Below are 55,281 nucleotides of genomic sequence, written 5' to 3'. Positions count from 1 at the left end.
TGGTCGGTCCGTACCTGCGCCTGCACCAGTGCGGCCTGCCGAAGAAGATGGCGCTGGAGCTGTTCAAGCCGTTCGTCTTCGCCAAGCTGCAGCGTCGTGGCCTGGCCACCACCATCAAGGCCGCCAAGAAGCTGGTCGAGCGCGAAGAAGCCGAAGTCTGGGACATCCTGGAAGAGGTCATCCGCGAGCATCCGGTGATGCTAAACCGTGCGCCGACCCTGCACCGTCTGGGCATCCAGGCGTTCGAGCCGGTGCTGATCAAAGGCAAGGCCATCCAGCTGCACCCGCTGGTCTGCACCGCGTTCAACGCCGACTTCGACGGTGACCAGATGGCCGTCCACGTGCCGCTCTCGCTGGAAGCCCAGCTGCTGGAAGCGCGTGCGCTGATGAGTCGACCAACAACATCCTGTCGCCGGCCAACGGCGAGCCGATCATCGTGCCGTCGCAGGACGTCGTGCTGGGTCTGTACTACATGACCCGCTCGCTGGAAAACAAGAAGGGCGAGGGCATGGCCTTCGCCAACATCGCCGAAGTGAAGCGTGCCTACGACAACCGCGTGGTGGAACTGCACGCGCGCGTCAAGGTCCGCATCACCGAAGTGGTGACCGACGAAGATGGCAACAAGCAGAACAAGACCTCGATCGTGGACACCACGATCGGTCGCGCCCTGCTGGCTGAAATCCTGCCGGAAGGCCTGCCGTTCGCGCTGGCCAACACCGAGCTGACCAAGAAGAACATCAGCCGCCTGATCAACTCCAGCTACCGCCAGCTGGGCCTGAAGGACACGGTCGTGTTCGCCGACAAGCTGATGTACACCGGCTTCGCCTACGCGACCCGCGCCGGCGTTTCGATCGGCATCGATGACATGCTGATCCCGGACGAGAAGAAGGGCAATCCTCGCCGAGGCCGAAGCCGAAGTGCTGGAGATCCAGGAGCAGTACCAGTCGGGCCTGGTCACCGCCGGCGAGCGCTACAACAAGGTGGTCGACATCTGGTCGCGCACCAACGAGCGCATCGCCAAGGCGATGATGGACACCATCGGTACCGAGAAGGTGGTCAATGCCAAGGGTGAGACCATCGACCAGAAGTCGATGAACTCGCTGTACATCATGGCCGACTCCGGTGCGCGTGGTTCGCAGGCGCAGATCCGTCAGCTGGCCGGCATGCGCGGCCTGATGGCCCGCCCGGATGGCTCGATCATCGAGACGCCCATCAAGGCGAACTTCCGCGAAGGCCTGAACGTGCAGGAGTACTTCAACTCCACCCACGGTGCCCGTAAGGGTCTGGCCGATACCGCGCTGAAGACCGCGAACTCGGGTTACCTGACCCGTCGTCTGGTCGACGTCGCGCAGGACGTGGTGATCACCGAGGTGGATTGCGGTACCACCGAAGGCCTGATCATGACCCCGATCGTGGAAGGCGGCGACGTGGTCGAGCCGCTGAAGGATCGCGTGCTGGGTCGCGTGGTTGCCGAGGACGTGTTCCTGCCGGGCAACGACGAAGATCCGATCGTCACCCGCAACACCCTGCTCGACGAAGCCTGGGTCGCCAAGCTGGAAGATGCCGGCGTGCAGACCATCAAGGTCCGCTCGACCATCTCCTGCGAATCGGCCTTCGGTGTCTGCTCGCGCTGCTACGGCCGCGATCTGGCCCGTGGCCACCTGGTCAACATCGGTGAAGCGGTCGGCGTCATCGCCGCGCAGTCCATCGGTGAGCCGGGTACCCAGCTGACCATGCGTACGTTCCACATCGGTGGTGCGGCGTCGCGAGCTGCTGCGGTCGACAACATCACCGTCAAGACCACCGGCTCGGTCAAGTTCAGCAACCTCAAGTCGGTCGAGCACGCCAATGGCTCGCTGGTGGCAGTGTCGCGCTCGGGCGAAATCTCGGTGCTCGATGCCCACGGCCGTGAGCGTGAGCGTTACAAGCTGCCGTACGGTGCGACCATCACGTCCAAGGACGGTGATGCGATCAAGGCTGGCCAGACCGTGGCCAACTGGGATCCGCATAACCACCCGATCGTGTCGGAAGTGGCCGGCTTCATCCGCTTCATCGACTTCGTCGACGGCATCACCGTCATCGAGAAGACCGACGAGCTGACCGGCCTCGCTTCGCGCGAAATCACCGATCCGAAGCGTCGTGGTACCCAGGCCAAGGACCTGCGCCCGATCGTGCGCATCGTTGATGCCAAGGGCAACGACCTGTCGATCCCGGGCACCGACCTGCCGGCGCAGTACCTGCTGCCGCCGCGTTCGATCGTCAACCTGCAGGATGGCGCCCCGGTGGGCGTGGGTGACGTCGTTGCCAAGATCCCGCAGGAAGCGTCGAAGACCCGCGACATCACCGGTGGTCTGCCGCGCGTGGCCGACCTGTTCGAAGCGCGCAAGCCGAAGGATCCGGCGGTGCTGGCCGAGCGTTCGGGCATCATCAGCTTCGGCAAGGACACCAAGGGCAAGCAGCGCCTGATCATCAAGGACACCGATGGTTCGGAGCACGAAGAGCTGATCCCGAAGTACCGCCAGGTCATCGTGTTCGAAGGCGAGCATGTCACCAAGGGTGAAACCATCGTGGACGGCGAGCCGAGCCCGCAGGACATCCTGCGCCTGCTGGGTGTCGAGCCGCTGGCGGCCTACCTGGTGAAGGAAATCCAGGACGTGTACCGCCTGCAGGGCGTGAAGATCAACGACAAGCACATCGAGGTGATCACCCGCCAGATGCTGCGCAAGGTCGAGATCACCGATCAGGGCAGCAGCAAGTTCCTGAACGGCGAACAGGTGGAGCGTCAGCGCGTTATCGAGGAAAATGCGCGTCTGTCGACCCGCAACGAGCTGCCGGCGCACTTCGATCCGGTCCTGCTGGGTATCACCAAGGCATCGCTGGCGACCGAATCGTTCATCTCGGCCGCTTCGTTCCAGGAAACCACCCGCGTGCTGACCGAAGCGGCCGTCCGCGGCACCTCGGACAACCTGCGTGGCCTGAAGGAAAACGTCATCGTGGGTCGCCTGATTCCGGCCGGTACCGGCCTGGCGTACCACAGCAACCGCCGCCGCGGCGCTTCCGGTCTCACCGAGTCGGAAATGCAGACCCTGGCCGGCACCCCGGCTGCGGTCGAGGCGCCGGTGGTTGAAGCCGAAGCTGAACAGGCATCGGGCGAAGAATGAGGTATCCGGTCCGGCCGCAAGGCCGGACCACCCCATCGGTCCATCGATGGGATTGGGAAAGGGCAGGGGAGATCGTCCGCGGTCGACCCTGTCAACCTGAACGGGGTACATGGAGGCCCCCCAGTAACGTCCCGGGATCAGGGACGGGCTTGACAGGAGGCGTTTGACTGCTTTCCTGGCAGGTTGCTACAATCGTCTGTCTCAGCAGGCCAGAATTTTGGCCTGCTTTAACATTTCCGCATCTCTGGTCGGATTTTCCGGCCACCAATCAGAAGAACCTACTGATGGCGACGATCAACCAGCTGGTCCGCAAGCCGCGGCAAGCGACCACCTACAAGAGTGCCTCGCCGGCGCTCGACAAGTGCCCGCAGCGCCGTGGCGTCTGCACCCGTGTCTACACCACCACTCCGAAGAAGCCGAACTCGGCTCTGCGCAAGGTTGCCAAGGTCCGCCTGACCAACCAGGAAGAAGTGATTTCCTACATCGGTGGTGAAGGCCACAACCTGCAGGAGCACTCCGTGGTCCTGATCCGCGGCGGTCGCGTCAAGGACCTGCCGGGTGTGCGTTACCACACCGTTCGTGGCTCGCTCGACGCCGCCGGCGTTGCCAAGCGTCGCCAGGCCCGTTCCAAGTACGGCGCCAAGCGTCCGAAGGCATAAGGAGAGAGCACTATGTCGCGTAAGGGTAATACTCCGCAGCGTTCCGTCCTGCCCGATCCGAAGCACGGAAGCGAAACCATCGCCCGCTTCATCAACATGGTCATGCAGAGCGGCAAGAAGTCCGTCGCCGAAAAGATCGTGTACGGCGCCATGGACGTGATCACCGAGAAGAACAGCAGCGCCAACGCCATTGACCTGGTGCAGAAGGCTCTGGACAACGTCGCTCCGGCGGTCGAAGTCAAGTCGCGCCGCGTTGGTGGTGCCACCTACCAGGTGCCGGTCGAAGTGCGTTCGTCGCGCAAGATGGCCCTGGCCATGCGCTGGCTGATCGACTCCGCGCGCAAGCGTGGCGAGAACACCATGCCGAAGAAGCTGGCTGCTGAGCTGATCGACGCCTCGGAAAACCGTGGCGGCGCCATCAAGAAGCGCGAAGAAACCCACCGCATGGCCGAAGCCAACAAGGCCTTCGCCCACTACCGCTGGTGAGTTTGACGGCCTTGTAAAACAGGCAGGGCAGCTCCACTTAGGTGCGTGCTGCCTCGCGGTCCCAGAAGGACTGCGCCAATCCGAAGGCCGCCGAAAGGCGGCGTTCGGCCATCCGAAATCCAAGAAATCTGAGAGGCTCCCGTGGCCCGTTCCACTCCCATCGAGCGTTACCGCAACTTCGGCATCATGGCTCACATCGATGCCGGCAAGACCACCACGTCCGAGCGCATCCTGTTCTACACCGGCAAGAGCCACAAGATCGGTGAAGTGCACGACGGCGCCGCCACCATGGACTGGATGGAGCAGGAGCAGGAGCGTGGCATCACGATCCAGTCCGCTGCCACCACCGCGTTCTGGAAGGGCATGGACAAGTCCCTGCCGGAGCACCGCTTCAACATCATCGACACCCCCGGGCACGTCGACTTCACCATCGAAGTGGAGCGCTCGCTGCGCGTGCTCGACGGTGCCGTCTTCGTCCTGTGCGCCGTCGGTGGCGTGCAGCCGCAGTCGGAAACCGTGTGGCGCCAGGCCAACAAGTACCACGTGCCGCGCATCGCGTTCGTCAACAAGATGGACCGCACCGGTGCCAACTTCCAGAAGGTCGTCGGCCAGCTGAAGGCCAAGCTGGGCGCCGTTGCCGTGCCGATGCAGCTGCCGATCGGCGCTGAAGACAACTTCAAGGGCGTTGTCGACCTGCTGAAGATGAAGGCCATCCATTGGGATGAGGCTTCGCAGGGCATGAAGTTCGAGTACAGCGACATCCCGGCCGAACTGCAGGCGGCTGCCGAAGAGGCTCGTCAGTTCATGGTCGAGACCGCTGCTGAAGCCAGCGAAGAACTGATGGAAAAGTACCTGGGCGGCGAAGAGCTGGCCGAGGCCGAAATCATCAGCGCGCTGCGTACCCGCACCCTGGCCACCGAGATCGTGCCGATGTACTGCGGCTCGGCCTTCAAGAACAAGGGCGTGCAGGCCATGCTGGATGGCGTGATCCAGCTGCTGCCGTCGCCGGTCGACGTGCCGGACGTGAAGGGCGTGGACGTTGACGACGACACCGTCGAAATGACCCGCAAGTCGGACGACAAGGCTCCGTTCTCGTCGCTGGCCTTCAAGATCATCACCGACCCGTTCGTCGGCGCGCTGACCTTCTTCCGTGTCTACTCGGATACCTGAACGGTGGCGACACCGTGCTGAACTCGGTGAAGGGCAAGAAGGAGCGCATCGGCCGCATCCTGCAGATGCACTCGAACAACCGCGAGGAAATCAAGGAAGTTCTGGCCGGTGACATCGCCGCGGCGGTGGGCCTGAAGGACACCACCACCGGTGACACCCTGTGCGCCGTGGACGCCCCGATCATCCTGGAGCGCATGACGTTCCCGGAGCCGGTGATCTCGATGGCCGTCGAGCCGAAGACCAAGTCGGACCAGGAAAAGATGGGTCTGGCCCTGGGTCGCCTGGCGCAGGAAGATCCGTCGTTCCGCGTCAAGACCGACGAAGAATCCGGCCAGACCATCATCTCGGGCATGGGCGAGCTGCACCTGGACATCATCGTCGACCGCCTGAAGCGCGAGTTCAACGTTGAAGCCAACGTCGGCGCGCCGCAGGTGGCCTACCGCGAAACCATCACCCTGGCTGACGTCAAGTCGGACTACAAGCACGCCAAGCAGTCCGGTGGTAAGGGTCAGTACGGTCACGTCGTGATCGAGCTGTCGCCGATCACCGCTGCCGACCGTGCCGATCCGAAGCTGGCTCCGGCCATCAAGGACGACTTCCTGTTCATCAACGACATCACCGGCGGCGTGATCCCGAAGGAATTCATTCCGTCGGTTGAAAAGGGCCTGCGCGAAACCATCACCAGCGGTCCGCTGGCTGGCTTCCCGGTCGTGGACGTCAAGGTGAAGCTGGTGTTCGGTTCGTACCACGACGTCGACTCCTCGGAAATGGCGTTCAAGCTGGCTTCGTCGATGGCCTTCAAGCAGGGCTTCGCCAAGGCCAAGCCGGTGCTGCTGGAGCCGATCATGAAGGTCGAGATCGTGACCCCGGAGGATTACCAGGGTGACGTGATGGGCGACGTCAGCCGTCGTCGCGGCGTGCTGCAGGGTTCCGACACCACCGGTGACGGTTCGGCCAGCATCATCAACGCGATGATCCCGCTGGGTGAAATGTTCGGCTACGCCACTGCGCTGCGTTCGCAGACCCAGGGCCGCGCCACCTTCACCATGGAATTCGATCACTACGAGCCGGCTCCGACCAACATCGCCGAAGCCGTCATGAAGAAGGGCTGAGCCTCGCTCAGCCTCTCTTGAAACCACTTACGAACAATCAAGGTATAGAACAATGGCAAAGGGTAAGTTCGAGCGCACCAAGCCGCACGTCAACGTCGGCACCATCGGTCACGTCGACCACGGCAAGACCACGCTGACCGCCGCACTGACCAAGATCGGTGCCGAGCGCTTCGGTGGCGAGTTCAAGGATTACTCCTCGATCGACGCCGCGCCGGAAGAAAAGGCGCGTGGTATCACGATCTCGACCGCGCACGTCGAATACGAATCCCCGATCCGTCACTACGCCCACGTCGATTGCCCGGGCCACGCTGACTACGTCAAGAACATGATCACCGGTGCCGCCCAGATGGACGGCGCGATCCTGGTGTGCTCGGCCGCTGACGGCCCGATGCCGCAGACCCGTGAACACATCCTGCTGTCGCGCCAGGTCGGCGTGCCGTACATCGTCGTGTTCCTGAACAAGGCTGACATGGTCGACGACGCCGAGCTGCTCGAGCTGGTCGAGATGGAAGTGCGCGAACTGCTGAGCAAGTACGAGTTCCCGGGCGACGACACCCCGATCATCGCCGGTTCGGCCCGCCTGGCGCTGGAAGGCGACCAGAGCGACATCGGCGTGCCGGCCATCCTGAAGCTGGTCGACGCGCTGGACAGCTGGATTCCGGAGCCGGAGCGTGCGATCGACAAGCCGTTCCTGATGCCGGTGGAAGACGTGTTCTCGATCTCGGGCCGCGGCACCGTGGTGACCGGTCGTATCGAGCGCGGCGTGATCAAGGTTGGCGACGAAATCGAAATCGTCGGCATCCGTCCGGTGCAGAAGACCACCGTCACCGGCGTTGAAATGTTCCGCAAGCTGCTGGACCAGGGTCAGGCAGGCGACAACGCTGGCCTGCTGCTGCGCGGCACCAAGCGTGACGACGTCGAGCGTGGCCAGGTGCTGGCCAAGCCGGGCACGATCAAGCCGCACACCAAGTTCGAAGGCGAAGTCTACGTCCTGTCGAAGGACGAGGGCGGCCGTCACACCCCGTTCTTCAACGGCTACCGTCCGCAGTTCTACTTCCGCACCACCGACATCACCGGCGCCGCTGCACTGCCGGAAGGCGTCGAAATGGTGATGCCGGGTGACAACGTCAAGATGGTCGTCACCCTGATCAACCCGGTGGCCATGGACGAAGGCCTGCGCTTCGCCATCCGCGAAGGCGGCCGTACCGTCGGCGCCGGCGTGGTCTCGAAGATCATCGAGTAATCTGGTAGTATCTGCGCCCCGATGTTGCCTGGGTAGGGCATCGGGGCGTATCAAATGGGAAAGCAGGCACAGGACGTGCCTTGTGTTCCCCGGACCAGGAAGGGTCAATGCCATTCAGGCGGCGTCAACAGGCGACTGTTGACAGCTGCCTTGCGTGCCATTATGCTTCTACGTCTGGGCAGGCCGGGAAACTGGTCTGCCTACGTTTTTGAGGTCTATGGAGTGACCTTGTCGGCCTGCAGGAGTGCGGGCCGTCCGTATTCAGGAATTTCATGGGGCAAAGCAACCCAGAGGCTTTGTCTGTCGCTCTTTTAACGAAGGAACCTACCGCCATGGCGGACCAAAAGATCCGGATCCGGCTGAAAGCGTTCGATCATCGTCTGATCGACCGTTCGGCCAGCGAGATCGTTGAAACGGCAAAGCGGACCGGCGCGCAAGTGCGTGGCCCGATCCCGCTGCCGACCAAGATCGAGCGTTACACCGTTCTCGTCTCCCCGCACGTCGACAAGGACGCGCGTGACCAGTACGAGACCCGCACGCACAAGCGCGTGCTCGATATCGTTGACCCGAATGACAAGACCGTGGACGCGCTGATGAAGCTCGAACTGGCTGCCGGCGTCGACGTTCAGATCAAGCTGACCTGAGGACTACGACCATGACGAAGAAGTATTCGTTGGGCTTCGTGGGCCGCAAGGCTGGCATGAGCCGCGTGTTCACTGAAGATGGCCGCTCCATCCCGGTGACCCTGATCGAAGCAACCCCGAACCGCATCGCGCAGATCAAGACCGTCGAAACCGACGGCTACAGCGCCGTGCAGGTGACCGTCGGCGCGCGTCGCGCTGCCCTGGTCAACAAGCCGGAAGCCGGCCACTTCGCCAAGGCGAAGGTGGAAGCGGGTCGTGGCCTGTGGGAATTCCGCGTTGAAGACGCGCAGCTCGGCGATTTCGCCGTTGGCGGCGAAGTCAAGGCGGACATCTTCGAAGTCGGCCAGATCGTCGACGTCCAGGGTGTCACCAAGGGTAAGGGCTTCCAGGGCACCATCAAGCGCCACAACTTCCGTATGGGCGATGCAACCCACGGTAACTCGCTGTCGCATCGCGCGCCGGGTTCGCTGGGTCAGCGCCAGACCCCGGGTCGCGTTTTCCCGGGCAAGAAGATGTCGGGCCACATGGGCGCGGTGCAGCAGAGCACCCAGAACCTGGAAGTGGTCAAGGTCGACGTCGAGCGCGGTCGATCGCCGTTCGCGGCGCCGTTCCGGGCGCGGCGGGTGGCGACGTGATCGTCCGTCCGGCGAGCAAGGCATAAGGAGAGATGACGATGGAACTCGTTATCACGGGTAGCAACAACAAGGTCTCGGTCTCCGACGCCGTGTTCGGTCGCGATTTCAGCGAAGATCTGGTCCACCAGGTCGTCGTTGCCTACCGCAACGCCGGTCGCGCCGGCACCAAGGCACAGAAGACTCGCTCCGAAGTGGCTGGTACCACCAAGAAGTCGAAGAAGCAGAAGGGCGGCGGCGCGCGTCATGGCGCACTGACGGCTCCGATCTTCGTCGGCGGCGGTGTCACCTTCGCGGCCAAGCCGCGCAGCTTCGAGCAGAAGGTCAATCGTAAGCAGTACCGTGCCGCTATGTGCGCGATCCTGTCCGAGCTGAACCGTCAGGGCCGTCTGACCATCGTGGAGTCCTTCGATGTCGAAGTGACCAACACGAAGGGTCTGATCGCCAAGCTGGCCGGCCTGGAAGTGGGCAAGCGCCCGCTGATCGTCACCGAAGAAGCGTCCGAGCACCTGTACCTGTCCGCCCGCAATCTGCCGTACGTGCAGGTGCGTGACGTCCAGGGTCTGGATCCGGTTTCGCTGGTTGGTGCCGACACGGTCGTCATCACCGCTGACGCGGTCAAGAAGGTCGAGGAGTGGCTGGCATGAACAGCAACGAAAAAATCTTCAGCGTGCTGCGTGCCCCGCGTGTCTCCGAAAAGACCGCGCGCCTGCAGGAACTCTCCAATCAGTATGTCTTCGAAGTTTCGAACGAAGCCACCAAGGCCGATGTAAAGGCCGCGGTTGAGCAGCTGTTCGACGTCAAGGTCGAAGCCGTCAACGTGGTCAACGTCAAGGGCAAGAACAAGTCCTTCCGTAACCGTGCTGGCCGCCGCGGCGATTGGCGCAAGGCGTACGTTCGCCTGGCCGACGGCCAGTCGATCGATGTAACGGCCAAGGCCTGAGGTACATCCCATGCCATTGATGAAATTCAAGCCCACCTCCCCCGGCCGCCGTTCGGCCGTGCGCGTGGTCACCCCCGACCTGCACAAGGGTGCTCCGCACGCCGCACTGGTCGAGTCGCAGAGCCGCTCGGGTGGTCGTAACCACCATGGCCGCATCACCGTGCGTCACGTCGGTGGTGGTGCCAAGCAGCACTACCGCATCATCGACTTCAAGCGCAACAAGCTGGGCATTCCGGCGCGCGTGGAACGCATCGAATACGATCCGAACCGCACCGCCCACATCGCCCTGCTGTGCTACGTCGACGGTGAGCGTCGCTACATCATCGCCCCGAAGGGTCTGAAGGCCGGTGATCAGGTGATCGCTGGTTCGGACGCCCCGATCAAGGCCGGCAACACCCTGCCGCTGCGCAACATCCCGGTCGGCACCACCATCCACTGCATCGAACTGAAGCCGGGCAAGGGCGCTCAGATCGCTCGCGCCGCCGGTGCGGCCGTGCAGCTGGTGGCTCGCGAAGGCATCTACGCCACCCTGCGCCTGCGCTCGGGTGAAATGCGTAAGGTTCCGGTCGAGTGCTGCGCCACCATCGGCGAAGTCGGCAACGACGAGCACAGCCTGGAAAAGCTGGGCAAGGCCGGTGCCAAGCGTTGGCGCGGCGTCCGCCCGACCGTTCGTGGTGCTGCCATGAACCCGGTTGACCACCCGCACGGTGGTGGTGAGGCCAAGGCCGGCCAGGGTAACCCGCATCCGGTCACCCCGTGGGGTGTTCCGACCAAGGGTTACAAGACGCGCCATAACAAGCGCACTCAGCAGTTCATCGTCCGCGATCGTAGGGGCTAATCGACCATGGCACGTTCACTCAAGAAGGGCCCGTTCGTCGATCACCACCTCGTCAAGAAGGTGGAGGCCGCTGCGGGCAGCAAGAAGCCGATCAAGACCTGGTCGCGCCGTTCGATGATCCTGCCTGACATGGTAGGCATCACCATTGCCGTGCATAACGGCAAGAACCACATCCCGGTTCTCGTCAACGAGAACATGGTCGGCCACAAGCTCGGCGAATTTGCCATCACCCGGACCTTCAAGGGTCACGGTGGTGACAAGAAGTCGGGCAAGTAAGGAGAGATGACAATGGAAGCGAAAGCCATCCTGCGCACTGCGCGCATCTCCCCGCAGAAGGCTCGTCTGGTCGCTGACCAGGTGCGCGGTCTGCCGGCCGAACGTGCGGTCAACCTGCTGAAGTTCTCGGACAAGAAGGCTGCCCACCTGATCAAGAAGGTGGTGGAGTCGGCAATTGCCAACGCCGAGAACAACCAGGGCGCCGACGTCGACGAGCTGAAGGTTCAGACCATCATGGTTGATGAAGGTCCGACCCTGAAGCGTTTCATGGCGCGGGCGAAAGGCCGCGGTACCCGCATCCTCAAGCGCACCAGCCACATCACTGTGGTTGTGGGCGCCGCCAAGTAAGCGGATAAGGAAAAGACCATGGGTCATAAAGTTCATCCGATTGGTATCCGCCTCGGCATTTCCAAGGACTGGAACTCCAAGTGGTACGCCAACAAGGCCGAGTTCGCCGGTTACCTGGCAGCCGACCTGAAAGTGCGCGAAATGCTGCGCAAGAAGCTGGCCCAGGCCGGCATCAGCAAGATCCTGATCGAGCGTCCGGCCAAGACCGCTCGCGTGACGATCCACCGCCCGTCCGGGCGTGGTGATCGGCAAGCGCGGTGAGGACATCGAGAAGCTGCGCAAGGAAGTGAGCGAGATGATGGGCGTCCCGGCGCACATCAACGTCACCGAAGTGCGCAAGCCGGAACTGGACGCGCAGCTCGTTGCCGAGTCGATCGCCCAGCAGCTGGAGCGTCGCATCATGTTCCGCCGTGCAATGAAGCGCTCGGTCGGCAACGCGATGCGCCTGGGTGCCCTGGGTATCAAGGTCAACGTCGGTGGCCGCCTCAACGGTGCAGAAATCGCCCGTTCGGAGTGGTACCGCGAAGGCCGCGTGCCGCTGCACACCCTGCGTGCCGACATCGACTATGGCTTCGCTGAAGCCAAGACGACCTACGGCATCATCGGCATCAAGGTCTGGATCTACAAGGGCGAGGTCTTCGATTTCTCCCAGGTTGGCCAGGAAAAGCAGGACGACACCCCGTCGCGCAACGATCGTCACGATCGCGGCGACCGTGGTGACCGTCAGCGCCCGGCCCGTGAAGCGAGGTAACGACAATGTTGCAACCCAAGCGAACCAAGTACCGCAAGGTACACAAGGGCCGTAACGATGGCCTGAGCTGGAGCGCCAACGCTGTCAGCTTCGGCGAATACGGCCTGAAGGCAACCGCACACGGTCAGCTGACCGCGCGTCAGATCGAAGCGGCCCGCCGCTCGATCAGCCGCTACGTCAAGCGCGGCGGCAAGATGTGGATCCGCGTGTTCCCCGACAAGCCCATCACCAAGAAGCCCATCGAAGTCCGAATGGGTTCTGGTAAGGGTAACGTGGAATACTGGGTGGCCCAGATCCAGCCCGGCCGCATGATCTATGAAATCGAGGGTGTTTCCGAGGAAGTGGCTCGCGAGGCGTTCCGCCTGGCCGCCGCCAAGCTCTCGGTCACCACCACTTTCGTGACCCGTACGGTGCGCTGATGGATATCAAAACTCTCCGTGAAAAGTCGGCTGACGAACTCAAGGCCCACCTGATCGACCTGCGTAAGGAACAGTTCTCTGTCCGTATGCAGCAGGTCACCGGCCAGCTGCCGAAGACCCACGACATTCGCCGGGTCCGTCGCGAGATTGCTCGCGTCAAGACCCTGCTCGGCAGCACGAAGTAAGGATGGCCGCTATGAGCGACAATACTGAAAAGAAGACGCTGCGCACGGTCGAAGGCCGTGTCGTCAGCAACAAGATGGACAAGACGGTTACCGTCCTGGTTGAGCGTCAGGTCAAGCACGCGCTGTACGGCAAGTACATCAAGCGCTCGACGAAGCTGCACGCCCACGATGCCGACAACGCCTGCAAGGAAGGCGATGTCGTCCGCGTGACCGAGATTGCTCCGATGTCCAAGACCAAGAACTGGCGCGTGGTGGAAGTCATCACGCGTGCGGCTGAATAAGGAGTCTGAATCATGATCCAGATGCAGAGCTACCTTGACGTCGCGGACAATTCGGGTGCCAAGCAGGTGATGTGCTTCAAGGTGCTGGGTGGTTCCAAGCGCCGTTACGCCGGCATCGGCGACATCATCAAGGTCACCGTGAAGGATGCGATTCCGCGCGGCAAGGTCAAGAAGGGTGAAGTGTATGACGCCGTCGTGGTGCGTACCCGCAAGGGTGTGCGTCGCGCCGACGGTTCGCTGATCCGCTTCGACGGCAACGCTGCCGTCCTGCTGAACAACAAGCAGGAGCCGATCGGTACCCGTATCTTCGGGCCGGTGACCCGTGAACTTCGTTCGGAGAAGTTCATGAAGATCGTCTCGCTCGCTCCCGAAGTGCTGTGAGCGACAGGAGATAATCATGGCTAACCGTATCAAGAAGGGCGACCAGGTTGTCGTCAACGCTGGCAAGGACAAGGGCAAGCAGGGCGAAGTCGTCCGCGTCGACGGCGACCGTGTGGTCGTCGCCAACGTGAACATCGTCAAGCGCCACACCAAGCCGAACCCGCAGGCAGGTGTTGCCGGCGGCGTGGTCGAGCGCGAAGCTTCGATCCATATCTCCAACGTGAACGTGCTGAACCCGGCTTCGGGCAAGGGCGAACGCGTTGGCTTCAAGGTGCTGGAGGATGGACGCAAACTGCGTGTGTTCCGCTCCAGCGGTGAGGCGCTCGACGCCTGAGGAATGTGAAGATGACTTCCCGTCTCGAAAAGATCTACAAGGAAGAAGTGGTGCCGGCGCTGATGAAGCAGTTCGGCTACACCAATCCGATGGAAGTACCGAAGCTCGTCAAGGTCACCCTGAACATGGGTGTCGGCGAGGCTGCCACCAACAAGAAGATCCTGGAAAATGCCGTCGCGGACATGACCAAGATTTCCGGCCAGAAGCCGGTTGTCACCAAGTCGCGTATCTCGGTTGCGTCGTTCAAGATCCGTGATGGTTGGCCGATCGGCTGCAAGACCACGCTGCGTCGCCACAAGATGTACGAGTTCCTGGATCGTCTGATCAACATCTCGCTGCCGCGCGTGCGCGACTTCCGTGGTGTTTCCGGTCGTTCCTTCGACGGCCGCGGCAACTTCAACATGGGTGTGAAGGAACAGATCATCTTCCCGGAAATCGACTTCGACGCCGTCGACGCGATCCGCGGTATGGATATCGCCATCACCACCACTGCGAAGACCGACGCGGAAGCGAAGGCGCTGCTGGCAGCGTTCAAGTTCCCGTTCCGTAACTGATCTGTCGAGGAAACCGAAATGGCAAAGACCTCCATGGTCAACCGCGACATCAAGCGGGAAAAGCTGGCCAAGAAGTACGCTGAGAAGCGTGCGGCTCTGAAGAAGATCGTGTCCTCCGTGGATGCGACCTACGAAGAGAAGATCGACGCCGCAACCAAGCTGGCCAAGCTGCCGCGCGATTCGTCGCCGAGCCGCCAGCGCAACCGTTGCGAGCTGTCGGGTCGTCCGCGTGGCGTCTACAGCAAGTTCGGCCTGGGCCGTAACAAGCTGCGCGAAGCCACCATGCGTGGCGACGTCCCGGGTCTGCGCAAGGCCAGCTGGTAATCCCAGTCGGCCCTGCGATCAGCAGCCCCTGCGGGGGCCGCTGAACCGGGGAGGGGAGGCGTTCAGCTTCCTTTCTGTGAAAAAACCCGAAGAGCCCGACGCAAGTCGGGCTCTTTTGGCGTATACTCCCGCGTCTTGCCCTGTGCAGACGGGGTTGTGGGAGTGGGCTTCTGGCCCGCTGCATCAAGGGACCTGGCCCGTTTCCAGGAGACAACAGATTTTCGCGAAAGCGGATATCGGTGCACTCAAAGGTACTCATATGAGCATGACTGATCCCATCGCCGACCTGCTGGTCCGCATCAAGAATGCGGCCGCGGTTGGCAAGCAGACGGTGAAAGCCCCGTCGTCCAAGATCAAGGTTGCGATCGCCCAGGTCCTGAAGGACGAGGGTTACATCACCGACCTGCGCGTGACCCAGCTGGAAAACAACAAGTCCGAGCTGGAAATCGTGCTGAAGTATTTCGAAGGCAAGCCGGTCATCGCGACCCTGAAGCGCTTCTCGCGTTCGGGCCTGCGCCAGTACCGCGGCAAGAGCGAGCTGCCGAAGGTCATGAATGGCCTGGGTATCTCCATCATTTCCACCTCCAAGGGCATCATGACTGATGCGCAGGCGCGCCAGCTGGGCGTCGGCGGCGAAGTCCTGTGCTTCGTGGCCTAAGGCGAAAGGAGTAGAACTATGTCCCGCGTAGCCAAGAAGCCCATCACCCTGGGTAAGGTCGAACTGAACGTCCAGTCGGAAAGCATCACCGTCAAGGGCCCGAAGGGCACCCTGTCGCTGGTCAAGCCGGCCGGTATTGCCATCAACGTCGACAGCGGCGTTGCCACCCTGAGCACCGAGAGCGCCGACCTGGTCGCGCTGACCGGTACCGTGCGTGCGATCCTGGCCAACATGGTCAAGGGCGTGTCCGAAGGCTTCGAGCGCAAGCTGGAACTGGTCGGCGTGGGTTACCGTGCTGCCATGCAGGGCAAGGACCTGAGCCTGTCGCTCGGTTTCTCGCACCCGGTCGTGTTCGTGGCGCCGGAAGGCATCACCATCACCACCCCGACCCAGACCGAGATCCTGGTCCAGGGCGCTGACAAGCAGGTCGTCGGTGAAGTTGCCGCCAAGATCCGTGCGTTCCGCAAGCCGGAGCCGTACAAGGGCAAGGGCGTGAAGTACTCCGACGAAGTCATCATCCGTAAGGAAGCCAAGAAGGCCTAATAGGCGCTTCCGCTTTCAAGGGAAAAACATCATGAACAAGAACATCGCCCGCCTGCGTCGCGCCAAGTCGACCCGCGCCCACATCCGTGAGCTCGGCGTCGCCCGCCTGTCGGTGCTGCGCACCGGCCAGCACCTGTACGCCCAGGTCTTCACCGCCGACGGTTCCAAGGTGCTGGCTGCTGCCAACACCACCCAGACCGACGTCATGGAAGGCCTGAAGAACGGCAAGAACGCCGATGCCGCTGCCAAGGTTGGCCGCATCGTCGCTGAGCGCGCCAAGGCCGCCGGCGTCGAGAAGGTTGCCTTCGATCGTTCGGGTTACCGCTACCACGGCCGCATCAAGGCCCTGGCAGAAGCCGCCCGCGAAGCCGGCCTGCAGTTCTAAGGGATAAGGGCAGGGGGCTGATGGCCTCCTGCCCGCCTGCTCGCCAGCCTGAGTGAGGCTGGACGGCGCCGCTCTTCTGCAGCGGTCCACCGGAACGACGCGTCACTCCACAACCATAAGCGGCCCCGAGCCGTACATACCCAAACAACCAAGGAATCAACATGGCAGAAGAGCGTCAGCAGCGGGGTCGCGATCGCGACCGTAACCGCGAAGAGAAGATCGACGACGGCATGATCGAAAAGCTGGTCGCGGTCAATCGCGTCAGCAAGACCGTCAAGGGTGGCCGCCAGTTCACCTTCACCGCCCTGACCGTTGTCGGCGACGGCGAAGGCAAGGTCGGTTTCGGTTATGGCAAGGCCCGCGAAGTGCCGGTTGCCATCCAGAAGTCGATGGAGCAGGCCCGCAAGAACCTGGTCAGCGTTGACCTGAACAACGGCACCCTGTGGCACACCATCAAGGATGGTCACGGCGCAGCCCGCGTGTTCATGCAGCCGGCTTCGGAAGGTACCGGCGTGATCGCCGGCGGTGCCATGCGCGCCGTGCTGGAAGCCGTTGGCGTGAAGAACGTGCTGGCCAAGGCCACCGGTTCGCGCAACCCGATCAACCTGGTGCGTGCCACCGTGAAGGGCCTGTCTGCTGCGCAGTCGCCGGCTCGCATCGCGGCCAAGCGCGGCAAGAAGGTGGAGGAACTCAACCATGGTTAATGAGTCCAACAAGACTGTGAAGGTCCGCCTGGTGCGTGGCCTGCGTGGTACCCAGTCGCGTCACCGCCTGTCGGTGCGTGCCCTGGGCCTGAACAAGCTCAACGATGTGCGTGAACTGAAGGACAGCCCGCAGGTACGCGGCCTGATCAACAAGGTTCAGTACCTCGTCCAGGTTGAGGAGTAATCGACCATGACTCTGCGTCTCAATGAACTGAGCCCGGCACCGGGCGCCCGCACCGAGCGCACCCGCGTCGGTCGCGGTATCGGCTCGGGCCTGGGCAAGACTGCCGGCCGCGGCCACAAGGGTTCGTTCGCCCGTAAGGGTGGCGGCAAGATCAAGGCTGGCTTCGAAGGCGGCCAGACCCCCATGCAGCGTCGTCTGCCGAAGATCGGCTTCCGTTCGCCGATCGCCAAGGATACCGCTGAAGTGCTGCTGTACGCGCTGGACAAGCTGCCGGCCGGTGAGATCGACTTCGCCGCCCTGCGTGCTGCCAAGCTGGTCCCGAGCACCGCAAAGAAGGCCAAGGTCGTCGTCAAGGGCGAAGTGACCAAGGCGTTCACCCTGAAGGGTATTGCTGCCACGGCTGGTGCCAAGGCCGCGATCGAAGCTGCCGGCGGCAGCGTAACGGAGTAAGAAAATCATGGCGCAAGCTGGCATCGGTAACCTCGCGGGCGGAATGGGCAAGTTCACTGAACTTCGCCAACGTTTGCTGTTCGTCGTCGGGGCTTTGATCGTCTATCGCATCGGCTGCTACGTGCCGGTGCCGGGCGTCAATCCCGATGCCATGCTTGCCATGATGCAAACGCAGGGCGGCGGCATCGTGGACATGTTCAACATGTTCTCGGGCGGCGCCCTGCACCGTTTCAGCATCTTCGCGCTGAACGTGATGCCGTACATCTCGGCATCGATCGTGATGCAGCTGGCCGTGCACATCTTCCCCGCCCTGAAGGCGATGCAGAAGGAAGGTGAGTCCGGTCGCCGCAAGATCACCCAGTATTCGCGCATCGGCGCCGTGCTGCTGGCGGTGGTGCAGGGCGGCTCGATCGCACTGGCCCTGCAGGGCCAGGTCTCGCCGTCGGGCGCTCCGGTCGTGTATGCGCCGGGCATGGGCTTCGTGCTCACCGCCGTGGTCGCACTGACCGCCGGCACCATGTTCCTGATGTGGGTCGGTGAGCAGGTCACCGAGCGCGGCATCGGCAACGGCGTGTCGCTGATCATCTTCGCCGGTATCGTTGCGGGCCTGCCGGGTGCGGTCATCCACACCTTCGACGCCTACCGCGACGGCAACATCCAGTTCATCCAGCTGCTGCTGATCGCCATCGTCGTGCTCGCCTTCACCTTCTTCGTGGTGTTCGTCGAGCGTGGCCAGCGCCGGATCACGGTGAATTACGCGCGCCGCCAGGGCGGTCGCAACGCGTACATGAACCAGACCTCGTTCCTGCCGCTGAAGCTCAACATGGCCGGCGTCATCCCGGCGATCTTTGCCTCGAGCCTGCTGGCCTTCCCGGCCACCCTGGCCATGTGGTCCGGCCAGGCCGCCAACCAGAGCAGCTTCGGCCAGGTCCTGCAGAAGGTCGCCAACGCCCTAGGCCCGGGCGAGCCGCTGCACATGATCGTGTTCGCTGCGCTGATCACCGGTTTCGCGTTCTTCTATACCGCGCTGGTGTTCAACTCGCAGGAAACCGCCGACAACCTGAAGAAGTCCGGCGCGCTGATTCCAGGCATCCGTCCGGGCAAGGCCACCGCCGACTACATCGACGGCGTGCTGACCCGCCTGACCGCGGCTGGCTCGGCGTACCTGGTGATCGTCTGCCTGCTGCCGGAACTGATGCGCACGCAGCTGAACGCCTCGTTCTACTTCGGTGGTACGTCGCTGCTGATCGTGGTGGTGGTGGTGATGGACTTCATCGCCCAGGTGCAAGCGCACCTGATGTCCCACCAGTACGAGAGCCTGCTGAAGAAGGCCAACCTGAAGGGTGGCAACCGCGGCGGTTTTGCCCGCGGCTGATAGGCCTGTTATACTTTCGTCTTCCTGACGTGATGGTCCCTCCGCTTCGCGGACTCCGGCCACACAAACGAAGGGCGGCCCCCGCAGCGGTTCCGGGTGGGGGTGTGATGAGGTGGTCCCGCGCTGGAGTAGCGCGGGCGGCCCCGGGGGAAACTCCAGGTCCAACCCCATCCGGCGCCGGAGCCTGGGCACACTCCCCAGGCCGGGTTCATGAAACCAATGGTTTCACGGGCTTCCATGTAAACCGGAACCTTGTTAGTATCGCTAGTTCACTTTTTTGATCCATCCTGCCGGATTGGCGTGCCCGAGGCGCGCTGTCGGCCATCACTCAGCTGGAGAACCGCGTCATGGCGCGTATTGCAGGCGTCAACCTGCCAGCCCAGAAGCACGTCTGGGTCGGGTTGCAAAGCATTTACGGCATCGGCCGTACCCGTTCGAAGAAGGTCTGCGAAGTCGCAGGCGTTGCTTCGACCACCAAGATCCGCGATCTGTCGGAGCCGGAAATCGAGCGCCTGCGCGCCGAAGTCGGCAAGTACATCGTGGAAGGCGATCTGCGCCGTGAAATCGGTATCGCGATCAAGCGCCTGATGGACCTGGGCTGCTACCGCGGCCTGCGTCACCGTCGTGGCCTCCCGCTGCGTGGCCAGCGCACCCGTACCAACGCCCGCACCCGCAAGGGTCCGCGCAAGGCGATCAAGAAGTAAGGGACTGAGAAATGGCTAAGCCCGCTGCTAAGACCAAGAAGAAGATCAAGCGCGTCGTCACCGACGGCGTTGCCCACGTCCACGCTTCGTTCAACAACACCATCGTCACCATCACCGACCGCCAGGGCAACGCTCTGTCGTGGGCGACCTCCGGTGGCGCTGGCTTCCGCGGTTCGCGCAAGTCGACCCCGTTCGCTGCCCAGGTGGCTGCTGAAAAGGCCGGTCGTGCTGCGCTGGACTACGGCGTGAAGTCGCTGGAAGTCCGCATCAAGGGCCCGGGTCCGGGCCGTGAGTCGGCCGTGCGTTCGTTGAACAACGTCGGCTACAAGATCACCAACATCATCGACGTGACGCCTATCCCGCACAACGGGTGCCGTCCGCCGAAGAAGCGTCGCGTCTAAAGGGAGCGATAAGAAATGGCTCGTTATATCGGTCCTACCTGTAAGCTCGCCCGTCGCGAAGGCGCCGACCTGTCCCTGAAGAGCCCGGCGCGTGCGCTGGACTCGAAGTGCAAGCTGGAGCAGAAGCCCGGCCAGCACGGCGCCACTGCCCGCAAGGGCAAGCTGTCCGACTACGCCACCCAGCTGCGTGAAAAGCAGAAGGTCAAGCGTATCTACGGCCTGCTGGAGCGTCAGTTCCGCAACTACTACAAGAAGGCCTCGACCAAGAAGGGCAACACCGGCGAGAACCTGCTGCAGCTGCTGGAAACCCGCCTGGACAACGTCGTCTACCGCATGGGCTTCGCCGTGACCCGTCCGGCTGCCCGTCAGCTGGTGTCGCACCGCGGCGTCACCGTGAATGGCAAGTCGGTCAACCTGGCTTCGTACCAGGTCAAGGCTGGCGACGCCATCGCCCTGTCCGAAAAGGCTGCCAAGCAGCTGCGCGTCCAGGAAGCCCTGACCGTCGCCGCCCAGCATGACCTGAGCCCGTCGTGGGTTGAAGTGGATTCCGGCAAGTTCACCGGCATCTTCAAGGCTGTTCCGGATCGTTCGGATCTGCCTGCGGACATCAACGAAGCGCTGATCGTCGAGCTGTATTCGAAGTAATTCATCATTGGAGAGCCCCCGGCGACGGCCGGGGGTTCACTAGGAGAACCCGCAACATGACGGTTACCGCCAACCAGGTTCTGCGTCCTCGCGGTCCGCAGATCGAACGCCTTACCGACACCCGTGCAAAGGTCGTTATCGAACCTTTGGAGCGGGGTTACGGGCATACGCTGGGTAATGCCCTGCGTCGCGTGCTGCTGTCGTCCATCCCGGGCTTCGCCATCACGGAAGTCGAAATCGACGGCGTGTTGCATGAGTACACCACGGTCGAAGGTCTGCAGGAGGACGTGCTCGAAGTCCTGCTGAACCTGAAGGACGTGGCAATCCGTATGCACTCCGGCGACAGCGCCACGCTGTCCCTGTCCAAGCAGGGCCCGGGCGTTGTCACCGCTGCCGACATCAAGGTCGACCACAATGTGGAGATCCTGAACGGCGACCATGTGATCTGCCACCTGACCAAGGATACGGCGATCAACATGCGTCTGAAGATCGAACGTGGTTTCGGCTACCAGCCGGCTGCCGCGCGTCGTCGTCCGGACGAAGAAACCCGTGCCATCGGCCGCCTGGTCCTGGATGCCTCGTTCTCGCCGGTCCGCCGCGTCGCCTATGCCGTGGAAGCGGCCCGCGTCGAACAGCGTACCGACCTGGACAAGCTGGTCATCGATATCGAGACCAACGGCACCATCGACGCCGAGGAAGCCGTGCGCACCGCCGCCGACATCCTCAGCGACCAGCTGTCGGTGTTCGGTGACTTCACCCACCGTGACCGCGGTGCGGCCAAGCCGGCCAACAACGGCGTGGATCCGGTGCTGCTGCGCCCGATCGACGATCTGGAGCTGACCGTGCGTTCGGCCAACTGCCTGAAGGCTGAAAGCATCTACTACATCGGCGATCTGATCCAGAAGACCGAAGTGGAGCTGCTGAAGACCCCGAACCTGGGCAAGAAGTCGCTCACCGAGATCAAGGAAGTGCTGGCTCAGCGCGGCCTGTCGCTCGGCATGAAGCTGGAGAACTGGCCGCCGGCCGGCGTCGCCAGCCACGGCATGCTGGGCTGATATCGGTAATGCCTGAAGGCTCCACCGTTCGCGGTGGGGCCTTCAACGCACCACACCATGCCACGACGAACCGCAGGTTCGCGGGGCAGGTCGTCCAGGACGGACGGCCAGGACCATCCGCAGTCCGCGCAGCAACGCCAGGATGGCGACAACGATCCGCACAGCCTCATCATTAACCAAGGAATATCACCATGCGTCACCAGAAGTCTGGCCGTAAGTTCAGCCGTACCAGCGCCCACCGCGAAGCGATGTTCAAGAACATGGCCGCCTCGCTGTTCAAGCACGAGCTGATCAAGACCACCCTGCCGAAGGCCAAGGAACTGCGCCGCGTTGCCGAGCCGCTGATCACCCTGGCCAAGGTCGACTCCGTCGCCAACCGCCGTCTGGCCTTCGCCCGCCTGCGCGACAACGAAGCCGTGGGCAACCTGTTCACCATCCTGGGCCCGCGCTACGCGAACCGTCCGGGCGGCTACCTGCGCCTGCTGAAGTGCGGCTTCCGCGCCGGCGACAACGCGCCGATGGCCTACGTCGAGCTGGTTGACCGTCCGGTCGTGGCCGAGGAAGTGGCCGAGTAATCGGACCGCTCCAACGCGACACAGCGAAAGCCCGGCCTCTGCCGGGCTTTTGCGTTTTCGGGGTCGGATCCCTTTCCGCAGGACAGGGCTCTGACCCGCACCGTTCCGACAGGCGTCACCTGTGGCGGTTCGAATGGCGCGCACTCTCGGTTACGCTTGGCGCCTTGATCCATTCGAGCGTTGACGATGAATCCACTGCGCTGGCCCTTCCGCGCCCAGTTCTTCCTGGGCTTCCTGATCTGCGCGGGCCTGCTCGGCTACGCGATCTTCCTGCAGCTGAAGATGGGCCTGGAGCCGTGCCCGCTGTGCATCTTCCAGCGCCTGGCATTCGCTGCGCTGGGCCTGCTGTTCCTGATCGGTGCGTTGCATGGGCCGTCCAACCGCCCCGGCCGCGCGACCTACGGCGTGCTGGCCTTCATTGCCGCCGCAGTGGGCGTTGGCATTGCTGCGCGCCACGTCTACGTGCAGATGCTGCCGCCGGAGATGGGCGCGACCTGCGGCCCGCCGCTGAGCTTCCTGCGCGAGACCATGGGGCCGCTGGAAGTGTTCCGCACGGTGCTGACGGGTACCGGCAACTGCGGCAACATCGACTGGACGTTCCTGGGCCTGACCATGCCGATGTGGTCGGGCGTGTGGTTCGTGCTGCTGGCGCTGTGGGCGTTGGTGGTGTCGCTGCGCAAGGTCAAGCGCTGAGAGCGAAACGGGGTCGGATCCCTTTGCATCGCAGAGGGCTCTGACCCCATTCCCGGTGCGGGGGCAGAGCCCTTTCCTGCGGAAAGGGATCCGACCCCTGTCTCCTCAGAAATCCTGCTGCAGGCTCAGATAGGCGCCACGGCGCGGCCCCCACTGCGGCGCGAACACGCCAACACCGCCACCGTCACGCAGCTGGTAGCTGCGGTCCAGCGCGTTGATCACCGCCAGCTGCACGTGCAGCGGATGTCCGCTGTCGGCGTTGAAGTCGTGCCCGGCGCTGAGGTTCACCTGCAGGTAGGACGGCAGCTCACCGCCGTTGGGCACGCCCTCGATATCCGAACGCAGGCCGCTGCCGAACACGTAGTTGGCGCCGATCCGGTTGTGCCCGGCGAAGGCGTAGCTGAAGCCTCCCGACGACGTCAGCTTCTGGTCGTGGTCCAGGTGGATCCAGTGGTCGGCCACATAGGCCAGCGCGTCCGGATCGAGGTTGTACTGGCCGGTGATGACCTGGGTGCCGATGGCCTTGTTGTACGCCGTGTTGAAGTAGGCGCTGAACGGACCGTTGCTGTAGTCGGCACTGAACTCCAGGCCACGGATATGGCCGCGGCGGTAGTTGAACGTCGAGTAGATGTAGGCGGCGCCGAACTGGCCTTCGTCCTGCAGGCGCGCGACGCGGCGGTCGTACGCGTCCAGGCCCAGGGTCAGGTGTTCACCCAGCTGCTGCGAGACGCCAATGTCGTAGTAGTCGCTGCGTTCGGCCAGCGGTACGTTGTTGCCGCCGCTGGGCTGCTGGTTGGTGGTGCCGTCATACAGGGCGATATCGCTGCTGGCGATCAGCTCACTGGCCGGTGGCGTGAAGTAACGCGAATAGCCGGCATGCACGGTGGTGCTGTTGCTCGCATTCCAGACCACGCCCACGCGCGGGCTGAGCTGGCCCTCGGTGTGGCCGAAGGCCTTGTAGCGATCACCACGCAGGCCGTAGTTCACGGTCCAGTCGTCGCCGATCTTCCATTCATCCTGCACGTACAACGCCAGCGTGCTGGCATGGAAGGCGCTGCGGTCGGGAATCAGCAGCGGCGTGGTGCTGGACTGCTGGCCGGCGTCATCGACCGGGAACACCCAGCTGCTGTTGCTGGCCCGCGCGTTCTCGTAGTTGCCGTACAGGCCGTAGCGCAATGTGTGGTCGTTGCCCAGTGGGGTGGAGAAGTCGGCCTGCAGGGTGTTGGCGCGGTTGCTGCGCTGGACCTGCGAGGCGACGCCACTGAACACCAGATCGCCGATGACATCCGGGTTGAACGCTACGTCGCTGTAGCGCTGCCCGGCGGACAGCTGGTAGGCGGTGCTGCCCAGCGTGCCCTGCAGCACCAGCATGCCGAAGCGGGTGGTTTCGCGCTGGGTTTCATCCAGCTGGCTGGAGTCGAAGGTGGTGGTGTCCAGGTAACCGAACTGCGGGGTCTGCCCTGGGTTGACCGGGATCTGGAAGCGGTTGTTGGCGAAGCCGGCGAACACGCTCAGGCGGGTGTTCTCGTTGACCAGGTAGGTCAGGTCGGCGAAGGCCTTGCCCTGGTGGGTGTCGTCGTGCAGCGGCTTGCGCGAACTGGTCGGATTCTCCAGGCCGACCTCGTTCTGGTCGTAGTTGCCGGTCAGGAACCAGCTCCAGCGTCCCTGGTTGCCCCACCACGAGGCATTCGGATTGATCTTGCCGAACGAGCCTGCGGTCAGCCCGGCGCTGCCGCCATTGCCGAGCTCGGCACCACTGCGCGTGGTGATGTCGACCACCGCCGCGGTGCGCTCGCCGAACTGCGCCGGCAGTGCGCCATCCATCAGGCGGATGCTCTTGATGGTGCGGGCGTCCAGGGTCTGGCCGAAGCCGGAGATCGATTCGGGCAGCAACACGCCGTTGATGCGGTACTGCAGATTGGCGTGGTCGCCGCGCACGTGCACGCCGCCATAGGAATCCTGGACCACGCCGGGTGCCTGCAGCAGTACCTGGCTGAGCGGCGCAGAGGCACCCAGCGGCTGCTTCTGGATGTCCTCGGCGGTGATCTGGTACTGGCTGCTGCCGATGTCCGGCGACAGCGCGTTGCGGGCCTGGTCGAGCTGGGCGCTGACGGTGACCGTGTCGAGGTCCTTCACCGGGGCGGCATCGGCAGCCGCGGCGGGGGAGGGCAGGCTGGCAAGGGTCAGGGCGAAGGTGATGCCGGTAGCGAGCAGGGAAGGCTTCATGGCGGATGGGCTGTGGAAGGGGCCAGTGGGGATGGAGTGTTACTTCGTAACAATGCGTGGCGAATCATGCGCCTGTCCGGGCGGCCGTGGCCATGCGGTTTGTGGCCGATCGCGATGCGCTTTCCCCGGCGTTCAGTCATGTGTAGACGGCGCCCGGCCCTTTGCGACAGCGGTCGGCTCTGCGACCATGATCGTCCCCCACCCCCGGAAGTCTGCAATGAGCCTGTCCGCCGTTTCGCCTGTCCCCGATCCTGCCGCGACCGCCGCTGGCGCTGCCTGGTCGCCGGAGAGCTGGCGTGGCAAGACCGCGCTGCAGATGCCGACCTACCCGGACCCGGTGGCGCTGGACGCCGCCCTGCACGAGCTGAAGCGGCTGCCGCCGCTGGTCACGTCGTGGGAAATCCTGGCGCTGAAGCAGCAGCTGGCCGAGGCCCAGGAAGGCAAGCGCTTCCTGCTGCAGGGCGGCGATTGCGCCGAGAACTTCAGCGACTGCGAATCGGGCACCATTTCCAACCGGTTGAAAGTGCTGCTGCAGATGAGCCTGGTGCTGGTGCACGGCCTGCGCCAGCCAGTGATCCGCGTTGGGCGCTTTGCCGGCCAGTACGCCAAGCCGCGTTCGGCCGATACCGAGACCCGCGACGGCGTGACCCTGCCCAGCTACCGCGGCGATGTGATCAATGCGCCGGCGTTCACCGAGGCGGCGCGCCTGCCCGACCCGAAGCGGATGCTGCAGGCGCATGCACATTCGGCGATGACCATGAACTTCGTGCGTGCGCTGATCGATGGCGGCTTCGCCGACCTGCACCATCCGGAGTACTGGAACCTGGAGTGGGTGCGGCATTCGCCGCTGGCCGCCGAGTACCAGAAGATGGTGGCGTCGATCGGTGATGCGGTGCACTTCATGGAAACCCTGGCCGGGGCCCGCGTGCACAACCTCAACCGCATCGACTTCTACACCTCGCATGAAGCGCTGCTGCTGCCCTACGAGCAGGCGCTGACCCGGCAGGTGCCGCGCCAGCAGGGCTGGTTGAACCTGAGCACGCACTACCCGTGGATCGGCATGCGCACGGCTGCGCTCGATGGCGCGCACGTGGAATACCTGCGTGGCGTGCGCAACCCGATTGCGATCAAGGTGGGCCCGTCGGTGACGCCGGACCAGCTGCTGCGCCTGATCGATGTGCTCAACCCGCATGACGAGCCGGGCCGATTGAGCTTCATCCACCGCATGGGTGCAGCGCAGATTGCCGAGAAGCTGCCGCCGCTGCTGGACGCGGTCAAGCGCGATGGCCGTCGCGTGCTGTGGGTGTGCGACGCGATGCATGGCAATACCGAAAGCACCGCCAATGGCTTCAAGACGCGCCGCTTCGACAACGTGCGTGGCGAAGTGGAGATGTCGTTCGATCTGCATGCGGCCGCAGGCACGCGACTGGGCGGTGTGCACCTGGAACTTACGGGCGAGGATGTCACCGAATGCACCGGTGGTGCGCGCGAACTGACCGAGCGTGACCTGGAGCGCGCGTATCGTTCGACGGTGGACCCACGGTTGAACTACGAGCAGTCGCTGGAGATCGCGATGGCGATCGTGCGCAAGCAGGAACAAGTGCGGTAAGGGGTTTTCGGCAGGGCTTGCAGCCCTGCACCTGCTGCAATCAACGGCAACGTCAAAAGCTGCAGCGGCATTCCGTGGTTTGGTGGGGCGGTGTCGGAGTGCGGGGACGCCGTGAACCCGTCCCTGGGGGCTTGGCAGCCGCATCCATGCGGCTGACACCCCGCACTCCGACACCGCCCCACCTCTGACAGATTCCGGCGGCTGTTGGTAGGTGTCGACCTTGGTCGACACGGTAGATCCACGCCATGCGTGGATGCTTTTCGATTCCCATTCGAAATAGTCGATTCCGATGGAGATTCATCCACGCATGGCGTGGATCTACTGCAGATCGCGCAGATCTGTCAAAGGCGGGGTGGGTCCGGTTGCGGGGGCGTGAGCCGCATGGATGCGGCGACCGAGCTTACATGGGTGAGGGCGCTTTGCTTGCGAAGCACTGCTTCGCAAGCGCCCGAACGCACAGCCGCCAGCGGCTGGGCCGGGCCCCGGAGGGGGACTTGCAGCGCCCCCCGCAATCGGACCCACCCCGCCATCCCACAGGAAACCCGCTTCTGCTTCGGCTGTTGCTGTTGCTCCAGCTCGTAGCAGGTGCAGGGCTGCAAGCCCTGCCGAGCAACACCCTCCTTACGAACGACTGACGTGACGCTCATGCGCCATGCGCGAGGCTGTCCGCTTGGCTGTTCGAGTGGAGGTGGCAACGGTGCACTGGCAAAGCGCACAGGCATACGCATGGCCGTTGGGATTGGCCGTAGTGGTGGGCGGCATCGGCGCGTGGCTGATCCTGTGGATCTACCATCGATTGAAAGGGCGTGATCGCCGGCGCGCGCGCATCGGCCGTGTGCTCGGGCTGCCGATGGCGACCGCATGGCCGCTGCTGCTGTTGATCCCCGCATTGCAGGCCACGCCGCTGCAGGATCCGCTGCTGGGCAATCTGCAGCACATGCTGCACATCGCGCTGACCGCATGCTTCATCTGGTTGCTGGTGCGCGCGGTGGCGGCGGGTGAGCGCGCGATCCTGCGCAGTCATCCCATCGATGTCTCCGACAATCTGGAGGCACGCCGCATCCAGACCCAGACCCGGGTGCTCAGCCGCGTTCTGATGGGCGCCATCATCGTGCTGGGCGCGTCGCTGGTACTGCTGACGTTCCCGATGGTGCAGAAGATCGGCACCGCGCTGCTGGCCTCGGCGGGCCTGATCGGCCTGGTGGCGGGTATCGCCGCCAAGCCGGTGTTCGGCAACCTGATCGCTGGCCTGCAGATCGCGGTGACGCAGCCGATCCGGCTGGATGACGTGGTGATCGTCGAGGGCGAGTGGGGGCGCATCGAGGAGATCGGCAGCAGCTACGTGGTGGTGCGTATCTGGGATGAGCGGCGCATGGTGGTGCCGCTGACCTGGTTCATCGAAAACCCGTTCCAGAACTGGACGCGGCGCAGCGCCGATCTTCTCGGCACGGCATTTCTGTGGCTGGACTATCGTGCCCCGATCGCGGCGATCCGCGCTGAGCTGGAGCGCATCTGCCGTGGCGAAGCGCTGTGGGACGGCCGGGTCTGCGTGACCCAGGTGACCGAGACCAGCGAGCGTGCGATCCAGGTGCGCCTGCTGGTCAGTGCGCGCAGCTCTGGCGATGCCTTCGATCTGCGCTGCCTGGTGCGCGAACGCATGCTCGATTTCCTCGCGCGCGAGCATCCGCAGTCGCTGCCGCAGGTGCGTGCGCGGCTGCAGCATGCAGACGAACTGGACATGCCGCGCGGTCCACGTGCACGCACTGCAGATGTGCGTTCGCCAGGGGCGGAAGATGGTGAGGCGGCAATCCTGCCGGTGGAGCCGGAACCCGAACGGTAGCGCCGGCCGCTGGCCGGGGACCCCGGATCGGCCGGCCGGCGGCCGGCACTATCGGTTCACGGCTCGCCCGCGTCGATCAGGGTGTCGGTGTCGAAGTGCGGTGGGCGCCGCGCGCGGGTGCGCTGTTCATAGGCGTAGGCCATTTCGATCAGCTTCGGTTCGCTCCACGCGGTGCCCATGAACAGCAGGCCGACCGGCAGGCCATCGATCTGGCCCATCGGCACGCTGAGGCTGGGATAGCCGGCAACGGCGGCGGCGCCGTAGCTCTCGCCGGGGAAGTCGTCGCCTTCGCTGCGGATCGGCCACGCCACACCGGTGGTCGGCGCCACCAGGGCATCGAGCTGGTGGGCGGCGAGGGCAGCATCGATGCCTTCCGGGCCGGCCAGCCGCCGTGCATCGCTGCGTGCGCGTATATAGGCGGGGTCGGCCAGGCCAGCGGTAGCGTCGGCCTCCACCAGCAGTTCCTGGCCGAACAGGCCCAGTTCCTGCTTGCTGTGCGCCTGGTTGAAGGCGATCAGCTCGGCCAGGCTGCGCAGTGGCGCGCGATGGGCGTTGAAGTAACGCTCCAGCCCGGCCTTGAATTCGTACAGCAGCACCGTGCGTTCGGCCTCGGCCCACGCGCCCTGGTTGGGCAGCTCCACTGGCACCACGATGGCACCGGCCCGACGCAGCTCGGTGGCTGCCTGTTCGATCAGCGGCGGCATGCCGCGGTACTTCAGCAGCGGTGTCTGCAGCAGGCCGATGCGCTTGCCACGCAGGCCCTGCGGGTCCAGGCGCGCGGTGTAGTCGTACACTGCGCGGCCGGGCATGGTGGCCGTGGCCGGGTCGGCATCGTCGCGGCCGGCGATCGCAGTCAGTACGGCTGCGGCGTCGGCGACGCTGCGTGTCATCGGCCCTGCGGTGTCCTGGCTGAAGGAAATCGGGATGATGCCCTCGCGGCTGACCAGGCCGACGGTCGGCTTGAGGCCGACGATGCCATTGATCGCCGCAGGGCAGACGATGCTGCCGTCGGTTTCGGTGCCGATCGCTACGCTGGCCAAGTTGGCGGCGACCGCCACCGCGCTGCCGCTGCTGGAGCCGCAGGGCGAGTGGCTGAGGCGATAGGGATTGCGGGTCTGGCCACCGCGCGCGCTCCAGCCGGACACCGAATCGTTGCCGCGGAAATTGGCCCACTCGCTGAGATTGGTCTTGCCCAGCACCACCGCACCGGCGTCGCGCAGCCGGCGCACCAGGTAGGCGTCGTCCGGGCGGAACCCCTGCAGGGCCAGCGACCCGGCGCTGGTGGCCATCGGGGCGGCGTTGATGTTGTCCTTCAGCAGTACCGGAATGCCGTGCAGCGGGCCGCGCAGGCGCCCATCACGGCGCTCGCGGTCGCGCGCAGCGGCTTCCTTCAGTGCATCCGGGTTGAGTTCGATCACCGCGCGCAGGCGCGGCCCGGTGCGGTCCAGGGTGGCGATGCGCTGCAGGTAGGCCTGGGTCAGGGTGGTGCTGTCCAGCTCGCCGGCGGTCATCCGCGCCTGCAGGTCGGCGACATCGGTTTCGGCGTACGGGAACGGCACGTTGCGGCTCGCGGGTTCGGCCGCATGCGCGCTGGACGTGGCCGGGCTGCAGCCAGCCGAAAGCAGCGCAGGCAGCGCGGCAAGCAGGCAGGTCAGCAGAGGCGGCAAGGACGGGCGCATGGGGCGGCTTGGTCGGCTCCAATCCCCAGTGTAGCCGGTGCTCAGCGGTGGCGCTTGCGCAGGTCGCGGGCGAGGACGTAGACCACGATCAGGTTGATCGCCAGGATCGTCCACGACGGCCAGCCGGGGTGGCGGATGATCGCGAAGATGTCGAAGGGCAGGTACAGCGAGGCAGTCAGGCAGCCCAGCCAGGAGGCCCAGGCCTTGGCCCGCCACAGGCCCCAGGCTTCGACCAGGTGCAGCAGGCCGTAGCCGATCATCCCCGCCGCGGCCAGGTGCACCGCGTCGGGGCTGATCATGTGCAGCAGCGAGGGCAGGGTGCCATGGTCCGGATCCAGGCTGAAACGCCGGATCAGGACCATGATGCCGTGCCGCAGCGGCTGCGGTCCGAGCACTTCCAGCCCGGTGGCGGCCAACAGCGCCAGCATCGCTTTGCTCGCTTCGAGCAGGGCGATGACGTGGAGACCCGGATGCCGGTGCGGATCCGGGTTGTAGCCGCTCTGGTTCACGAGGTGCTGGCTCAGCCGCCGCGCGAAGCCTTCTTGCGGTCGCTTTCGGTCAGGAACTTCTTGCGCAGACGGATCTCCTTCGGGGTGATCTCGACCAGCTCGTCGTCTTCGATGAAGTCCAGGGCCTGTTCCAGCGAGTACTTGATCGCCGGGGTCAGCTGGATCGCATCGTCCTTGCCCGAAGCGCGCATGTTGGTCAGCGGCTTGGTCTTGATCGCGTTGACGGTCAGGTCGTTGTCCTTGGAGTGGATGCCGACCAGCTGACCTTCATACACGTTGTCGCCTTCAGCAGCGAAGAGCTTGCCGCGCTCCTGCAGCGGGCCCAGCGAGTAAGCCGGGGTGGTGCCCGCGGCGTTCGCGATCATCACGCCGTTGATGCGCTTGGCGATGGCGCCCTGTTCCTTCGGGCCGTAATGGTCGAACACGTGGAACAGCAGGCCCGAGCCCTGGGTCAGGGTCTTGAACTCGTTCTGGAAACCGATCAGGCCACGGGCCGGGATCTGGTACTCCAGGCGCACACGGCCCTTGCCGTCCGGTTCCATGTTCTTCAGCTGGCCCTTGCGGGTGCCCAGCTTTTCCATCACGCCGCCCTGGTGGACTTCTTCGATGTCCACCACCAGCTGCTCGATCGGCTCCATCATCTGGCCGTCGATTTCCTTGATGATCACTTCCGGGCGCGACACGGCCAGCTCGTAGCCCTCGCGACGCATGTTCTCGATCAGCACCGACAGGTGCAGTTCGCCACGGCCGGAGACCAGGAACTTGTCGGCGTCTTCCAGCTGTTCGACCTTCAGGGCCACGTTGTGGACCTGTTCGCGGTCCAGGCGGTCCTTGATCTGGCGGCTGGTCAGGAACTTGCCACCGGACAGGTCCTTGTTGCCGGCGAACGGCGAGTTGTTGACCTGGAAGGTCATCGAGATGGTCGGCTCGTCGACGGTCAGTGCCGGCAGGGCTTCCGGATTTTCCGGGTGGCACAGGGTGTCGGAGATGGTCAGCTCCGGAATGCCGGAGATGGCCACGATGTCACCGGCCTCGGCCGTGTCCTGCTCGATGCGCTCCAGGCCCAGGAAGCCCAGCACCTGGGCGACCTTGCCGTTGCGCTTCTTGCCTTCACGGTCGATGACGGCGACCTGCATGTTCTTCTTCAGGGTGCCGCGCTGGATGCGGCCGATGCCGATCACGCCCACGAAGTTGTTGTAGTCCAGCTGGCTGATGCGCATCTGGAACGGGCCTTCCGGGTCCACTTCCGGACGCGGGGCGTGCTGCATGATCGCTTCGTACAGCGGGGTCATGTCGCCGTCGCGCACGGTGTCTTCCAGGCCGGCGTAGCCGTTCAGGGCCGAGGCGTAGACGATCGGGAAGTCCAGCTGCTCATTGGTGGCGCCGAGCTTGTCGAACAGGTCGAAGACCTGGTCGATCACCCACTCCGGGCGCGAACCCGGGCGGTCGACCTTGTTGACCACGACGATCGGCTTGAAGCCCATCGCGAAGGCCTTCTGGGTCACGAAGCGGGTCTGCGGCATCGGGCCGTCCATCGCATCGACCAGGATCAGCACGGTGTCGACCATCGACAGCACGCGCTCGACCTCACCGCCGAAGTCGGCGTGGCCGGGGGTGTCGACGATGTTGATCCGGTTCTTGATGCCGGTCTTCTTGTCTTCCCAGGTGATGGCGGTGTTCTTGGCCAGGATGGTGATGCCGCGTTCCTTTTCCTGGTCGTTGCTGTCCATCACGCGCTCGGCGAGGACGGTGCGCTCGGACAGGGTGCCGGACTGCTTCAGCAGCTGGTCGACCAGGGTGGTCTTGCCATGGTCGACGTGGGCGACGATGGCGATGTTGCGAAGATTTTCGATGGACATACGAAAGGGGGCCAGTCGGCGCCGGATTTGGAAAAAGAAGTCCAACATTATACGTCGAACTTGACGATTCGCGAAAAGGTCGATTTCACGCCGGTCACGGGGCCCATTCAGCTGGCTGTCCGCCGCGCCGGCCGAGGTCGCCAGCGCCGGTCGGCGGGGCTCCCTTCCGGCGGCTGAAGCCGGGCTCTGCGCCGATGGTCGAAGCCGCCGCTGCCACGAGGCAGGTGTAAACTAGGTGGCTAGACGCATTCCCCTTTGCATCAAGGATCTTCATGTCCCTCATCGCCACTTTCGACACCACCCAGGGCCCGATCAAGGTCGAGCTGTTCGCCGACAAGGCGCCGCTGACCGTGGCCAACTTCGTGAACCTGGTCAAGCACGGCTTCTATGACGGCCTGATCTTCCACCGCGTGATCGCCGACTTCATGATCCAGGGCGGCTGCCCGCAGGGTCGTGGCACCGGCGGCCCGGGCTACAAGTTCGAAGACGAGAAGAATGGCGTGAAGCACGAGGTCGGCTCGCTGTCGATGGCCAACGCCGGCCCGAACACCAACGGCAGCCAGTTCTTCATCACCCACATCAAGACCGATTGGCTGGACGGCCGCCACACCGTCTTCGGCAAGGTCCTGGAAGGCCAGGCCATCGTCGATTCGGTCAAGCAGGGCGACGTGATCCATTCGATCACCCTGGAAGGCGACGTCGACGCCGTGCTGGCCGCCCAGGCCGAGCGCGTCGCGGAGTGGAACAAGCACCTCGCCGCCTGATCCCCTTCGAAACGGCCACCCACGGGTGGCCGTTTCCCTGTTCCCCGCCGCCCGCCAGGCCTGCGTGGCCACGCCCGCGGCGTCCCATCAAACGCTTGCAAGCAAGAGGAAACCCCCATGAAAGCACCCGTTCGTGTTGCCGTGACCGGCGCCGCCGGCCAGATCGGTTATGCCCTGCTGTTCCGCATCGCCTCCGGCGAAATGCTGGGCAAGGACCAGCCGGTCATCCTGCAGCTGCTGGAACTGCCGGTCGACAAGGCCCAGGCCGCCCTGAAGGGCGTGATGATGGAGCTGGAAGACTGCGCCTTCCCGCTGCTGGCCGGCATGGTCGGCACCGATGACGCCGAAGTCGCGTTCAAGGACGCCGACATCGCCCTGCTGGTTGGCGCACGTCCGCGTGGCCCGGGCATGGAGCGCAAGGACCTGCTGCTGGAAAACGCCAAGATCTTCACCGCCCAGGGCGCGGCGCTGAACAAGGTCGCCAGCCGTGACGTGAAGGTGCTGGTGGTCGGCAACCCGGCCAACACCAACGCCTACATCGCCATGAAGTCGGCCCCGGACCTGAAGCCGGAAAACTTCACCGCCATGCTGCGCCTGGACCACAACCGCGCGCTGAGCCAGCTGTCGACCAAGCTCGGCAAGCCGGTCGGTGGCATGGAGAAGCTGGTCGTGTGGGGCAACCACAGCCCGACCATGTACCCGGACTACCGTTTCGCCACCGCCGATGGTGCGTCGATCGCCGATGCGATCAACGACCAGGAGTGGAACGCCAACACCTTCATCCCGACCGTCGGCAAGCGCGGCGCGGCGATCATCGAAGCCCGCGGCTCGTCCTCGGCTGCTTCGGCCGCCAACGCCGCGATCGACCACGTGCGTGACTGGGTGCTGGGCAGCAACGGCAAGTGGGTCACCATGGGCGTGCCGTCCGACGGTTCCTACGGCATTCCGGAAGGCGTGATCTTCGGTTTCGCGGTGACCACCGAGAACGGCAAGTACACCCTGGTCAAGGATCTGCCGATCGACGACTTCAGCCAGAAGTACATCGACAAGACCCTGGCCGAGCTGGAAGAAGAGCGCGCTGGCGTCGCCCACCTGCTGGGCTGATGCAGGCGGTACCGGCCCTGGCCGGTACGTCTTCCATCGAGGTAGGTACCGGCCGTCGGCCGGTACGCAGAAGACGGGGAAGCTTCGGCTTCCCCGTTTCTGTTTGGACGGATACGGAGCCGCATGATCCACCTGCATTACATCGACGACGCGCTGCTGGTGGCCGAGAAGCCGGCCGGCCTGCTGTCCGTGCCTGGCCGCAGCGCCGAGAACCAGGACTGCGTGGTCGCGCGCCTGCAGGCGCTGTACCCGGATGCGCTGACCGTGCATCGCCTGGACCAGGTGACCTCCGGCCTGCTGCTGCATGCGCGCGGCAAGGACATGCAGGTGGCGCTGTCGATGCAGTTCGAGCAGCGCCAGGTTGGCAAGCGTTATGAAGCGATCGTGGAGGGGCTGCTTGAAGGCGATGCCGGCGAAGTGGACCTGCCACTGATCGTGGACTGGCCGAACCGGCCGAAGCAGATGATCGATCATGAACGCGGCAAGCCGGCACTGACGCGCTGGCGCGTAATGGCGCGTGATGTTGAAGGGCAGCGTACCCGCGTGGCGCTGGAGCCGGTCACCGGCCGCAGCCATCAGCTGCGCCTGCACATGGCCAGTCTCGGCCATCCCATCGTTGGCGATGTGCTGTATGACGCCGCGCCTGCGCCGCGCGTGCATCTGCATGCGCGCAGCCTGCGGTTCACCCATCCGGTGACAGGCGAAGCACTCGCGTTCGAGTCCGCGACGCCGTTCTAGGGATTCGGCAGGGCTTGCAGCCCTGCACCCGCAGAATCAACGTCAACGTCAAAAGCGGGCTATCCGTGGGTTGGCGGGACGGTGTCGGAGTGCGGGGACGCCGCAAGTACGTCCGTGTAGGCTTGGCAGCCGCATCCATGCGGCTGACACCCCGCACTCCGACACCGCCCCACCTTCGACAGGTTCCTGCGGCTGTTGATAACTGCGGCCGTCGTTCTGCGCCGCTGTTGGTAGGTGTCGACCTTGGTCGACACGATTTTTCTGTCAGATATCGAATGAATCATCCACGCATGGCGTGGATCTACCGTGTCGACCAAGGTCGACACCCACCAGGGCAATACGCCGTTCCGACAGATCGCGGAATCTGTCGAAGGCGGGGTGGGTCCGGTTGCGGGAGTGTCCGCGGCATGGATGCCGCGGCCAAGCCCCCAAGGACGGGTTTACGGCGTCTCCCGCAACCGGGCCCATCCCGCCCTCCCACGGATAGTCTGCTGTTGCTTTGGCTTTGGCTTTGGCTTTGGCTTTGGCTTCGGCCTCTGCAGGTGCAGGGCTGCAAGCCCTGCAGAACAAAACCCCACCCCCTACCAAGGTAGGACGGCCCGCGCGGCAGCGCCGGACTATCCTCGAACCCATGACTTTGTCTGGGAGGGCTGCGTCATGAACTACGAGGAAACCTACCGTCGCTCGATCGACGAGCCGGAGGCCTTCTGGGGCGAGGAAGCCAAGCGCATCCATTGGCACAAACCGCCGCAGCAGGTGCTCGACTACAGCAACCCGCCGTTCCGGCGCTGGTTCGTCGGTGGTGAAACCAATCTCTGCTACAACGCCGTCGATCGCCACCTCGCCGAGCGCGCCGACCAGCTCGCGCTGGTTGCCATTTCCACCGAGACCAACAGCACCCGCGAGATCACCTATCGCCAGCTGTATCGCGAAGTGAACGACTTCGCCGCGGTGCTCAAGCATCTCGGCGTTGGCCACGGCGACCGCGTGGTGATCTACATGCCGAACATGGCCGAAGCCGTGTTCGCGATGCTGGCCTGCGCGCGCATCGGTGCGGTGCACTCGGTGGTGTTCGGTGGCTTCGCCGCGCACAACCTGGCGCTGCGCATCGACGACGCCAAGCCCAAGCTGCTGATCGCGGCAGATGCCGGCATGCGCGGTGGCAAGTTGATTCCGTACAAGCCGATGGTCGACGCGGCCTGCGCCGAAGCGGCTTCGCCACCACCGCATGTGTTGATCGTGTCGCGCGGACTGGATGCAGCCGAGCCTCGCGTGTCGGGCCGCGATGTGGAATACGCCGAGCTGCGTGCGCAGATCGGTGAAGTCGATGTGCCGGTGCAGTGGCTGGAAGCCAGCGAGCCGAGCTACCTGTTGTATACCTCCGGCACCACCGGCAAGCCGAAGGGCGTGCAGCGCGATGTCGGTGGTTATGCCGTGGCGATGGCACAGTCGATGGAGACCGTGTTCGACTGCAGGCCGGGACAGGTGATGTTCTCCACGTCCGATGTCGGCTGGGCGGTAGGCCATTCCTACAATGTGTACGGCCCGCTGATCGGCGGCTGTACCTCGCTGCTGTACGAGGGGCTGCCGACCAACCCGGACCCGGGCATCTGGTGGGCGCTGTGCGAGCAGTACAACGTGCGCACGATGTTCTCGTCGCCCACGGCCATCCGCGTGTTGAAGAAGCACGACGCCGATTTCATCCATCGCCACGACCTGCGCGCGCTGAAATATCTGTTCCTGGCCGGCGAGCCGCTGGACGAACCCACCGCGCACTGGATCAGCGAAGCGCTCGGCAAGCCGATCATCGACAACTACTGGCAGACCGAAACCGGTTGGCCGGCACTGACCCTGCTGCCGGGCCTGGAGATGAAGCCGGTGCGCTTCGGTTCGCCGGGCTTCCCCAACCTCGGCTACCGGATGAAGGTGATCGATGAGAACACCGGCGAGGAAGTCGCCCCGGGGCAGAAGGGCGTGCTGGTGGTGTCGCCGCCGTTGCCGCCGGGCTGCATGAGCACGGTGTGGAACGACGACAGCCGTTTCCTGCAGAGTTACTTCAGCCACTTCAAGGAACTGCTGTACAGCTCGCTGGACTGGGCGATCCGCGATGATGATGGCTACACCTTCATCCTCGGCCGCACCGATGATGTGATCAACGTGGCCGGGCACCGCCTGGGCACGCGCGAGATCGAGGAGGCCATTTCCAGTCACCCGCGCGTGGCCGAGGCCGCCGTGATCGGGGTCAAGGATGAGCTGAAGGGGCAGGTGCCGCTGGTGTTCGTCACCCTCAAGCAGGGTCTGGATGGCGAGGATCCGGCGCCGGTGGTGGCCGAGATGATGGCCACGGTGACCACCTCGCTCGGCGCGGTGGCGCGCCCGGCGCACGTGCACGTGGTCAATGCACTGCCCAAGACCCGTTCGGGCAAGCTGCTGCGGCGATCGTTGCAGGCGCTGGCGGAGCAGCGCGACCCGGGTGACCTGTCGACGCTGGACGACCCCAGCGCGCTGGAGGAGATCCGCCGGGCGCTGGGCCGCTGACCCGTTAATGCCGGCCGCTGGCCGGCACCCCCATCAATCCCCAGATTGCCGGCCAGCGGCCGGCACTCCCCTGCGCACTTGCGCTAAGCTCGGCCTGTCATCGACCTGCAACACGCGGCGCGCGCCGGGGAACGCGCGTGCCGCACGGGGATGGCACCCAGGGGGGCGTGCCCGCGAGGGTGCGCCGGCATTGCGCATCAAGGGAGGGGGAGGCAATGGCATTGCTGCACGCCAAGACGGCTGCTGGCCGTCAGGAAATCGAAGACCGTAGCCGGCGCCTGCCGGCGGCACTGCGTTCAATCCTGCTGATGGTCGACGGCCATCGCGACGACGCCGAACTGCGCGGCCTGTTCGAAGGCCTGCGCGCACCACCGGACGCACTGGAGCAATTGTCAGCACAGGGCCTGATCGAAGTGATCGGCGGAAGCGCAGAGGTGGCACCGGCGCGTGGCATCAGCACCGGCCGCGAACAGGATCCGGCGCTGTACCAGCAGTTGTACGACGCGATGAGCGAGGCGGTGCGCCGTCACCTGGGCCTGAAGGGCTACTTCATGCAGTTGAAGATCGAACGCTGCACCGATGCGCTGGCGCTGGAGCGCCTGTGCCCGGAACTGCTGGCGGCGGTGGGCAAGGCGCGCAGCCCTGCATTGGCGCAGCGCTGGTGGCAGGAAACCCAGGCGGCCGTGGTGAACGCTGGCAGTGAGGTCGTGCAGGCCTGAGCCACCGCGTAAAGTGATCGGTTCACTTCCCCACAAGGAGTCCCGCGTGCAGGACCACCACGACGACACCGACACCCCAGGCTGGGACGCGATCAATGCGGCGCTGGCGCCGCTGTATGCCGGCCAGGAGCCGCGCCACTTCGGCACCGCGCTTCCCTATACGCTTGGGGGCCAGGATCCGCTGGATGGCATCAGCGTGTACTGGGCGGATACGCCGGTCCCGCACTGGCATTACATCACCTACGGCTTCTCCGAGCTGTACGCCAAGGAGAGCCGTGATGCGGATGCCAGCGGTTATGGTTTCGAGCTGACCTTCCGCCTCGCTGCCGACGCCGGTGAGAACGCCGGCAGCACGCCACCCGTGTGGCCGATGAACCTGCTGCAGAACCTGGCGCGCTATGTGTTCGGCAGCGGCAATGTGTTCGAGGATGGCCACCACCTCAACGCCAACGGCCCGATCGCGCTGGAGACCGGCACGCGGCTGTGCCATCTGGCCTTCATTGCCGACCCGCAGTTGCCGGCGCGGGACACGGCCAACGGCCATCTGCAGTTCCTGCAGCTGGTCGGCTTGACCGATGAGGAGATGGAGGCGGTCAAGCGCTGGTCGACGCGTGGTGTGCTGCAGGCGCTGCTGCCGGCGATGGCGCTGTGGATCAGCGATCTGCATCGCGGCAATCTGCTGGACGATCCGGCACTGGCCGCACAGGTGCAGGCCGGCAGCGAGCGCGAGGGCTCCAGCACCGGCATGCTGTTCATCGAGACCCTGGACTGGCGCCAGGAGGCGGGCGTCACCACGCTGGTGCTCGGCGCCGGCCAGGTCGCCAGCGTGTGCGAACTGCTGCCGCTGCGCCTGCGCCACGGCAAATCGCTGGAACTGGTCAGCCGCGAGCGGCAGTGGGAATTCATTCCGGCCGGGCACGGTGAGGCCGGCGAGGTATCGGCCGACAGTGCGCGTTGGGTACTGGACGAGACAGGTCTGCAGGCCCTGGCGGGCGTGCGCGCCGAGCGTGGGATCTACCCGGTGGCGGAGGCGCTGCGCATCGACGTGGTGCCGACCTACCTGCGCGATGCCAAGGGTGAAGTGATCCGCCAGATCGGTTGATCACCCCGTTGGAGCCGAGGGGGTCAGAGCCGCCTGCTGCGCAGACGGATCCGACCCCGCTTGGTAGCCGGTGGCGTCAGGCCAGGCCTTCAGCCTTCAGTGCTGCCTGCACGCCGGCATCGGCATCCATGCGCGCCTTGTAGGCGGCCAGGTTGTCCAGGCCGGACAGGTCGACCCTGGTGCCGGCGGCCCAGCGCAGGGTGATGTAGAAGTACGGGTCGGCAAAGCTGCGGAAACCGGCCAGCCAGGGCTTGTCGGCCAGCTGCTTGTCAGCGGTCTCGAACAGGCCACGCAGGCGCTTGTGCGCGGCGGCGCGGATCGCATCGAACTGGCTCTCGTCGGCGATGAACTTGCCCGGCGCGAACAGCGGCGAGAAGGCCGGATGCACGTCCGAATTGACGAAGGCCAGCCAGCGGGTGGCTTCGGCGCGCTGGCGCGGGCTGCCGTCGCCGCCGAGGCCGGCCTGCGGGAAGCTGTCGGCGATGTAGCCCATGATCGCGGCGTTCTGCAGCAGCACGAAGTCGCCGTCGACCAGTGCGGGAACGGCGCCGGCCGGATTGATCTTGAGGAATTCCGGACCCTTCAGGGTGTCCTTGTTCAGCAGTTCAACCTCGAACGGCTGGCCGGTCCACTGCAGGGCGATGTGGTCGGCGGTGGAACAGGCACCGGGCTTGCTGTACAGCTTCATGGGAACTCCAGGTGATGCGGGCGGGAAGCCCCCACTATCCCAGAGCCTGGCGGCGGGCGGCAACGCTGCCGCCAGCACGGATCGTTACGACTGCCGCGGCTTGAGGTTCTGCACCTTATAGAAGGTGTGATCGCCGATGGTGGCCACCTGGTAGGCATTGCGCCAGTTCGGGCTGGCGATGGACAGCGCAGCAAAGTGGCTGGCACCGGGCACGATTTCGCGGCGCTCGCCGGCCGGTAGCGCCCAGTTGCGCTCGGCGTCGAAGGCGACGTTCATCGCTTCGCTCCAGGCGGCGTCGTTGCCCAGCTGGGTGCCGGGGGAGACGATGGTCGGCGCGAACTGCTTGCGTGCGGTGACCACCTGGCACATCGAGTCGCCCCACAGGCCACTGTCGAGACGGCGCAAGGCGACCTCGGCGACGGCTTGCTGGCCGCGCAGGGTCTGGTCGCGGGCTTCCAGGTAAACGGTGGTGCTCAGACACAGTGAATCAGCGGCCGGCTGCGGCAACAACTGTGACAGCCAGAGAATCCAGGCCAGTTTCATATAACTCCTTGCTCCGTATGGGCCGCACTCTCCGGTTCCGGCCGCGGGGCGACAGGAGGCGGGGGACGACTTGGCGTCATGGGGAGGCGGCCATCGGGGCCGCCCCGTGGGCAGCCCCAAAAGAAACGATCAGTACCGATCGTGGGGGCTGCGCCGGCTCACCGGAAACTGGCTGGTGAGCGGAAAGATGGCGCAAGGTAGGGGGGCATAGCCGAACGCATCGTGAACCGCTCGGCTTGACATTCAGGTTCAACGGGGGTGACGGAAATCACATTCCGTCCCCCATTCAGGCGCTCATCAGAGCGCGGCAGCGACCCGGCTGCCCTGGTCGATGGCGCGTTTTGCATCGAGTTCTGCGGCCACATCGGCACCGCCGATCAGCTGCGCGTTGATGCCGGCCGCCTGCAATTCTGCCTGCAGCATGCGGTTCGGTTCCTGCCCGGCGCAGATCACCACATGGTCGACCGGCAGCAGCTGTTCGCTGCCGTCCACGCGGATGCGCAGGCCTTCGTCATCCACGCCGAGGTACTCGACGCCGCCGAGCATGCGCACGCCCTTGGCCTTCAGCGTGGCGCGATGGATCCAGCCAGTAGTCTTGCCCAGGCGCGCGCCGGGCTTGCCCGGGCTGCGCTGCAGCAGCCACAGCCGGCGCGGCGAGGTTTCAACCTCGGGCCTGGCCAGTGAGCCGCGGGCCTCGAAGGTGCTGTCCACGCCCCACTCGGCCATCCAGCGCTGCGGGTCAAGGGAGGGGGACTCACCGGCGTGGCTGAGGAATTCGCCGACATCGAAGCCGATGCCGCCGGCGCCGATGATCGCCGCATTGGCGCCCACTTCGACCCGGCCCAGCAGTACGTCCAGATAGCTGACCACCTTGGCGTGGTCGGCACCGGGGAAGTCGACCTTGCGCGGAGTGATGCCGGTGGCCAGCACCACCTCGTCGAACCCGGCCAGGGTGGCGGCGTCGGCGCGGGTGCCGAGGCGCAGCTGCACGCCGGTTTCGGCCAGCGTGTGGCGGAAGTAGCGCAGGGTCTCGTGGAACTCTTCCTTGCCCGGGATGCGCTTGGCCACGTTGAACTGGCCGCCGATCTCCTCGTTGGCATCGAACAGGGTGACCTGGTGGCCACGCTGGGCAGCGACGGTGGCACAGGCCAGGCCGGCGGGGCCGGCACCGACCACGGCAATCTTCTTCGGCGTGGCGGTGGGGCGATAGACCAGCTCGGTCTCGTGCGCGGCGCGCGGGTTGACCAGGCAGCTGGCCAGCTTGTTCTCGAACACGTGGTCCAGGCAGGCCTGGTTGCAGGCGATGCAGGTGTTGATCACCTCGGCGCGGCCGGCACGGGCCTTGTTCGGCCATTGCGGGTCGGCCAGCAGCGGGCGCGCCAGCGACACCATGTCGGCGCCGCCATCGGCGAGGATGCGCTCGGCGACGTCGGGCATGTTGATGCGGTTGGTCGCCACCAGCGGCACCTTCACATGCGGCTTGAGCTTGGCGGTGACCCCGGCGAATGCAGCACGCGGCACCGAGGTGGCGATGGTCGGGATGCGCGCTTCATGCCAGCCGATACCGGAATTGATGATCGTCGCACCGGCCGCCTCGATGGCCTGCGCCTGCTGCACGATCTCTTCCCAGTTGCTGCCGTCGTCGACCAGATCCACCAGCGACAGGCGATAGATGATGATGAAGTCCGGGCCGCAGGCCTCGCGGATGCGGCGCACGATCTCGACCGCGAAGCGCATGCGCTGGCTGGCGTCACCGCCCCAACGGTCGGTGCGCTTGTTGGTGCGCGGGGCGATGAACTCGTTGATGAGGTAGCCCTCCGAGCCCATCACTTCGACGCCGTCGTAGCCGGCCTCGCGGGCCAGCTTCGCGCTGCGTGCGTAGTCGGCGATATGGCGCTCGACGCCACTGGCCGACAACGCGCGGGGGGTGAACGGGTTGATCGGTGCCTTCAGCTTCGACGGTGCCACCGACAACGGATGGTAGGCGTAACGGCCGGCGTGCAGCAGTTGCAGGCAGATCTTCGCGCCGTGCTGGTGCGCGGCGGCGGTGAGCTGGCGGTGCGGCCGCACTTCCCAGGGCCAGGACAGCTTGCCGCCAAACGGCTTCAGCCAGCCGACCACGTTCGGCGCGAAGCCGCCGGTGACGATCAGGCCGACGCCGCCCTCGGCGCGCTCGGCGAAGTAGGCCGCCAGCCGCGGAAAGTCGCGGGCGCGATCTTCCAGACCGGTGTGCATCGAGCCCATCAATACGCGGTTGCGCAGCTGGGTGAAGCCCAGGTCCAGCGGGGCGAACAGATGGGGATAGGCGCTTTCGTTGGCTGGCGACATGGTCGATACGCTTGCGTACGGAAGCGCGAAGCGTGCCGCGAAACGGCGGCCGGGGCAAGGGCCGCCTGGTGGGCAGTGTCGGCGGCTGGCCGGTAGCCCGGTCAGCTCAGGGCGACTGCGGCTGCCGGCCAGCGGCCGGCTCTACCGGGGTGCGGCCGATGCCGAACCAGCCCAGCGTGACCCCGCACAGCGGGCCGATCAGCAGGGCGAAGGCGAGGGTGCCGAGGCCGACATTGCCGCCCAGCCACCAGCCCAGCAGCAATACGCTGCCTTCGATCAGGCTGCGCACCTTCCAGATCGGCCAGCCGGTGCGGGCATGCAGGCCGGTCATCAGGCCATCGCGTGGTCCCGGGCCGAGGCGGGCGCCGATGTACAGGCCGGTGGCCAGCACGACCAGCAGCATGCCGGCACAGAACATCGCCGGCTGCCAGCCAAGGCCGACGGCCGGCGGCAGCAGCCACAGCCCGAACTGTGCGGAGGGACCGATCAGCATCACGTTGAGCACGGTGCCGACGCCCGGCTTCTGGCGCAGTGGCCACCACAGCAGCAGCACCAGCGCACCGATGACATTGGTCGCCAGGCCGAAGGACAGTGGCGTCTGTGCAGCGATGCCCTGCGACAACACGTCCCAGGGCGCAACACCGATAGCGGCACGGATCATCAGCGAGGCACCGAAGCCATACAGGAACAGGCCGGTGATCAGTTGCAGCAGGCGCAGGGGCAGGGCGGTAGGCATGGCGGGCACAGGGGAAGGGAATCTGTTCCCACCGTATCCCCGTTCCTGCTGCTTCCATAGATACAGATGCCGGTGAATCCGCCGGTACAGGCAGCACCGATCCTGCACGTGGGGCGCTATATGAAGCGTCAGTCGTCCCAGCCCACCAGCGCCAGCTTGCCCACCGTGCGCCCGCTGGCCAAGCGTTCATGCGCGATATCCAGGTTGGCTGCATTGATCGAGCCCAGCGTTTCACTGAGCGTGCCACGCAGCTGGCCGGCATCGATCATGCTGGCGGCGCGGCTGAGGATGCGGTGCTGCTCGATGCGGTCGGCAGTGGCGAAGCGCGAGCGCGCGAACATGAATTCCCAGTGGATGCCGATGCATTTGGCCTTGTACGGATCGCCGATGCGCAGTGCGCCACGCGGCTCCACGATCAGGCCGACATGGCCCTGCGGTGCCAGCAGCTGGCCCAGTTCGTCCCAGTAGTGATCGGTGTCGGCCAGATTGAGCGCCACCTGCACCGCATCGATGCCCAGTGCCTGCAACTGGGGCTGCAGCGGCTGCCGATGGTCGATCACATGCGTGGCCCCCATCTGCCGGCACCAGTCGATCGAGGCCGCGCGCGAGGCGGTGACGATCACCTCGAAGCCGGCATGGCGGGCCAGCTGGATCGCCATCGAGCCCACGCCGCCCGCGCCGCCGATCACCAGCAGGTGCTGGCCGCCATGGCGGCGATCATCCAGGTGCAGCGGCATGCGCTGGAACAGCAGCTCCCAGGCGGTCAGCGTGGTCAGGGGCAGCGCGGCGGCTTCCGCGAAATCGAGCGTGGTCGGCTTGCGGGCGACCAGGCGCTCGTCCACCCACTGGTACTGGGCGTTGCAGCCCGGCCGGGTAACGTCGCCGGCGAAGTAGACCTCGTCACCGGAGGCGAACAGGCTGGCCTCGTCACCGATGGCTTCGACCACACCGGCGGCGTCCCAGCCCAGCACCCGGGGAACCTCGAGGGTGGCCGGATCGGTGGCGGCCCGTTGCTTGCCGTCGACGGGGTTGACCGATACCGCTTCGATACGGACCAGCAGGTCGCGGCCGCGTGGCGGCAGCGGCGGTGGCAGCAGGACATCACGCAGGGAAGGTGCGTATTCACGACTCAGGGCGACGGCTTTCATCACGGCTCCGGCTGGGTTCGTGATCCCATCATAAGGTTCCTCACGTTTCCGCAAACCTGCTGAACCGTGTGATGCAGTGTGTTGCGCAATATGTCGTTTTTGCCGCTTAAACCCCGTCAAACCCTTGCAGCGTGGGGGTCTTGCGGATTTTCATCATCCTGTATAGGGTTTCAACGTCGGACCGGTGAACGGTCGGGCGCAACACTTCACATGTTACGGGACTGTTAACATGGCCTTCACCCGCCTGAGCATAATGTTCGCGGCGGTGGCGTGCTGAATCGGCTGTCGTACATCGACGCACTAGTGCTGGCCCATGCCTCTACCGGTTTCATACCCCCGAAATAGGAGCTGTACTCAATGAACAAGAAGATCCTTACTGCCGCGCTGCTGGGCGGCCTGGCTTTTGCCCAGGCAGCTTCGGCGCAGGAGTTCGATGACCGCTGGTACCTGACCGGTTCGGCCGGCTTCAACTTCCAGGACAGCGACCGTCTGACCAATGACGCTCCGTTCGTGACCCTGGGCCTGGGTAAGTTCATCAGCCCGAACTGGTCGCTGGACGGTGAGCTGAACTACCAGAACCCGAACTTCGACAGCAACCAGGACCTGAACTGGTCGCAGTACGGCGTCTCGCTGGACCTGCGTCGCCACTTCATCAAGGAAGGCCGCGGCTGGAACCCGTACATCGTCGGTGGCCTGGGCTACCAGAAGTCGGAAGAGCAGTACGCTGCCCTGGACAACAACGGTCCGCGCAAGCGTAAGGACGGCAACGTTGCCGCCAAGCTGGGCGTCGGCCTGCAGACCACCTTCGAGAAGCGTGTTGCTGTCCGCGCCGAAGTGGCCTACCGCGCTGACTTCGACGACCAGAGCATCGCCGCCAAGGACGAAAGCTGGTTCGGCGATGTGCTGGCTTCGGTCGGCGTCGTGATCCCGCTGGGCCCGGCTCCGGTCGCGGCTGCTCCGGCTCCGGCTCCGGTTGCCCCGAGCTGCGCCGACCTGGACGACGACGGTGACGGCGTCAACAACTGCGACGACAAGTGCCCGAACTCGCAGCCGGGTCAGACCATCGGTCCGGACGGCTGCCCGGTTCCGGTCTCCATCGACCTGAAGGGCGTCAACTTCGACTTCGACAAGTCGAACCTGCGTCCGGACGCCGTGGCGATCCTGAGCGAAGCCACCGAGATCCTGAAGCGTTACCCGGATCTGCGCGTTGAAGTTGCCGGTCACACCGACTCGAAGGGTACCGACGCTTACAACCAGAAGCTGTCGGAGCGTCGCGCTACCGCCGTGTACAACTACCTGACCAAGAACGGCGTTGACGCCGGTCGTCTGGTCGGCCCGATCGGCTACGGCGAGAGCCGTCCGATTGCTCCGAACACCAACCCGGATGGTTCGGACAACCCGGAAGGTCGCGCCAAGAACCGTCGTACCGAGCTGAACGTCCAGAACTAAGTTCTGACGCTCTGCCAGTAGGACACAGCAGGACCCGGCTTCGGCCGGGTCTTGTTGTTTCTGCGGCCCGGAACCCGGCGTTTCGTGCGCGAGAGCAACCGTTCGTCGGAACTTTACTCGTAAAACCAATGAGTTGCCGTATTCATTGAAAGTGGCGCTTGAAAGCTGACGCGGCATTGCTAAACTCGCCGCGTCACTTCCTTTCGTGGATGTCCCTCATGCTGCGCTCTGCATCGGCCGCCTTCGTGGCGCTGGCCCTGGTTCCCGCCGCCCACGCTGCGGTCGATTGCTCGGTCAACACCAGCGCGTCGCCGCTGCCGTTGCCCGCCACGACCATCGCACCGGTGGCCGACGAGCTGTACATCCGTGGCAACCAGCTGGGCATGCCGGCTGGCGTGTTGAGCAGCAACTACGATCCGTCGCAGTCGCTGGACCAGGTGCTGCAGCGCCTGCGCATCGATGGCTGCCAGAACATCGCCAAGGCCATCCCGAGCGCGCCGGCCGTGAAGCCGAACGATCCGGCGGCCTACAAGCCGCAGACCGAGTTCGACAACACGCCGTGGCGCTTCGACATGAGCCAGAACGGCAAGCGCATGACGGCTGAAGAATTCGACGCCTGGATGAAGGCGCGCGGTGTGCGCGTGGTCAAGGCGCGTCCGGCTCCGGCCGCTACTCCGGCTGCGGCCGAAGCACCGGCTGAGACCAAGCCGGTCGACAAGAAGTAAGCGCTGCGGGGAGCAGAGGCTTGCGCACGCGCCGCCCACCTGCTGCCCCCGCCGCCCGCTCCCACGCACCGCGTGGGCGTGCGGTTCCGAACGTCTCCAGTGGCGTGCGCCATGGCCTGGCGCGCGTGCTGTCCAAGGCCGGCGTGTGCTCGCGCAGCGAGGCCGCGCGCTGGATTGCCGAGGGCCGCGTGCGCGTGTCCGGCCGCATCGTCCGTGATCCCGAATTCCCGATTGGCCAGCCGGCGCCGCCGATCGAGGTCGACGGCCAGCCCATGGGCGCGCCGCAGCGCCTGTACCTGATGCTCAACAAACCGCGTGGGGTGGTGACCACCGCGCAGGATGAGCGTGGCCGAGACACCGTGTATCGCTGCTTTGATGGTGCCGGCCTGCCGTGGATCGCGCCGGTCGGGCGCCTGGACAAGGCCAGCGAAGGGTTGCTGTTGTTCAGCAATGATCCGCAGTGGGCGGCGCGCCTGACCGATCCAGAGACCGGCCCGCAGAAGACCTATCACGTGCAGGTGGATCGCCTGCCCGACGAGGACACCCTGGCTGCGCTGCGCGCCGGTGTCGAGGACGAGGGCGAGTTCCTCGTCGCCCAGGCCGTGCGCGTGCTGCGCAGTGGCGACAAGACCGCATGGCTGGAGGTGGTCCTCGACGAGGGCCGCAACCGTCATATCCGCCGCCTGTTGGCGGCCTTCGACCTGCAGGTGCTGCGCCTGGTCCGGGTCGCGATCGGTGGGCTGCTGCTCGGCGATCTCGGCAAGGGGCAATGGCGGGTGCTGGAGGTCAGTGACCAGCAGCGGCTGGGGGCCGCTGCACCGGGCTGATCATCGCCCGCGGCCGGCAGTTGCCGGCCACCGTTCCAGGCGTAGGGGGCGCCTGGTTGTTGAATTTCCCGAACGGAGCCTGCCATGTACCACCCGACCCTCAACCAAACCCTGCGCTGTGCAGGCCTGCTGCTGCCGATGGTGCTGCTGACCGCCTGTGGCGGCCACAAGAAGGTGGCCAAGGCGGAAACGCCTGCCGAGACCCCGGTGGTGGAAGTGAAGACCCCGGAGCTGGATGGTCGCGGCAGCTACCGCTTCCTGATGAGCGACGGCGACAAGAAAATGACCGCCGATGAGTTCGATGCCTGGATGAAGGCAAACGGCATCCGCGTTGCCAAGGGCAACGGCCAGGACGCTGCCGCCAAGCCGGTGGTGGTGGCCAGCAAGGAAGAGCCGAAGGGCAAGAAGAAAAAGAAGTAATGCCCGTGGGTGCCGACCCTGGTCGGCACGCCCTCAAGCCCCGGTAGGTGCCGACCTTGGTCGGCACGCTTTGACCGGTGGGTTCAGCCCTTGACCACGCCCAGCTCGACACCGATGCGGGTAAAGGCATCGATCGCGCGGTCCAGGTGCTCGCGGCTGTGCGCGGCGCTGATCTGGGTACGGATGCGGGCCTGGCCCTTGGGCACCACCGGGAAGAAGAAGCCGATCGCGTAGATGCCTTCTTCCAGCAGGCGCTCGGCGAACTTCTGCGCCAACGGTGCGTCATACAGCATCACCGGGCTGATCGGATGCACGCCCGGCTTCACATCGAAACCGGCGGCGGTCATCTTCTCGCGGAAGTAGGCGGTGTTCTCGGCCAGGGTGCTGCGCAGGTCGTCGGCGGCAGCCAGCATTTCGAACGCCTTGATGCCGGCGGCCACCACATGCGGCGGCAGCGAGTTGGAGAACAGGTACGGGCGCGAGCGCTGGCGCAGCAGTTCGATCACTTCGGCGCTGGCGCAGGTGAAGCCGCCCAGTGCGCCGCCCATGGCCTTGCCCAGGGTGCCGGTGATGATGTCGATCTTCTCCAGCACGCCCTTGACCTCGGCCGAACCACGGCCGGTGGCGCCAAGGAAGCCGGTGGCGTGGCATTCGTCGATGTGCACCAGTGCGTTGTACTTCTTCGCCAGCGCGGTGATCTCGTCCAGCGGCGCGATGAAGCCGTCCATCGAGAACACGCCGTCGGTGGTGATCAGCTTGGTCTTGCAGCCGGCGGCATCGGCGGCCTGCAGCTGGGCTTCCAGATCGGCCATGTCGCAGTTGGCGTAGCGGAAGCGCTTGGCCTTGCACAGGCGCACGCCGTCGATGATCGAAGCATGGTTCAGCGCGTCGGAAATGATCGCGTCGTTCTCGCCGAGCAGCGGCTCGAACAGGCCACCGTTGGCATCGAAGCAGGCTGCATACAGGATGGTGTCCTGCTTGCCGAAGAAATCGGCGATCTGCTTCTCCAGCTGCTTGTGCAGGTCCTGGGTGCCGCAGATGAAGCGCACCGAGGCCATGCCGAAGCCGTGGGTATCCAGTGCGTCCTTGGCGGCCTGGATCAGGTCCGGATGGTCGGCCAGGCCCAGGTAGTTGTTGGCGCAGAAGTTCAGCACCTTGCGGCCGTCGTCGAGGGTGATCTCGGCCGACTGCGGGCTGGTGATGATCCGCTCGGACTTGAACAGGCCCTGGGCGCGGATGGCGTCCAGTTCCTCGGCGTAGTGGCGGGTCAGGGCGGAGGAGGCGTCGGTCATGGCGTGGGCACGGCTCTGAACGGGGAAACCGCTGATTCTACCGGGCATCGTCGGTCACCAACCGGGCCGGATGGGGCATCGCCACGGCCGGCACATGTTGCATCGCAATAGCAAAGTGGTTAAGAATTCGTGAACCGGAGCTGTCGCGCTCCGGCCGCTCCCGCCTTCCACGTCACGCCACCGCCCCCACCGGAGACGCTCATGAAGCACGCCCGTGCCTGCCTCGCCATTGCCGCTGCCCTGACCCTGGCCGCCCCGTTCGCCGCCAGCGCGCAGGAGAACGAATCGCCGTACAGCTGGAATGTCACCGCCGTTTCCGACTACCTGTTCCGTGGCGTGTCGCAGACCGACGAGAAGCCGACCCTGCAGGCGGGCTTCACCTACACCTCGCCGGTGGGCCTGTATGCCGGTGTGTGGGGTTCGGGCGTGGACTTCGGTCCGGGTGACCCGAACACCGAGATCGACTACCAGATCGGCTACGGCGTGGACGTCACTTCGCGCGTCAACTTCGACGTGCTGCTGAACCGCTACACCTACATCGGTGCCAGCCACCAGAACTACAACGAGCTGGTGACCACCACCACGCTCGACGACACCTACAAGCTGACCGTGGCCTACACCAACGACCAGTGGAACAGCGGCACCGATGGCTGGTACTACGGCGTCGGCGGCCAGTGGGGCCTGCCGCAGGACTTCACGCTGAACGCCAACGTCGGCCGCAGCAGCTTCGAGAAGGGCCTGGCCAAGGACTACACCGACTGGAACGTCGGCGTCAGCCGCCAGTTCGGCCTGTTCAACGTCGGCCTGGGTTACTACGGTACCGACGGCAATGGCCGCGAGAACTCGGGCAAGCTGGCACACAGCCGCGTGCTGCTGACCGTGGCCATCGGGAAGTAACGCCGCAGGCGTTACCGGTAGTGCCGGCCGCTGGCCGGCAACATCGGGATGGCAAAGAAAAAGGCGCCCATCGGGCGCCTTTTTCAGTTTCAAGGTGTGCCGAGCAAGCTCGGCACCCACCCATCGCGCTCGGCGAAGGGTCAATTCCAGCTCAATACCACCTTGCCGGCCTTGCCTTCTTCCATCAGGTCGAAGCCCTTCTGGAACTCGTCGATCGGCAGCTGGTGGGTCATCACCTTGCCGAGCGGGAAGCCGGACAGCACCAGCTGGGTCATCTTGTACCAGGTCTCGTACATCTTGCGGCCGTAGATGCCCTGCACGGTCAGGCCCTTGAAGATGATCTTGTCCCAGTCGCAGCCGGCGCCCTTGGGCATGATGCCGAGCATGGCGATCTTGCCGCCGTGGTACATGCAGTCGAGCATGTCGTTGAACGCGCGCGGGTTGCCGCTCATTTCCAGGCCCACGTCGAAGCCCTCCATGTGCAGTTCCTTCATCACGTCCTTCAGCGACTGGTTGGCGACGTTGACCACGCGCGTCGCGCCCATGTCGGCGGCCAGCTTCAGGCGGAAGTCGTTGACGTCGGTCACCACCACGTTGCGCGCACCGATGTGCTTGCAGATGCCGGCGGCGATGATGCCGATCGGACCGGCGCCGGTGATCAGCACGTCTTCGCCGATCACGTCGAATTCCAGCGCGCAGTGTGCGGCGTTGCCGTACGGGTCGAAGAACGCGGCCAGTTCCGACGGGATCTGGTCCGGGATCGGCCACAGGTTGCTGGCCGGCATCACCATGTATTCGGCGAAGGCGCCGTTGACGTTGACGCCGATGCCGACGGTGTTCGGGCACAGGTGGGGGCGGCCGCCACGGCAGTTGCGGCAGTGGCCGCAGACGATATGGCCTTCGGCCGAGACGCGCTGGCCGATCTCATAGCCGGTCACCGCCGAGCCGAGCGCGGCGATGCGGCCGACGAACTCATGGCCGATGGTCAGGCCCGGCTTGATGGTGCGCTGGCTCCACTCGTCCCACAGGTAGATGTGCAGGTCGGTGCCGCAGATCGCGGTCTTCTCCAGCTTGATCAGGACCTCGTTCGGGCCCGGGGTCGGAACCGGAACTTCTTCCAGCCAGATGCCCTTGGCCGCTTCGCGCTTGACCAGGGCCTTCATCGTTTGCTGCGCCATCGGGGTGGAACTCGTCAGGGGGAAAGCGCGGATTATAGGGTGCCGCGCGGATTTCCCATGTTGCGCTGCGGGTGCAATGGCGGAACGAAAGGCGTGCGCCGGCGGGCGTTTCGAACGTACTGCGAACAGCGGCGTCGCTTCGCTCGCCGGGCATGGCTCGGCGCTACCGTCCGAGGCCAGGGGACTGTGGGGAGGCGAGAGGCCAGGCCGATGCAGGACCGTGAGCGCCATGGATGGCGCGACCGAGCCCCCATGGATGGGTTTACGGCGTGTCCTGCATCGGCCTGGCCTCTCGCCTCTGACCGATCGCAATGGAGAGGCTGAACGGTGGAAGCACCTGATTGCATGACTTCCGGGGTTCGGGCCGGGGCAGGGCGGCGGGCTACAATCGAGGGTTCCACTACCAGGGGCCGCTCCATGCGCTCGAACCTGCTTGCATTCTCCATCGTCGCCAGCCTCGGGCTGGCCCAGGTCGCCCATGCCGCTGAAGGCATGTGGGTGCCGCAGCAGCTGCCGGAAATCGCCGGTCCGCTGCAGAAGGCTGGCCTGAAGCTGTCCCCGGAGCAGCTGTCCAACCTCACCGGCGACCCGATGGGCGCGGTCGTCGCCCTCGGCGGTTGCACCGCCAGCTTCGTGTCGCCGCAGGGCCTGGTGGTCACCAACCACCACTGCGCGTATGGCGCCATCCAGCTGAATTCGACCGCGCAGAAGAACCTGATCAAGGACGGCTTCAACGCGCCGACCCTGAAGGACGAACTGAGCGCCGGACCGAACGCCCGCGTGTTCGTGCTCGACCAGATCACCGACGTCACCACCCAGGCCAAGGCCGCCATCGCTGCCGCCGGCAACGACCCGCTGGCCCGCAGCCGCGCGCTGGACGCCTTCGACAAGGCCCAGGTGGCCGCCTGTGAAGCCGACGCCGGCTTCCGCTGCCGCCTGTACAGCTTCTCTGGCGGCAACACCTACCGCCTGTTCCGCAACATGGAAATCAAGGACGTGCGCCTGGTCTACGCACCCCCGGGCAGCGTCGGCAAGTTCGGCGGTGACGTCGACAACTGGATGTGGCCGCGCCACACCGGCGATTTCTCGTTCTACCGCGCCTATGTGGGCAAGGACGGCAAGCCGGCTGCCTTCGCCGCCGACAACGTGCCGTACCAGCCCAAGCACTTCCTGAAGTTCGCCGACCAGCCGCTGGGCGCCGACGACTTCGTGATGGTGGCTGGCTACCCAGGCCGCACCAACCGCTACGCACTGGCCGGTGAGTTCAACGAAACCGCCAGCTTCACCTACCCGACCATCGCCAAGCACTACAACGCGGTGCTGAAGATGATCGCCGACGCCGGCAAGGCCGACGCCGACGTCAAGGTGAAGTACGCCGCCACCGCCGCCAGCATGAACAACGTGGCCAAGAACTACCTGGGCCAGCTGGAAGGCTTCAAGCGCATCGACGCCGCTGGCCAGAAGCAGGCTGAAGAAGCCGCCGTGCTGGCGTGGCTGAAGAAGCAGGGCGCTGCCGGCAAGCCGGCCCTGGCTGCACACGCGCAGCTGCTCAAGCATCTGGATACCAGCAAGTCGACCCGCGAACGCGACCTGTTCGTCGGCCAGTTCAACAACACCTCGGCCGTTGGCGCAGCGATCACCCTGTACCGCCTGTCGATCGAGCGCAGCAAGCCGGATGCCGAACGCGAAGCCGGTTACCAGGAACGCGACCTGACCACCATCGAAGGTGGCCTGAAGCAGATGGACCGCCGCTACGTGGCGAAGATGGACCAGCAGCTGCAGACCTACTGGCTGGACCAGTACGTGGCCCTGCCGGCCGCGCAGCGCGACAACGAAGTGCTGAACAAGTGGCTGGCCGGCAGCGATGCCGCTGCGGTCAAGTCGCTGGTGAACAAGCTGAGCGGCACCGAGCTGGGCAGCCTGGACACCCGCCTGAAGTGGTTCAAGGCCGACCGTGCCGCGTTCGAAGCCAGCAGCGATCCGGCCATCCAGTACGCCGTGGCCGTCATGCCGGCACTGCTGAAGCAGGAAGAGCAGAAGAAGATCCGCGAAGGCGAATCGCTGACCGCACGTCCGCTGTACCTGCAGGCCGTGGCTGACTACAAGAAGAGCCAGGGCGAGTTCGTCTACCCCGACGCCAACCTGTCGCTGCGCATCACCTTCGGCAACGTCATGGGCTATGGCAAGGACGGCGTGAAGTACACCCCGTTCACCACCCTGGAAGGCGTGGCGGCGAAGGAAACCGGCGAAGATCCGTTCGATTCGCCGAAGGCGCTGCTCGATGCGGTCAAGGCCAAGCGTTACGGTGGCCTGGAAGACAAGCGCATTGGCTCGGTGCCGGTGAACTTCCTGTCCAACCTGGACATCACCGGCGGCAATTCGGGTTCGCCGGTGCTGGATGCCAACGGCAAGCTGGTCGGCCTGGCCTTCGATGGCAACTGGGAATCGGTCAGCTCCAACTGGGTGTTCGACCCGGTGATGACCCGCATGATCGCCGTCGACAGCCGCTACATGCAGTGGATCATGCAGGAAGTGGCGCCGGCGCCGCAGCTGTTGAAGGAACTGAACCTGGCCAAGTAACTCGGTTGCGGTAGTACCGGCCGCTGGCCGGCAACCTCGACCCGATGGCTGGAAACTCCTAAACCCCGCGACGCAGGTCGCGGGGTTTTTTCATGCCCGGCCCGGCCCGGTGCGCCGAACAGGTATCATCCCTGTTCCGCGTACTTCACAGGATGTGAACGAAACGCGGAAACCTCCTCCCCCCAGGACCCCTTGCACGCATGCGCATCCTGCTTGCCCGCCACGGCGAAACGCCGTGGAACGCCGAAGGCCGCTACCAGGGCCAGATCGATATTCCGCTTTCGCCGATCGGTGAGGCCCAGGCCCAGGCACTGGGTGCCCGCCTGGCCTCGGTGGACATCACCCGTGCCGTCGCCTCGCCGCTGTCGCGCGCGCAGCGCACCGCGCAGCTGGCGCTTGGCGCCGCCCGTGCCGACATGCTGCTGACCGAGCCGGAGCTGCAGGAAATCGCCCACGGTGAGTGGGAAGGCCTGCTGGCCAGCGAAATCAATGAAAAGGATCCGTCGCGCCTGCAGGCCTGGCGCGAGGAGCCGGATACCGTGCTGATGCCCGGCGGCGAATCGCTGCGCCTGGTGCTGGAGCGCAGCTGGCGCGGCCTGGCCCGCGCCACCGAAGGCCTTGGCGAGCACGACACCCTGCTGGTGGTCGCCCATGACGCGGTCAACCGCGT

Annotated in this window: 55 protein-coding genes and 4 pseudogenes (2 of these 59 running past the window's edge); 48 read left to right on the top strand and 11 right to left on the bottom strand. The window is 65.0% G+C overall.

What is annotated here, in order from left to right; translation table 11 throughout:
* The 33 genes and pseudogenes from rpoC to ACXI0D_RS07945 all read left to right on the top strand — a co-directional run.
* Positions 1–3,161, top strand: a pseudogene (rpoC, locus tag ACXI0D_RS08105) (DNA-directed RNA polymerase subunit beta'); it begins 1,067 nt to the left of the window's first position.
* Between the two features lie 284 nt (positions 3,162–3,445).
* The gene (rpsL, locus tag ACXI0D_RS08100; protein WP_004145320.1) at positions 3,446–3,820 is read left to right on the top strand and encodes a 30S ribosomal protein S12; all 375 of its coding nucleotides are present in this window, start codon (positions 3,446–3,448) and stop codon (positions 3,818–3,820) included.
* A 12-nt stretch (positions 3,821–3,832) separates the two neighbouring features.
* The gene (gene rpsG / locus ACXI0D_RS08095; protein ID WP_014036101.1) at positions 3,833–4,306 is read left to right on the top strand and encodes a 30S ribosomal protein S7; all 474 of its coding nucleotides are present in this window, start codon (positions 3,833–3,835) and stop codon (positions 4,304–4,306) included.
* A gap of 141 nt (positions 4,307–4,447) precedes the next feature.
* Positions 4,448–6,588, top strand: a pseudogene (gene fusA, locus ACXI0D_RS08090) (elongation factor G).
* Between the two features lie 52 nt (positions 6,589–6,640).
* Positions 6,641–7,831, top strand: a complete 1,191-nt coding sequence (gene tuf / locus ACXI0D_RS08085; RefSeq protein ID WP_014036096.1) for an elongation factor Tu — start codon at positions 6,641–6,643, stop codon at positions 7,829–7,831.
* Positions 7,832–8,163: 332 nt separating this feature from the next.
* Entirely contained in the window at positions 8,164–8,475 is a 312-nt protein-coding gene (gene rpsJ, locus ACXI0D_RS08080) for a 30S ribosomal protein S10 (RefSeq protein WP_005408208.1), read from the top strand.
* A gap of 11 nt (positions 8,476–8,486) precedes the next feature.
* Positions 8,487–9,136: pseudogene (rplC, locus tag ACXI0D_RS08075) on the top strand (50S ribosomal protein L3).
* Between the two features lie 12 nt (positions 9,137–9,148).
* Positions 9,149–9,754, top strand: a complete 606-nt coding sequence (gene rplD, locus ACXI0D_RS08070) for a 50S ribosomal protein L4 (RefSeq protein ID WP_004145337.1) — start codon at positions 9,149–9,151, stop codon at positions 9,752–9,754.
* Positions 9,751–10,050 carry a 50S ribosomal protein L23 gene (gene rplW / locus ACXI0D_RS08065; RefSeq protein ID WP_004145338.1) on the top strand — a complete coding sequence of 100 codons (300 nt, stop codon included), beginning with the start codon at positions 9,751–9,753 and terminating at the stop codon, positions 10,048–10,050. The genes rplD and rplW overlap by 4 nt, the downstream gene beginning before the upstream one ends.
* A 10-nt stretch (positions 10,051–10,060) precedes the next feature.
* Positions 10,061–10,888: a 50S ribosomal protein L2 gene (rplB, locus tag ACXI0D_RS08060; protein ID WP_004145339.1), complete on the top strand. Its 828-nt coding sequence runs from the start codon at positions 10,061–10,063 to the stop codon at positions 10,886–10,888.
* A gap of 6 nt (positions 10,889–10,894) precedes the next feature.
* Positions 10,895–11,164 carry a 30S ribosomal protein S19 gene (gene rpsS, locus ACXI0D_RS08055; protein WP_005415413.1) on the top strand — a complete coding sequence of 90 codons (270 nt, stop codon included), beginning with the start codon at positions 10,895–10,897 and terminating at the stop codon, positions 11,162–11,164.
* 12 nt (positions 11,165–11,176) lie between these two features.
* On the top strand, positions 11,177–11,512 hold the full coding sequence (gene rplV, locus ACXI0D_RS08050) for a 50S ribosomal protein L22 (protein WP_004145348.1): 336 nt from the start codon (positions 11,177–11,179) through the stop codon (positions 11,510–11,512).
* An 18-nt stretch (positions 11,513–11,530) separates the two neighbouring features.
* Positions 11,531–12,263, top strand: a pseudogene (gene rpsC / locus ACXI0D_RS08045) (30S ribosomal protein S3).
* Positions 12,264–12,268: 5 nt separating this feature from the next.
* Positions 12,269–12,682: a 50S ribosomal protein L16 gene (rplP, locus tag ACXI0D_RS08040; protein WP_004154486.1), complete on the top strand. Its 414-nt coding sequence runs from the start codon at positions 12,269–12,271 to the stop codon at positions 12,680–12,682.
* On the top strand, positions 12,682–12,867 hold the full coding sequence (rpmC, locus tag ACXI0D_RS08035) for a 50S ribosomal protein L29 (RefSeq protein WP_004154487.1): 186 nt from the start codon (positions 12,682–12,684) through the stop codon (positions 12,865–12,867). Before rplP ends, rpmC begins: the two co-directional genes overlap by 1 nt.
* A gap of 11 nt (positions 12,868–12,878) precedes the next feature.
* Positions 12,879–13,148: a 30S ribosomal protein S17 gene (gene rpsQ / locus ACXI0D_RS08030; protein ID WP_004154489.1), complete on the top strand. Its 270-nt coding sequence runs from the start codon at positions 12,879–12,881 to the stop codon at positions 13,146–13,148.
* Between the two features lie 12 nt (positions 13,149–13,160).
* Complete coding sequence (gene rplN / locus ACXI0D_RS08025; RefSeq protein ID WP_010483978.1) at positions 13,161–13,529, top strand: 50S ribosomal protein L14; 369 nt, start codon at positions 13,161–13,163, stop codon at positions 13,527–13,529.
* Between the two features lie 16 nt (positions 13,530–13,545).
* On the top strand, positions 13,546–13,863 hold the full coding sequence (gene rplX, locus ACXI0D_RS08020; protein ID WP_004154490.1) for a 50S ribosomal protein L24: 318 nt from the start codon (positions 13,546–13,548) through the stop codon (positions 13,861–13,863).
* An 11-nt stretch (positions 13,864–13,874) separates the two neighbouring features.
* Positions 13,875–14,417 (top strand): 50S ribosomal protein L5, encoded by a 543-nt coding sequence (gene rplE / locus ACXI0D_RS08015; RefSeq protein ID WP_005415416.1) that lies wholly within the window; start codon positions 13,875–13,877, stop codon positions 14,415–14,417.
* 18 nt (positions 14,418–14,435) lie between these two features.
* Positions 14,436–14,741 (top strand): 30S ribosomal protein S14, encoded by a 306-nt coding sequence (gene rpsN, locus ACXI0D_RS08010; RefSeq protein ID WP_005408209.1) that lies wholly within the window; start codon positions 14,436–14,438, stop codon positions 14,739–14,741.
* A gap of 259 nt (positions 14,742–15,000) precedes the next feature.
* Entirely contained in the window at positions 15,001–15,399 is a 399-nt protein-coding gene (gene rpsH, locus ACXI0D_RS08005) for a 30S ribosomal protein S8 (RefSeq protein ID WP_005408210.1), read from the top strand.
* 18 nt (positions 15,400–15,417) lie between these two features.
* Complete coding sequence (gene rplF, locus ACXI0D_RS08000; protein ID WP_049446764.1) at positions 15,418–15,942, top strand: 50S ribosomal protein L6; 525 nt, start codon at positions 15,418–15,420, stop codon at positions 15,940–15,942.
* 31 nt (positions 15,943–15,973) lie between these two features.
* Positions 15,974–16,327, top strand: a complete 354-nt coding sequence (rplR, locus tag ACXI0D_RS07995) for a 50S ribosomal protein L18 (RefSeq protein WP_005408212.1) — start codon at positions 15,974–15,976, stop codon at positions 16,325–16,327.
* Between the two features lie 161 nt (positions 16,328–16,488).
* Complete coding sequence (rpsE, locus tag ACXI0D_RS07990) at positions 16,489–17,031, top strand: 30S ribosomal protein S5 (protein WP_005408213.1); 543 nt, start codon at positions 16,489–16,491, stop codon at positions 17,029–17,031.
* Positions 17,024–17,215, top strand: coding sequence for a 50S ribosomal protein L30 (gene rpmD / locus ACXI0D_RS07985; RefSeq protein WP_479642466.1), 192 nt, complete (start codon positions 17,024–17,026; stop codon positions 17,213–17,215). The genes rpsE and rpmD overlap by 8 nt, the downstream gene beginning before the upstream one ends.
* 6 nt (positions 17,216–17,221) lie before the next feature.
* A complete protein-coding gene (gene rplO / locus ACXI0D_RS07980; RefSeq protein ID WP_004154498.1) occupies positions 17,222–17,665 on the top strand; it encodes a 50S ribosomal protein L15 in 444 nt (147 codons plus the stop codon).
* 7 nt (positions 17,666–17,672) lie between these two features.
* A complete protein-coding gene (gene secY / locus ACXI0D_RS07975; protein WP_101764976.1) occupies positions 17,673–19,040 on the top strand; it encodes a preprotein translocase subunit SecY in 1,368 nt (455 codons plus the stop codon).
* Between the two features lie 347 nt (positions 19,041–19,387).
* Complete coding sequence (gene rpsM, locus ACXI0D_RS07970) at positions 19,388–19,744, top strand: 30S ribosomal protein S13 (protein WP_004154500.1); 357 nt, start codon at positions 19,388–19,390, stop codon at positions 19,742–19,744.
* Positions 19,745–19,755: 11 nt separating this feature from the next.
* Positions 19,756–20,145, top strand: a complete 390-nt coding sequence (rpsK, locus tag ACXI0D_RS07965; RefSeq protein ID WP_004145443.1) for a 30S ribosomal protein S11 — start codon at positions 19,756–19,758, stop codon at positions 20,143–20,145.
* A gap of 15 nt (positions 20,146–20,160) precedes the next feature.
* Positions 20,161–20,790, top strand: coding sequence for a 30S ribosomal protein S4 (rpsD, locus tag ACXI0D_RS07960; RefSeq protein ID WP_004145446.1), 630 nt, complete (start codon positions 20,161–20,163; stop codon positions 20,788–20,790).
* Between the two features lie 56 nt (positions 20,791–20,846).
* Positions 20,847–21,845, top strand: coding sequence for a DNA-directed RNA polymerase subunit alpha (locus ACXI0D_RS07955; protein ID WP_005408216.1), 999 nt, complete (start codon positions 20,847–20,849; stop codon positions 21,843–21,845).
* Between the two features lie 191 nt (positions 21,846–22,036).
* Positions 22,037–22,420: a 50S ribosomal protein L17 gene (gene rplQ / locus ACXI0D_RS07950; protein ID WP_005408217.1), complete on the top strand. Its 384-nt coding sequence runs from the start codon at positions 22,037–22,039 to the stop codon at positions 22,418–22,420.
* Positions 22,421–22,606: 186 nt separating this feature from the next.
* The gene (locus tag ACXI0D_RS07945; RefSeq protein ID WP_005415421.1) at positions 22,607–23,113 is read left to right on the top strand and encodes a disulfide bond formation protein B; all 507 of its coding nucleotides are present in this window, start codon (positions 22,607–22,609) and stop codon (positions 23,111–23,113) included.
* A gap of 105 nt (positions 23,114–23,218) precedes the next feature.
* Here ACXI0D_RS07945 and ACXI0D_RS07940 read toward each other — a convergent pair whose 3' ends face one another.
* Entirely contained in the window at positions 23,219–25,339 is a 2,121-nt protein-coding gene (locus ACXI0D_RS07940; RefSeq protein ID WP_479642465.1) for a TonB-dependent receptor, read from the bottom strand.
* 217 nt (positions 25,340–25,556) lie between these two features.
* On the opposite strand from ACXI0D_RS07940, the gene ACXI0D_RS07935 reads away from it, so the two are divergent.
* Positions 25,557–26,948 carry a class II 3-deoxy-7-phosphoheptulonate synthase gene (locus ACXI0D_RS07935; RefSeq protein ID WP_088024554.1) on the top strand — a complete coding sequence of 464 codons (1,392 nt, stop codon included), beginning with the start codon at positions 25,557–25,559 and terminating at the stop codon, positions 26,946–26,948.
* Positions 26,949–27,600: 652 nt separating this feature from the next.
* On the top strand, positions 27,601–28,788 hold the full coding sequence (locus ACXI0D_RS07930; protein WP_233490836.1) for a mechanosensitive ion channel family protein: 1,188 nt from the start codon (positions 27,601–27,603) through the stop codon (positions 28,786–28,788).
* Between the two features lie 56 nt (positions 28,789–28,844).
* Here the strand turns inward: ACXI0D_RS07930 and ACXI0D_RS07925 are convergent, their stop codons facing one another.
* Genes ACXI0D_RS07925 through typA form a run of 3 tightly spaced genes read right to left on the bottom strand, consistent with a single transcriptional unit; the run spans position 28,845 to position 32,835 of the window.
* Positions 28,845–30,467 (bottom strand): amidase, encoded by a 1,623-nt coding sequence (locus ACXI0D_RS07925; protein ID WP_479642464.1) that lies wholly within the window; start codon positions 30,465–30,467, stop codon positions 28,845–28,847.
* Between the two features lie 41 nt (positions 30,468–30,508).
* Positions 30,509–30,976 carry a DUF2127 domain-containing protein gene (locus tag ACXI0D_RS07920; protein ID WP_005415426.1) on the bottom strand — a complete coding sequence of 156 codons (468 nt, stop codon included), beginning with the start codon at positions 30,974–30,976 and terminating at the stop codon, positions 30,509–30,511.
* An 11-nt stretch (positions 30,977–30,987) separates the two neighbouring features.
* Positions 30,988–32,835 carry a translational GTPase TypA gene (typA, locus tag ACXI0D_RS07915; RefSeq protein ID WP_049446752.1) on the bottom strand — a complete coding sequence of 616 codons (1,848 nt, stop codon included), beginning with the start codon at positions 32,833–32,835 and terminating at the stop codon, positions 30,988–30,990.
* Positions 32,836–33,107: 272 nt separating this feature from the next.
* Between typA and ACXI0D_RS07910 the strand changes: the two genes are divergently transcribed.
* From ACXI0D_RS07910 to ACXI0D_RS07885, 6 genes are all read left to right on the top strand, one after another.
* On the top strand, positions 33,108–33,599 hold the full coding sequence (locus tag ACXI0D_RS07910) for a peptidylprolyl isomerase (RefSeq protein ID WP_004153629.1): 492 nt from the start codon (positions 33,108–33,110) through the stop codon (positions 33,597–33,599).
* Between the two features lie 117 nt (positions 33,600–33,716).
* A complete protein-coding gene (locus ACXI0D_RS07905) occupies positions 33,717–34,703 on the top strand; it encodes a malate dehydrogenase (protein ID WP_004153634.1) in 987 nt (328 codons plus the stop codon).
* A 123-nt stretch (positions 34,704–34,826) separates the two neighbouring features.
* A complete protein-coding gene (locus tag ACXI0D_RS07900) occupies positions 34,827–35,441 on the top strand; it encodes an RluA family pseudouridine synthase (RefSeq protein WP_049446750.1) in 615 nt (204 codons plus the stop codon).
* A gap of 657 nt (positions 35,442–36,098) precedes the next feature.
* Positions 36,099–37,979 (top strand): propionate--CoA ligase, encoded by a 1,881-nt coding sequence (prpE, locus tag ACXI0D_RS07895; protein WP_049446747.1) that lies wholly within the window; start codon positions 36,099–36,101, stop codon positions 37,977–37,979.
* Positions 37,980–38,194: 215 nt separating this feature from the next.
* Positions 38,195–38,698: a hypothetical protein gene (locus ACXI0D_RS07890; RefSeq protein ID WP_049446744.1), complete on the top strand. Its 504-nt coding sequence runs from the start codon at positions 38,195–38,197 to the stop codon at positions 38,696–38,698.
* A gap of 46 nt (positions 38,699–38,744) precedes the next feature.
* Positions 38,745–39,800 (top strand): suppressor of fused domain protein, encoded by a 1,056-nt coding sequence (locus tag ACXI0D_RS07885; protein WP_049446742.1) that lies wholly within the window; start codon positions 38,745–38,747, stop codon positions 39,798–39,800.
* Between the two features lie 76 nt (positions 39,801–39,876).
* On the opposite strand, the gene ACXI0D_RS07880 is transcribed toward ACXI0D_RS07885, so the two are convergent.
* The 5 genes from ACXI0D_RS07880 to ACXI0D_RS07860 form a co-directional block, all read right to left on the bottom strand.
* Entirely contained in the window at positions 39,877–40,488 is a 612-nt protein-coding gene (locus ACXI0D_RS07880) for a glutathione S-transferase N-terminal domain-containing protein (protein ID WP_014036113.1), read from the bottom strand.
* Between the two features lie 84 nt (positions 40,489–40,572).
* On the bottom strand, positions 40,573–41,031 hold the full coding sequence (locus ACXI0D_RS07875) for a cell wall hydrolase (protein WP_004154513.1): 459 nt from the start codon (positions 41,029–41,031) through the stop codon (positions 40,573–40,575).
* Between the two features lie 297 nt (positions 41,032–41,328).
* Positions 41,329–43,359 (bottom strand): FAD-dependent oxidoreductase, encoded by a 2,031-nt coding sequence (locus ACXI0D_RS07870; RefSeq protein ID WP_479642463.1) that lies wholly within the window; start codon positions 43,357–43,359, stop codon positions 41,329–41,331.
* A 106-nt stretch (positions 43,360–43,465) separates the two neighbouring features.
* On the bottom strand, positions 43,466–44,095 hold the full coding sequence (gene yczE / locus ACXI0D_RS07865) for a membrane protein YczE (RefSeq protein WP_479642462.1): 630 nt from the start codon (positions 44,093–44,095) through the stop codon (positions 43,466–43,468).
* A 128-nt stretch (positions 44,096–44,223) separates the two neighbouring features.
* Positions 44,224–45,243 (bottom strand): zinc-binding alcohol dehydrogenase family protein, encoded by a 1,020-nt coding sequence (locus tag ACXI0D_RS07860; RefSeq protein WP_049446735.1) that lies wholly within the window; start codon positions 45,241–45,243, stop codon positions 44,224–44,226.
* A gap of 357 nt (positions 45,244–45,600) precedes the next feature.
* On the opposite strand from ACXI0D_RS07860, the gene ACXI0D_RS07855 reads away from it, so the two are divergent.
* The 4 genes from ACXI0D_RS07855 to ACXI0D_RS07840 all read left to right on the top strand — a co-directional run bounded on the left by ACXI0D_RS07855 (position 45,601) and on the right by ACXI0D_RS07840 (position 48,664).
* Positions 45,601–46,692: an OmpA family protein gene (locus tag ACXI0D_RS07855; RefSeq protein WP_014036117.1), complete on the top strand. Its 1,092-nt coding sequence runs from the start codon at positions 45,601–45,603 to the stop codon at positions 46,690–46,692.
* 218 nt (positions 46,693–46,910) lie between these two features.
* On the top strand, positions 46,911–47,417 hold the full coding sequence (locus ACXI0D_RS07850; RefSeq protein WP_049446733.1) for a hypothetical protein: 507 nt from the start codon (positions 46,911–46,913) through the stop codon (positions 47,415–47,417).
* A gap of 20 nt (positions 47,418–47,437) precedes the next feature.
* The gene (locus tag ACXI0D_RS07845) at positions 47,438–48,244 is read left to right on the top strand and encodes a pseudouridine synthase (protein WP_310648430.1); all 807 of its coding nucleotides are present in this window, start codon (positions 47,438–47,440) and stop codon (positions 48,242–48,244) included.
* 84 nt (positions 48,245–48,328) lie between these two features.
* Positions 48,329–48,664, top strand: coding sequence for a hypothetical protein (locus ACXI0D_RS07840; RefSeq protein WP_049446728.1), 336 nt, complete (start codon positions 48,329–48,331; stop codon positions 48,662–48,664).
* Positions 48,665–48,747: 83 nt separating this feature from the next.
* On the opposite strand, the gene kbl is transcribed toward ACXI0D_RS07840, so the two are convergent.
* Positions 48,748–49,956 (bottom strand): glycine C-acetyltransferase, encoded by a 1,209-nt coding sequence (gene kbl / locus ACXI0D_RS07835; protein ID WP_005415440.1) that lies wholly within the window; start codon positions 49,954–49,956, stop codon positions 48,748–48,750.
* A gap of 201 nt (positions 49,957–50,157) precedes the next feature.
* Between kbl and ACXI0D_RS07830 the strand changes: the two genes are divergently transcribed.
* Complete coding sequence (locus ACXI0D_RS07830; protein ID WP_014036121.1) at positions 50,158–50,853, top strand: TorF family putative porin; 696 nt, start codon at positions 50,158–50,160, stop codon at positions 50,851–50,853.
* A 140-nt stretch (positions 50,854–50,993) separates the two neighbouring features.
* On the opposite strand, the gene tdh is transcribed toward ACXI0D_RS07830, so the two are convergent.
* On the bottom strand, positions 50,994–52,016 hold the full coding sequence (tdh, locus tag ACXI0D_RS07825; RefSeq protein ID WP_032955954.1) for an L-threonine 3-dehydrogenase: 1,023 nt from the start codon (positions 52,014–52,016) through the stop codon (positions 50,994–50,996).
* 432 nt (positions 52,017–52,448) lie between these two features.
* Here tdh and ACXI0D_RS07820 point away from each other — a divergent pair, with 432 nt between their 5' ends.
* Positions 52,449–54,611 (top strand): S46 family peptidase, encoded by a 2,163-nt coding sequence (locus tag ACXI0D_RS07820; RefSeq protein ID WP_101764989.1) that lies wholly within the window; start codon positions 52,449–52,451, stop codon positions 54,609–54,611.
* A gap of 200 nt (positions 54,612–54,811) precedes the next feature.
* On the top strand, positions 54,812–55,281 hold the 5' portion of the coding sequence (locus ACXI0D_RS07815) for a histidine phosphatase family protein (RefSeq protein ID WP_010483945.1). 175 nt of this gene lie beyond the right edge of the window; only the first 470 of its 645 coding nucleotides appear in the window; it begins with the start codon at positions 54,812–54,814; its stop codon lies beyond the right edge, outside the window.

The organism is Stenotrophomonas sp. C9D9 (assembly GCF_056491205.1).
This window is presented reverse-complemented; position numbering and strand designations above follow the sequence as displayed.

What these genes read in the sequence shown, in the direction of transcription:
- rpsL (WP_004145320.1), top strand. Translation starts at nt 3,446, where the DNA reads ATGGCGACGATCAACCAGCTGGTCCGCAAGCCGCGGCAAGCGACCACC.
- rpsG (WP_014036101.1), top strand. Translation starts at nt 3,833, where the DNA reads ATGTCGCGTAAGGGTAATACTCCGCAGCGTTCCGTCCTGCCCGATCCG.
- tuf (WP_014036096.1), top strand. Translation starts at nt 6,641, where the DNA reads ATGGCAAAGGGTAAGTTCGAGCGCACCAAGCCGCACGTCAACGTCGGC.
- rpsJ (WP_005408208.1), top strand. Translation starts at nt 8,164, where the DNA reads ATGGCGGACCAAAAGATCCGGATCCGGCTGAAAGCGTTCGATCATCGT.
- rplD (WP_004145337.1), top strand. Translation starts at nt 9,149, where the DNA reads ATGGAACTCGTTATCACGGGTAGCAACAACAAGGTCTCGGTCTCCGAC.
- rplW (WP_004145338.1), top strand. Translation starts at nt 9,751, where the DNA reads ATGAACAGCAACGAAAAAATCTTCAGCGTGCTGCGTGCCCCGCGTGTC.
- rplB (WP_004145339.1), top strand. Translation starts at nt 10,061, where the DNA reads ATGCCATTGATGAAATTCAAGCCCACCTCCCCCGGCCGCCGTTCGGCC.
- rpsS (WP_005415413.1), top strand. Translation starts at nt 10,895, where the DNA reads ATGGCACGTTCACTCAAGAAGGGCCCGTTCGTCGATCACCACCTCGTC.
- rplV (WP_004145348.1), top strand. Translation starts at nt 11,177, where the DNA reads ATGGAAGCGAAAGCCATCCTGCGCACTGCGCGCATCTCCCCGCAGAAG.
- rplP (WP_004154486.1), top strand. Translation starts at nt 12,269, where the DNA reads ATGTTGCAACCCAAGCGAACCAAGTACCGCAAGGTACACAAGGGCCGT.
- rpmC (WP_004154487.1), top strand. Translation starts at nt 12,682, where the DNA reads ATGGATATCAAAACTCTCCGTGAAAAGTCGGCTGACGAACTCAAGGCC.
- rpsQ (WP_004154489.1), top strand. Translation starts at nt 12,879, where the DNA reads ATGAGCGACAATACTGAAAAGAAGACGCTGCGCACGGTCGAAGGCCGT.
- rplN (WP_010483978.1), top strand. Translation starts at nt 13,161, where the DNA reads ATGATCCAGATGCAGAGCTACCTTGACGTCGCGGACAATTCGGGTGCC.
- rplX (WP_004154490.1), top strand. Translation starts at nt 13,546, where the DNA reads ATGGCTAACCGTATCAAGAAGGGCGACCAGGTTGTCGTCAACGCTGGC.
- rplE (WP_005415416.1), top strand. Translation starts at nt 13,875, where the DNA reads ATGACTTCCCGTCTCGAAAAGATCTACAAGGAAGAAGTGGTGCCGGCG.
- rpsN (WP_005408209.1), top strand. Translation starts at nt 14,436, where the DNA reads ATGGCAAAGACCTCCATGGTCAACCGCGACATCAAGCGGGAAAAGCTG.
- rpsH (WP_005408210.1), top strand. Translation starts at nt 15,001, where the DNA reads ATGAGCATGACTGATCCCATCGCCGACCTGCTGGTCCGCATCAAGAAT.
- rplF (WP_049446764.1), top strand. Translation starts at nt 15,418, where the DNA reads ATGTCCCGCGTAGCCAAGAAGCCCATCACCCTGGGTAAGGTCGAACTG.
- rplR (WP_005408212.1), top strand. Translation starts at nt 15,974, where the DNA reads ATGAACAAGAACATCGCCCGCCTGCGTCGCGCCAAGTCGACCCGCGCC.
- rpsE (WP_005408213.1), top strand. Translation starts at nt 16,489, where the DNA reads ATGGCAGAAGAGCGTCAGCAGCGGGGTCGCGATCGCGACCGTAACCGC.
- rpmD (WP_479642466.1), top strand. Translation starts at nt 17,024, where the DNA reads ATGGTTAATGAGTCCAACAAGACTGTGAAGGTCCGCCTGGTGCGTGGC.
- rplO (WP_004154498.1), top strand. Translation starts at nt 17,222, where the DNA reads ATGACTCTGCGTCTCAATGAACTGAGCCCGGCACCGGGCGCCCGCACC.
- secY (WP_101764976.1), top strand. Translation starts at nt 17,673, where the DNA reads ATGGCGCAAGCTGGCATCGGTAACCTCGCGGGCGGAATGGGCAAGTTC.
- rpsM (WP_004154500.1), top strand. Translation starts at nt 19,388, where the DNA reads ATGGCGCGTATTGCAGGCGTCAACCTGCCAGCCCAGAAGCACGTCTGG.
- rpsK (WP_004145443.1), top strand. Translation starts at nt 19,756, where the DNA reads ATGGCTAAGCCCGCTGCTAAGACCAAGAAGAAGATCAAGCGCGTCGTC.
- rpsD (WP_004145446.1), top strand. Translation starts at nt 20,161, where the DNA reads ATGGCTCGTTATATCGGTCCTACCTGTAAGCTCGCCCGTCGCGAAGGC.
- ACXI0D_RS07955 (WP_005408216.1), top strand. Translation starts at nt 20,847, where the DNA reads ATGACGGTTACCGCCAACCAGGTTCTGCGTCCTCGCGGTCCGCAGATC.
- rplQ (WP_005408217.1), top strand. Translation starts at nt 22,037, where the DNA reads ATGCGTCACCAGAAGTCTGGCCGTAAGTTCAGCCGTACCAGCGCCCAC.
- ACXI0D_RS07945 (WP_005415421.1), top strand. Translation starts at nt 22,607, where the DNA reads ATGAATCCACTGCGCTGGCCCTTCCGCGCCCAGTTCTTCCTGGGCTTC.
- ACXI0D_RS07940 (WP_479642465.1), bottom strand. Translation starts at nt 25,339, where the DNA reads ATGAAGCCTTCCCTGCTCGCTACCGGCATCACCTTCGCCCTGACCCTT.
- ACXI0D_RS07935 (WP_088024554.1), top strand. Translation starts at nt 25,557, where the DNA reads ATGAGCCTGTCCGCCGTTTCGCCTGTCCCCGATCCTGCCGCGACCGCC.
- ACXI0D_RS07930 (WP_233490836.1), top strand. Translation starts at nt 27,601, where the DNA reads ATGCGCGAGGCTGTCCGCTTGGCTGTTCGAGTGGAGGTGGCAACGGTG.
- ACXI0D_RS07925 (WP_479642464.1), bottom strand. Translation starts at nt 30,467, where the DNA reads ATGCGCCCGTCCTTGCCGCCTCTGCTGACCTGCCTGCTTGCCGCGCTG.
- typA (WP_049446752.1), bottom strand. Translation starts at nt 32,835, where the DNA reads ATGTCCATCGAAAATCTTCGCAACATCGCCATCGTCGCCCACGTCGAC.
- ACXI0D_RS07910 (WP_004153629.1), top strand. Translation starts at nt 33,108, where the DNA reads ATGTCCCTCATCGCCACTTTCGACACCACCCAGGGCCCGATCAAGGTC.
- ACXI0D_RS07905 (WP_004153634.1), top strand. Translation starts at nt 33,717, where the DNA reads ATGAAAGCACCCGTTCGTGTTGCCGTGACCGGCGCCGCCGGCCAGATC.
- ACXI0D_RS07900 (WP_049446750.1), top strand. Translation starts at nt 34,827, where the DNA reads ATGATCCACCTGCATTACATCGACGACGCGCTGCTGGTGGCCGAGAAG.
- prpE (WP_049446747.1), top strand. Translation starts at nt 36,099, where the DNA reads ATGAACTACGAGGAAACCTACCGTCGCTCGATCGACGAGCCGGAGGCC.
- ACXI0D_RS07890 (WP_049446744.1), top strand. Translation starts at nt 38,195, where the DNA reads ATGGCATTGCTGCACGCCAAGACGGCTGCTGGCCGTCAGGAAATCGAA.
- ACXI0D_RS07880 (WP_014036113.1), bottom strand. Translation starts at nt 40,488, where the DNA reads ATGAAGCTGTACAGCAAGCCCGGTGCCTGTTCCACCGCCGACCACATC.
- ACXI0D_RS07875 (WP_004154513.1), bottom strand. Translation starts at nt 41,031, where the DNA reads ATGAAACTGGCCTGGATTCTCTGGCTGTCACAGTTGTTGCCGCAGCCG.
- ACXI0D_RS07870 (WP_479642463.1), bottom strand. Translation starts at nt 43,359, where the DNA reads ATGTCGCCAGCCAACGAAAGCGCCTATCCCCATCTGTTCGCCCCGCTG.
- yczE (WP_479642462.1), bottom strand. Translation starts at nt 44,095, where the DNA reads ATGCCTACCGCCCTGCCCCTGCGCCTGCTGCAACTGATCACCGGCCTG.
- ACXI0D_RS07860 (WP_049446735.1), bottom strand. Translation starts at nt 45,243, where the DNA reads ATGAAAGCCGTCGCCCTGAGTCGTGAATACGCACCTTCCCTGCGTGAT.
- ACXI0D_RS07855 (WP_014036117.1), top strand. Translation starts at nt 45,601, where the DNA reads ATGAACAAGAAGATCCTTACTGCCGCGCTGCTGGGCGGCCTGGCTTTT.
- ACXI0D_RS07850 (WP_049446733.1), top strand. Translation starts at nt 46,911, where the DNA reads ATGCTGCGCTCTGCATCGGCCGCCTTCGTGGCGCTGGCCCTGGTTCCC.
- ACXI0D_RS07840 (WP_049446728.1), top strand. Translation starts at nt 48,329, where the DNA reads ATGTACCACCCGACCCTCAACCAAACCCTGCGCTGTGCAGGCCTGCTG.
- kbl (WP_005415440.1), bottom strand. Translation starts at nt 49,956, where the DNA reads ATGACCGACGCCTCCTCCGCCCTGACCCGCCACTACGCCGAGGAACTG.
- ACXI0D_RS07830 (WP_014036121.1), top strand. Translation starts at nt 50,158, where the DNA reads ATGAAGCACGCCCGTGCCTGCCTCGCCATTGCCGCTGCCCTGACCCTG.
- tdh (WP_032955954.1), bottom strand. Translation starts at nt 52,016, where the DNA reads ATGAAGGCCCTGGTCAAGCGCGAAGCGGCCAAGGGCATCTGGCTGGAA.
- ACXI0D_RS07820 (WP_101764989.1), top strand. Translation starts at nt 52,449, where the DNA reads ATGCGCTCGAACCTGCTTGCATTCTCCATCGTCGCCAGCCTCGGGCTG.